Source organism: Deltaproteobacteria bacterium, from assembly GCA_016210045.1.
GTDB lineage: Bacteria > UBA10199 > UBA10199.
This window is the reverse complement of the sequence record JACQUX010000005.1, coordinates 57,672-115,342: the sequence shown is the minus strand read 5'-3', so window position 1 is coordinate 115,342 and position 57,671 is coordinate 57,672. Positions and strand designations below refer to the sequence as shown.

General features: G+C 61.3%; 49 protein-coding genes and 1 tRNA gene (2 of these 50 cut by a window edge). 17 read left to right on the top strand and 33 right to left on the bottom strand.

What is annotated here, in order from left to right; genetic code table 11:
- The 10 genes from HY696_01360 to HY696_01315 all read right to left on the bottom strand — a co-directional run.
- Nucleotides 1-472: the 5' portion of a cytochrome c oxidase subunit 3 family protein gene (locus tag HY696_01360; protein MBI4237048.1), read on the bottom strand. Its footprint begins 176 nt before the window's first position; only the first 472 of its 648 coding nucleotides appear in the window; it begins with the start codon at nucleotides 470-472; its stop codon lies off the left edge, out of view.
- Nucleotides 473-484: 12 nt separating this feature from the next.
- Entirely contained in the window at nucleotides 485-2,098 is a 1,614-nt protein-coding gene (gene ctaD, locus HY696_01355) for a cytochrome c oxidase subunit I (protein ID MBI4237047.1), read from the bottom strand.
- Nucleotides 2,095-3,135 (bottom strand): cytochrome c oxidase subunit II, encoded by a 1,041-nt coding sequence (gene coxB, locus HY696_01350; GenBank protein ID MBI4237046.1) that lies wholly within the window; start codon nucleotides 3,133-3,135, stop codon nucleotides 2,095-2,097. The genes ctaD and coxB overlap by 4 nt, the downstream gene beginning before the upstream one ends.
- A complete protein-coding gene (locus tag HY696_01345; protein ID MBI4237045.1) occupies nucleotides 3,132-3,932 on the bottom strand; it encodes an SCO family protein in 801 nt (266 codons plus the stop codon). The genes coxB and HY696_01345 overlap by 4 nt, the downstream gene beginning before the upstream one ends.
- Nucleotides 3,929-5,137, bottom strand: coding sequence for a molybdopterin oxidoreductase (locus tag HY696_01340; protein ID MBI4237044.1), 1,209 nt, complete (start codon nucleotides 5,135-5,137; stop codon nucleotides 3,929-3,931). The genes HY696_01345 and HY696_01340 overlap by 4 nt, the downstream gene beginning before the upstream one ends.
- The gene (locus HY696_01335) at nucleotides 5,134-5,694 is read right to left on the bottom strand and encodes a cytochrome c (protein ID MBI4237043.1); all 561 of its coding nucleotides are present in this window, start codon (nucleotides 5,692-5,694) and stop codon (nucleotides 5,134-5,136) included. The genes HY696_01340 and HY696_01335 overlap by 4 nt, the downstream gene beginning before the upstream one ends.
- Nucleotides 5,695-5,833: 139 nt before the next feature.
- Nucleotides 5,834-6,343 carry a DUF3341 domain-containing protein gene (locus HY696_01330; GenBank protein MBI4237042.1) on the bottom strand — a complete coding sequence of 170 codons (510 nt, stop codon included), beginning with the start codon at nucleotides 6,341-6,343 and terminating at the stop codon, nucleotides 5,834-5,836.
- Between the two features lies 1 nt (nucleotide 6,344).
- A complete protein-coding gene (nrfD, locus tag HY696_01325) occupies nucleotides 6,345-7,730 on the bottom strand; it encodes a polysulfide reductase NrfD (protein ID MBI4237041.1) in 1,386 nt (461 codons plus the stop codon).
- 83 nt (nucleotides 7,731-7,813) lie between these two features.
- Nucleotides 7,814-11,041 carry a 4Fe-4S dicluster domain-containing protein gene (locus tag HY696_01320; GenBank protein ID MBI4237040.1) on the bottom strand — a complete coding sequence of 1,076 codons (3,228 nt, stop codon included), beginning with the start codon at nucleotides 11,039-11,041 and terminating at the stop codon, nucleotides 7,814-7,816.
- Nucleotides 11,029-11,526, bottom strand: a complete 498-nt coding sequence (locus tag HY696_01315) for a cytochrome c3 family protein (protein ID MBI4237039.1) — start codon at nucleotides 11,524-11,526, stop codon at nucleotides 11,029-11,031. The genes HY696_01320 and HY696_01315 overlap by 13 nt, the downstream gene beginning before the upstream one ends.
- 499 nt (nucleotides 11,527-12,025) lie before the next feature.
- Between HY696_01315 and HY696_01310 the strand changes: the two genes are divergently transcribed.
- The 3 genes from HY696_01310 to HY696_01300 are packed head-to-tail and all read left to right on the top strand — an operon-like array spanning nucleotide 12,026 to nucleotide 15,490.
- The gene (locus HY696_01310) at nucleotides 12,026-13,390 is read left to right on the top strand and encodes a hypothetical protein (protein MBI4237038.1); all 1,365 of its coding nucleotides are present in this window, start codon (nucleotides 12,026-12,028) and stop codon (nucleotides 13,388-13,390) included.
- A 55-nt stretch (nucleotides 13,391-13,445) separates the two neighbouring features.
- Nucleotides 13,446-14,393 (top strand): hypothetical protein, encoded by a 948-nt coding sequence (locus HY696_01305; GenBank protein MBI4237037.1) that lies wholly within the window; start codon nucleotides 13,446-13,448, stop codon nucleotides 14,391-14,393.
- A complete protein-coding gene (locus HY696_01300; protein MBI4237036.1) occupies nucleotides 14,387-15,490 on the top strand; it encodes a class I SAM-dependent RNA methyltransferase in 1,104 nt (367 codons plus the stop codon). Before HY696_01305 ends, HY696_01300 begins: the two co-directional genes overlap by 7 nt.
- A gap of 18 nt (nucleotides 15,491-15,508) precedes the next feature.
- On the opposite strand, the gene HY696_01295 is transcribed toward HY696_01300, so the two are convergent.
- A complete protein-coding gene (locus HY696_01295) occupies nucleotides 15,509-16,036 on the bottom strand; it encodes an ORF6N domain-containing protein (GenBank protein ID MBI4237035.1) in 528 nt (175 codons plus the stop codon).
- A 332-nt stretch (nucleotides 16,037-16,368) separates the two neighbouring features.
- Here HY696_01295 and HY696_01290 point away from each other — a divergent pair.
- The 5 genes from HY696_01290 (at nucleotide 16,369) to HY696_01270 (ending at nucleotide 23,240) form a co-directional block, all read left to right on the top strand.
- A tRNA-Ser gene (locus tag HY696_01290) sits at nucleotides 16,369-16,458 on the top strand.
- 359 nt (nucleotides 16,459-16,817) lie between these two features.
- On the top strand, nucleotides 16,818-19,478 hold the full coding sequence (locus HY696_01285; protein ID MBI4237034.1) for a hypothetical protein: 2,661 nt from the start codon (nucleotides 16,818-16,820) through the stop codon (nucleotides 19,476-19,478).
- A gap of 6 nt (nucleotides 19,479-19,484) precedes the next feature.
- Nucleotides 19,485-21,380, top strand: coding sequence for an ATP-binding cassette domain-containing protein (locus HY696_01280; protein ID MBI4237033.1), 1,896 nt, complete (start codon nucleotides 19,485-19,487; stop codon nucleotides 21,378-21,380).
- Nucleotides 21,381-21,429: 49 nt separating this feature from the next.
- Nucleotides 21,430-22,920, top strand: a complete 1,491-nt coding sequence (locus HY696_01275; protein MBI4237032.1) for a hypothetical protein — start codon at nucleotides 21,430-21,432, stop codon at nucleotides 22,918-22,920.
- 50 nt (nucleotides 22,921-22,970) lie between these two features.
- Entirely contained in the window at nucleotides 22,971-23,240 is a 270-nt protein-coding gene (locus tag HY696_01270; GenBank protein ID MBI4237031.1) for a helix-hairpin-helix domain-containing protein, read from the top strand.
- Nucleotides 23,241-23,425: 185 nt separating this feature from the next.
- Here the strand turns inward: HY696_01270 and HY696_01265 are convergent, their stop codons facing one another.
- From HY696_01265 to HY696_01255, 3 genes are all read right to left on the bottom strand, one after another.
- Nucleotides 23,426-24,427 carry a hypothetical protein gene (locus tag HY696_01265; GenBank protein ID MBI4237030.1) on the bottom strand — a complete coding sequence of 334 codons (1,002 nt, stop codon included), beginning with the start codon at nucleotides 24,425-24,427 and terminating at the stop codon, nucleotides 23,426-23,428.
- 339 nt (nucleotides 24,428-24,766) lie between these two features.
- Nucleotides 24,767-26,782, bottom strand: coding sequence for a DUF3999 family protein (locus HY696_01260; protein MBI4237029.1), 2,016 nt, complete (start codon nucleotides 26,780-26,782; stop codon nucleotides 24,767-24,769).
- Nucleotides 26,783-26,800: 18 nt separating this feature from the next.
- A complete protein-coding gene (locus HY696_01255; GenBank protein ID MBI4237028.1) occupies nucleotides 26,801-30,061 on the bottom strand; it encodes a DUF2339 domain-containing protein in 3,261 nt (1,086 codons plus the stop codon).
- A 137-nt stretch (nucleotides 30,062-30,198) separates the two neighbouring features.
- Between HY696_01255 and HY696_01250 the strand changes: the two genes are divergently transcribed.
- Together HY696_01250 and HY696_01245 are read left to right on the top strand one after the other, a co-directional pair.
- Nucleotides 30,199-30,753: a hypothetical protein gene (locus tag HY696_01250; GenBank protein MBI4237027.1), complete on the top strand. Its 555-nt coding sequence runs from the start codon at nucleotides 30,199-30,201 to the stop codon at nucleotides 30,751-30,753.
- A complete protein-coding gene (locus HY696_01245) occupies nucleotides 30,750-31,979 on the top strand; it encodes a BamA/TamA family outer membrane protein (protein ID MBI4237026.1) in 1,230 nt (409 codons plus the stop codon). Before HY696_01250 ends, HY696_01245 begins: the two co-directional genes overlap by 4 nt.
- Before the next feature lie 160 nt (nucleotides 31,980-32,139).
- Here the strand turns inward: HY696_01245 and HY696_01240 are convergent, their stop codons facing one another.
- Complete coding sequence (locus HY696_01240; protein ID MBI4237025.1) at nucleotides 32,140-33,033, bottom strand: SUMF1/EgtB/PvdO family nonheme iron enzyme; 894 nt, start codon at nucleotides 33,031-33,033, stop codon at nucleotides 32,140-32,142.
- Between the two features lie 216 nt (nucleotides 33,034-33,249).
- Here HY696_01240 and HY696_01235 point away from each other — a divergent pair, with 216 nt between their 5' ends.
- Both HY696_01235 and HY696_01230 read left to right on the top strand, forming a co-directional pair.
- Nucleotides 33,250-33,975, top strand: coding sequence for a zinc metallopeptidase (locus HY696_01235; protein ID MBI4237024.1), 726 nt, complete (start codon nucleotides 33,250-33,252; stop codon nucleotides 33,973-33,975).
- A 172-nt stretch (nucleotides 33,976-34,147) separates the two neighbouring features.
- The gene (locus tag HY696_01230) at nucleotides 34,148-34,618 is read left to right on the top strand and encodes a nucleotidyltransferase (protein MBI4237023.1); all 471 of its coding nucleotides are present in this window, start codon (nucleotides 34,148-34,150) and stop codon (nucleotides 34,616-34,618) included.
- A 15-nt stretch (nucleotides 34,619-34,633) separates the two neighbouring features.
- Here the strand turns inward: HY696_01230 and HY696_01225 are convergent, their stop codons facing one another.
- The 4 genes from HY696_01225 to HY696_01210 form a co-directional block, all read right to left on the bottom strand.
- Entirely contained in the window at nucleotides 34,634-35,035 is a 402-nt protein-coding gene (locus tag HY696_01225) for a HEPN domain-containing protein (GenBank protein ID MBI4237022.1), read from the bottom strand.
- Nucleotides 35,022-35,642, bottom strand: a complete 621-nt coding sequence (locus HY696_01220; GenBank protein MBI4237021.1) for a nucleotidyltransferase domain-containing protein — start codon at nucleotides 35,640-35,642, stop codon at nucleotides 35,022-35,024. Before HY696_01220 ends, HY696_01225 begins: the two co-directional genes overlap by 14 nt.
- An 817-nt stretch (nucleotides 35,643-36,459) precedes the next feature.
- Nucleotides 36,460-36,870, bottom strand: a complete 411-nt coding sequence (locus HY696_01215) for a PIN domain-containing protein (GenBank protein MBI4237020.1) — start codon at nucleotides 36,868-36,870, stop codon at nucleotides 36,460-36,462.
- Nucleotides 36,860-37,057, bottom strand: a complete 198-nt coding sequence (locus HY696_01210) for a type II toxin-antitoxin system VapB family antitoxin (GenBank protein MBI4237019.1) — start codon at nucleotides 37,055-37,057, stop codon at nucleotides 36,860-36,862. Before HY696_01210 ends, HY696_01215 begins: the two co-directional genes overlap by 11 nt.
- A gap of 342 nt (nucleotides 37,058-37,399) precedes the next feature.
- On the opposite strand from HY696_01210, the gene HY696_01205 reads away from it, so the two are divergent.
- Nucleotides 37,400-37,876 carry a hypothetical protein gene (locus tag HY696_01205; protein MBI4237018.1) on the top strand — a complete coding sequence of 159 codons (477 nt, stop codon included), beginning with the start codon at nucleotides 37,400-37,402 and terminating at the stop codon, nucleotides 37,874-37,876.
- Between the two features lie 139 nt (nucleotides 37,877-38,015).
- Here the strand turns inward: HY696_01205 and HY696_01200 are convergent, their stop codons facing one another.
- Nucleotides 38,016-38,570, bottom strand: a complete 555-nt coding sequence (locus tag HY696_01200) for a thioredoxin family protein (protein ID MBI4237017.1) — start codon at nucleotides 38,568-38,570, stop codon at nucleotides 38,016-38,018.
- 179 nt (nucleotides 38,571-38,749) lie between these two features.
- Here HY696_01200 and HY696_01195 point away from each other — a divergent pair, with 179 nt between their 5' ends.
- Entirely contained in the window at nucleotides 38,750-39,883 is a 1,134-nt protein-coding gene (locus HY696_01195; protein ID MBI4237016.1) for an ATP-binding protein, read from the top strand.
- A gap of 33 nt (nucleotides 39,884-39,916) precedes the next feature.
- Here HY696_01195 and HY696_01190 read toward each other — a convergent pair whose 3' ends face one another.
- The 10 genes from HY696_01190 to hemW form a co-directional block, all read right to left on the bottom strand.
- Nucleotides 39,917-40,387, bottom strand: coding sequence for a DUF111 family protein (locus tag HY696_01190; protein ID MBI4237015.1), 471 nt, complete (start codon nucleotides 40,385-40,387; stop codon nucleotides 39,917-39,919).
- Complete coding sequence (locus tag HY696_01185) at nucleotides 40,384-41,652, bottom strand: HlyC/CorC family transporter (GenBank protein MBI4237014.1); 1,269 nt, start codon at nucleotides 41,650-41,652, stop codon at nucleotides 40,384-40,386. The genes HY696_01190 and HY696_01185 overlap by 4 nt, the downstream gene beginning before the upstream one ends.
- Nucleotides 41,649-42,671 carry an HlyC/CorC family transporter gene (locus HY696_01180; protein ID MBI4237013.1) on the bottom strand — a complete coding sequence of 341 codons (1,023 nt, stop codon included), beginning with the start codon at nucleotides 42,669-42,671 and terminating at the stop codon, nucleotides 41,649-41,651. Before HY696_01180 ends, HY696_01185 begins: the two co-directional genes overlap by 4 nt.
- Before the next feature lie 15 nt (nucleotides 42,672-42,686).
- On the bottom strand, nucleotides 42,687-43,715 hold the full coding sequence (thiL, locus tag HY696_01175) for a thiamine-phosphate kinase (protein MBI4237012.1): 1,029 nt from the start codon (nucleotides 43,713-43,715) through the stop codon (nucleotides 42,687-42,689).
- 32 nt (nucleotides 43,716-43,747) lie between these two features.
- Nucleotides 43,748-45,133 carry a penicillin-binding protein activator gene (locus tag HY696_01170; GenBank protein ID MBI4237011.1) on the bottom strand — a complete coding sequence of 462 codons (1,386 nt, stop codon included), beginning with the start codon at nucleotides 45,131-45,133 and terminating at the stop codon, nucleotides 43,748-43,750.
- A gap of 20 nt (nucleotides 45,134-45,153) precedes the next feature.
- Entirely contained in the window at nucleotides 45,154-45,795 is a 642-nt protein-coding gene (locus HY696_01165; protein MBI4237010.1) for a nucleotide exchange factor GrpE, read from the bottom strand.
- Nucleotides 45,796-45,799: 4 nt separating this feature from the next.
- On the bottom strand, nucleotides 45,800-46,855 hold the full coding sequence (gene hrcA, locus HY696_01160; protein ID MBI4237009.1) for a heat-inducible transcription repressor HrcA: 1,056 nt from the start codon (nucleotides 46,853-46,855) through the stop codon (nucleotides 45,800-45,802).
- Between the two features lie 107 nt (nucleotides 46,856-46,962).
- The gene (locus HY696_01155) at nucleotides 46,963-48,018 is read right to left on the bottom strand and encodes a hypothetical protein (GenBank protein MBI4237008.1); all 1,056 of its coding nucleotides are present in this window, start codon (nucleotides 48,016-48,018) and stop codon (nucleotides 46,963-46,965) included.
- A gap of 71 nt (nucleotides 48,019-48,089) precedes the next feature.
- Nucleotides 48,090-49,283, bottom strand: a complete 1,194-nt coding sequence (locus tag HY696_01150) for a hypothetical protein (GenBank protein MBI4237007.1) — start codon at nucleotides 49,281-49,283, stop codon at nucleotides 48,090-48,092.
- A gap of 112 nt (nucleotides 49,284-49,395) precedes the next feature.
- The gene (hemW, locus tag HY696_01145; GenBank protein MBI4237006.1) at nucleotides 49,396-50,532 is read right to left on the bottom strand and encodes a radical SAM family heme chaperone HemW; all 1,137 of its coding nucleotides are present in this window, start codon (nucleotides 50,530-50,532) and stop codon (nucleotides 49,396-49,398) included.
- Between the two features lie 86 nt (nucleotides 50,533-50,618).
- Between hemW and HY696_01140 the strand changes: the two genes are divergently transcribed.
- A complete protein-coding gene (locus tag HY696_01140; GenBank protein ID MBI4237005.1) occupies nucleotides 50,619-52,037 on the top strand; it encodes a hypothetical protein in 1,419 nt (472 codons plus the stop codon).
- Between the two features lie 71 nt (nucleotides 52,038-52,108).
- Nucleotides 52,109-53,323, top strand: coding sequence for a flavodoxin-dependent (E)-4-hydroxy-3-methylbut-2-enyl-diphosphate synthase (gene ispG / locus HY696_01135; protein ID MBI4237004.1), 1,215 nt, complete (start codon nucleotides 52,109-52,111; stop codon nucleotides 53,321-53,323).
- Here the strand turns inward: ispG and HY696_01130 are convergent.
- Nucleotides 53,311-54,243 (bottom strand): hypothetical protein, encoded by a 933-nt coding sequence (locus HY696_01130; protein ID MBI4237003.1) that lies wholly within the window; start codon nucleotides 54,241-54,243, stop codon nucleotides 53,311-53,313. The genes ispG and HY696_01130 overlap by 13 nt on opposite strands.
- A 214-nt stretch (nucleotides 54,244-54,457) precedes the next feature.
- On the opposite strand from HY696_01130, the gene HY696_01125 reads away from it, so the two are divergent.
- Entirely contained in the window at nucleotides 54,458-55,831 is a 1,374-nt protein-coding gene (locus HY696_01125; protein MBI4237002.1) for a hypothetical protein, read from the top strand.
- Nucleotides 55,832-55,964: 133 nt separating this feature from the next.
- Here HY696_01125 and nadC read toward each other — a convergent pair whose 3' ends face one another.
- Nucleotides 55,965-56,801, bottom strand: a complete 837-nt coding sequence (gene nadC / locus HY696_01120) for a carboxylating nicotinate-nucleotide diphosphorylase (protein MBI4237001.1) — start codon at nucleotides 56,799-56,801, stop codon at nucleotides 55,965-55,967.
- 555 nt (nucleotides 56,802-57,356) lie between these two features.
- Nucleotides 57,357-57,671 carry the final stretch of a valine--tRNA ligase gene (locus tag HY696_01115; GenBank protein MBI4237000.1) on the bottom strand. It continues 2,526 nt past the right edge of the window, so 315 of the gene's 2,841 nt are visible here — the last part of the coding sequence; its start codon lies beyond the right edge, outside the window; its stop codon occupies nucleotides 57,357-57,359.

Genomic DNA, 57,671 nt, shown 5'->3' with positions numbered 1-57,671 from the left:
ATCCGGTCATCATGAAATAGAGCGAAAAGAACAGCGCGGCCTTCGGATGCGTGAGTTCGGCGTTGTGAAAATGGATTCCCGGCAGCAGACCTTCGTGGAACTTGTGCGTGTATTCGAGGTACTTGATCCCCATAAAGAGGAGTCCGCAGAAAAATGTGATCAGCAATAATTGCGACGCGCGCGCGGATTCGCTCCGCTGCACGGCACGCACGGCCATCGCCATCGTGAAGCTGCTGCAAATGAGCACCATCGTGTTGACGCTGCCCAGCACGCGATCGAGAAAGTGGTGCGCTTGACTGAACATCTCCGGATAGAGACCGCGGAAGATGATGTACACCACAAACAGTCCGCCGAAGAGCAGGATTTCCGTGACGAGAAAGAGCCACAATCCGAGCTTGGAGCTTTGATACTGCTGTTCCGCCGTCTCGAAGTGGTGGTGGACGTGCAACGTCCCGTGTGTGGCGGTCGTCAAGTGTGCCATACGTTACGTCCCCATCGCTTTCAGACCGTATTCATACGGCCCTGCAGTCACGGTCGGTGTCTGATGAAAATTTTCGGTCGGCGGCGGCGAGGCCGTCTGCCATTCCAACGTCTTGCCACCCCACGGATTGGCCGGCGCAAACGCCCCGCGCTTCAGCGACCAGAGGAAATAGGTAAACATGATCAAGAAACCAACGCCGAGCATCCAGGAACCGACGGTGGACAGTTGATTCAGACCGGCAAAATGCGGCGCGTATTCGTGGTAGCGGCGCGGCATCCCGAGCCGCCCTAACATAAATTGCGGCAGGAACGTGACGTTGAAACCAACGAAGACGAACCCCCACGACACCTTGGCCCAGGTCTCCGGATACATCCGCCCGAACATTTTCGGCCACCAATAGTGCAGCCCCGCGAGCAGGCCCATCACGGTGCCGCCCATCATCACATAGTGGAAGTGGGCCACGACGAAGTACGTGTCGTGCAAGTGGACGTCGACCGAGAGCGCGGCAAGGAAGAGGCCGGTGAGTCCGCCGATCGTGAAGAGGAACAGGAACGCGAGTGCGTAGAGCATCGGCGTGCCGAGACGAATGGAGCCGCGATACAGCGTGGCCGTCCAATTCACGACCTTGATCGCCGTTGGGATTGCGACCAGCATCGTCAGCAGCGAGAACAGTAAGTTCGCCAGCTCCGATTGTCCGCTGACAAACATATGGTGTCCCCAAACGATGAAACTGATAAACGCGATCGCCAAGCTCGAATAGGCGACGGCCCGATAGCCGAAGATCTGTTTGCGCGAAAACACCGTGATCACTTCGCTGACGATGCCCATGCCGGGCAAGATCATGATGTAAACGGCGGGATGCGAATAGAACCAGAAGAAATGTTGAAACAAAACCGGGTCGCCGCCGATCGCGGGATCGAAGAAGCCGATGTGCAGCACCCGCTCCATCACGAGCAGCACGGTGGTGATACCGATCACCGGCGTCGCGAGCACTTGGATGATCGCGGTGGCGTAAATCGCCCAGAGGAACAGCGGCATGCGGTGAAAGGTCATCCCGGGCGCGCGCAATTTGTGGATCGTGACGATAAAATTCAATCCGGTCAGGATGCTGGAAAAACCCATCACGAAAACGCCGAGCGTGACCAACGTGGCCGCCGTCGCGGTCTTGATGCTGTACGGCGTGTAGAACGTCCAGCCGGTATCGACGCCGCCGAGTAAAATGGCCAACACGGCCAACAGCGCTCCACCGATGAAGATGTAATAGCTGGCTAAATTAAGGCGTGGGAACGCCACGTCTTTGGCGCCGATTTGGAGCGGGAGGAAAAAATTCCCCAGCGCCGCCGGGATGATCGGGATGATGAACATGAACACCATGATCGCGCCGTGCATCGTGAACATCTTATTGTAGGTATTCGCGGCGAAGGTCGGCGCGGGAGTCAGCAATTCGTAACGCACTAGCAATGCGAAAATCCCGCCGACGGCGAAGAACACCATGGTCAATAAGAGATACATCATGCCGATCCGCTTATGGTCGAGCGTGAAGAGCCAACTCTTCCATCCCTTCGGCGAATTCAGATACGAGACGGCTTCGGGCATGCGGTACTCCTCCTGACTCATTGCAAAGTTTTGATATACTCAATCAACGCCGTGACCTCGGCATCTTTCAATTGGCCTTGGAACGTCGGCATCACACCGCCGTTGAACCCTTTGACCACTTGCGCGGCCGGTTCCATCAATGAGCGACGCAGATAATTTTCATCGGCCTTCACGGTGCTGCCATCCGCGAGCGCCACGTCGTGGCCAAACACGGCCTTCAGCGTCGGGCCCGCGCCGGATACGCCGTCGACGCTGTGACACGCGCTGCACGCCTTCGTGGCGAAGAGCGCTTTGCCTTGATCGGCAATCGTCTCCGGTCCCGTCGGCTTCGCAGCCGCGGATTTTGTCGCCGCCGCGTTCGCTTGTCGTTCCCACGCGCTTTTCACGCCGGCCAATTCCCATTCCCGCTGCCATGTTTCGTAGTCGGCCGGCTCTACGACCCGCGCGCGCGCTAACATGCGCGAGTGATCGGTCCCGCAAAATTCGGCGCAATAGACAGTGTATTCGCCGACCGCAGTCGGTTCAAACCACAGAAACGTGTACATCCCCGGGACGACGTCTTGCTTCACGCGAAATTCCGGGATGTAAAAACTGTGGATGACATCTTTCGATTGCAGGATCAGTTTCACATTCTGTCCGCGCGGCAACACGAAGACCGGCGGCTCGCTCCCTTGCCGCGCCACGACGCGACCGTTTTGATATTGGAATTCCCACTCCCACTGTCGCCCCGTGACATTGATTTCCATGGCGCCCGCGGGCGGCGTGCGCATCTGCATGTAATCGCGATAGCCCCAATAGAAGATGATCATCACGAGGACGAAGAGTCCGGCCGAGACACCGATTTCCGTCGGCGTGTGGCCTTCGATATACGGCGTCGCTTCGCCTTCACGACGGCGAATATATTTGGCGACAAAAACGACCATCATCAGGACAATGGCGAGAAACGATACGACGCTCAGCCAAAAGATGAAATCGTACAACCGATCGACCGCGAGGCTGAAGTTCGACGCGTTCGGGAGGCTGAGTTGGGAAAACCACCAGCCGAGTAGACCCATCATGAGCAAACTCCTGCCGCGCGGCGGCGACGCGACAACGTCCAAAGCGAGGCCCCCAACAGCACGACGGTCGCGCCGGCACCCGCTCGCATCAGCCGTGTCGCAAACAGTGCGTATTTTTTTCCCTTCGGGTCGTAGCGGTAACAAAAGAGGAGCAAGTGATCGAGCGTCGTGCCGATCTTGCCCCCATCCGCTTCCATCAGCGCCAACTTTAAATCGAGCGGGCGAAAGTCGATGCCGTACAGATAGCGCGAGAGCCGCCCATCCGGCGTGACGGCGTAAATCGCGGCGGCGTGCGCGTATTGTTGTTGGTCGTCGTCGTAGCGATAACGGAATCCAACCACGTCGGCCAACGCACGAATTGAGGTTTCGGTTCCGACTAAATGGCGCCAGCCGGTCGGCGTTGTCGGCCGTCCATATTCCGCCAGTAACGCGGCCTTTTTCTCGCGCGCCAAGTCCGGAGTTTCGGTCGGATCGATGCTGACGGCGACGAAATTAAAATCTGTTCCGACCGTCCAGGAAAAGGCCTTGAAAACTTTGACCACACCGTTCATCAACAAGCCGCAGAGACTCGGACATCCGTTGTACATCAGCGCGACGAGCGTCGGCTTTTCTCCGGCCCCGATATACTGTCGCAGCGGAACCGTGGTCCCGTCTTCGTCGGTGAAGGGGAGATCGAGTGGCAACGCCGCGCCGAGATGCTCTTCAATCCCGATCCCTTGCAACTCGCGCGGGATCGCATCCTCGGCAACGGCGAAGGCGGGGAACACCAAAATCAATAGCAGCACGCCCCAGGTCATTGATGAAACTCCACCGCTTCGTGAAGTCGCGGATCGCCGATCGGCACGGCGGAGACGCGACTCAGAAAACCCGTGATGCACAGCCCAAACATGCCGGCAAAGCCGCAAAACACGCCAATTTCCGACCATCCGAAGATCGGCGTCTGCATCGAGTAATGCGGGAAGACCAGCCAGTAAATGTCCAGATAGTGCGCCGCTAACACCCACAGCGCCATGAAGAAGAGAAAGCCGGGACGTTTTTTCCAATCTTGCGAGAGCAATAACAGGAACGGGAGGATGAATTTGAAGATCAGCAGCGCCCACGCGACCGGGAGCCAATGGCCGCTCATCCGCTGAATCATATAGCCGGTCTCTTCCGGGAGATCCGCGTACCAAATCAGCATGAATTGCGAGAACGCGATGTAGGCCCAAAACACCGTGAACGCGAACATCAATTTGCCCAAATCGAACAAGTGGTCGTTGGCGCGGACATACGGCCCGAAGTGACCGCCGCGATACAGCGGCACGGCCAGGATCGTCATCATCGCGATGGTGCTGAGGAAGAGGCCGGCGAATCCATAGACGCCGAAGATGGTGCTGAACCACGTGGCGTCGAGCGACATCAGTAGATCGAAACACGCGAGCGTGAAGCTGAGCGCAAAGACGATCATGAACCCCGCGGCCATTTTGGTGTTGCGCTGCGTCAGCGCGGCCTCTTTGGTGCGGTCCTGGCGGAGCGAGTTGCGCACGAAGTAGAGCGCACACGCGATCCAGATCATTAATGTCAGCAAATGCCGCGTGGCGAACGCGGACCAATTCAGATACGCGGCCTTTTTCGCTACGACCGCATGGGCCGCGACGTACGTCGGATTGGTCCAATCGTAGAGCTGGCTGCCGCCCACGACGAGACCTCCGAACAGCAACGCGCCGAGTGGCAAATACGCGACTAATGCCTCCGCCGTACGGCGCAAACCGACGCTCCAGACGGAACCGGTCAAATATTGGATCGCGACGAACACCGCGCCGCCGAGTCCGAGACAGAGCCAATAGAAATAATTGAGCAAATAATTGTGCCACGCACGCGCTGGGTCATGCCCTAACGACCAAAAAAACGTCGCCGCGCCGATCAACACGGCCACGACGCAGGCCACGCGCAACACGCGCGGGATATGCACCGGGCCGATATGCGGCAGCGGTTGGATATGGGTCGAATGCAGTGCCGTCATGGCTGTCCCAACACTTTCTGCACGTCCTCGGCCGTCGGCTTGCCGGCGCGTTGCAGCACGCGGACATAGTGCACCACGGCCCAGCGCTCATCCGGCGCCATTTGCGACGCGTAATGCGGCATCAGGTTTTGGCCGCGCGTGATCACGTGGAAAATCCGCCCGTCGGGCCATTCGTGCACTTTATCTGACAACAGTGTCGGCGGTTGCGGGAATTTCGGCACCACGGGCCCATTGCCTTCGCCGCCGACGCCGTGACACGGCACGCAATAATACCCATACGACTTCTTGCCGCGTTGCAGGATTTCGAGCGTGCGCGGCAGCGGATTGACCAACTCCCGTCCGGCCAGTTCGCCCGCTTCGACCGCAAACGGATACGCTTCGAAGTTACGCGGCACCGTGCCCGCCACCGGCAAGCGGACTTTTTTGCCATCGGGGCTCAACGCATCCGGTTCGTAGGTCTTCACCGTCACTTGATCCATCATGTCGGGCATATACTCCCACGTCGTCTGATTGCGACCACATGCAGCGACACACATCCCAGCACAGATGAGTGCCATTACGAATCGATGAATGTTACGAGGCATTACAGATTCACAGCCCATGCCGTCATCCTGAGCAATAGCGAAGGATCCAATTGATGCCCCTGGATTCTTCGCCTGCGGCTCAGAATGACACCCCTTCAAATGTCCACGTGCTCTACCCACTCCGCACCTCATACGCTCCCGCGACCTTGACGATCCGTTCGACGTCCGCGCGCTGCGCCGCCGCCGACACCGGGACCCATAACGCGAAACTATCCGCCGTCACGCGTGGATCGACCGGCGGACGCGCTACGCGCGGCAATCCGCAAAATCCGATCACGCCGAAGAACGTGCACACCCCGCCGAGCAACACGGTACATTCGAATACGATCGGAATAAACGCCGGCACCGACGCCAACGGTTTCCCACCGACATTCAACGGCCACGCATACGCCGACGTCCAAATCTGCAACAGCAAGCCGCCGAGACAGCCGAGCACGCCGAACAGCAACGTGACCGCAGAGACCCACGACCGTTTGATCCCGAGCGCTTGATCCACGCCATGCACCGGGAACGGCGTGAACGCGTCCATCCCGACTAGGCCGCGCTCCCGCAACTCCGTACCGCCTTTCAACAAGGCGTCGGAATCTTGAAACATCGCCAATACACCGGACGACTGTTGCATATTAATGTCCACTCGCGGGTGCGTGCTTCGCCTCCGCCACCATCGTGTGTTTCACTTCCGCCATGGCAATCACTGGCAACACGCGGCAAAACAGCAAAAAGAACGTGAAGAAGACGCCGAAACTCCCCACGGTAATCCCGATATCGACAAACGTCGGTTTGTAGAGTCCCCAATTGACCGGCAGAAAATCGCGATGCAACGACGTGACGATGATCACAAACCGTTCGAACCACATCCCGATATTCACGAAGATCGAGATGATGAACATCGCCACTAAGCTCCGCCGCATTTTTTTGAACCAGTAGACTTGCGGGATCAGCACGTTGCAACTGATCATGATCCAGTACGACCACGCGTACGGTCCCAACGCGCGATTGATAAACGCAAAGCGTTCGAAGTCGCTCCCGCTGTACCACGCGATGAAAAATTCGGTCCCATACGCGTAGCCGACCATCATCCCGGTCAGCAGGATGATCCGGTTCATGTTCTCCAAATGTTTGAGCGTGATGTATTCCTCGAGCCGGAACAGTTTGCGCACGATCACGAGCAATGTGACGACCATCGCGAAGCCGGAAAAGACGGCGCCCGCGACAAAATACGGCGGGAAGATCGTGGTATGCCATCCCGGCAGCACGGAGATCGCGAAATCGAAACTCACGATGCTGTGCACCGAGAGCACGAGCGGCGTGGAAAGCCCGGCCAAGAGCAGGTACGCGTGTTCGTAATGCTTCCATGCCCGTTCCGACCCGTTCCAGCCGAGCGACATCATGCCGTAGACGAATTTACGAATCTTATTTTTCGCGCGATCCCGCACCGTGGCCAAATCCGGCACCAGGCCTAAATACCAAAACAACAACGAGATGGTGAAATACGTGGAGACGGCGAAGACGTCCCACAACAACGGGCTGCGGAAGTTGACCCAGAGTCGCCGCATGTTCGGATACGGAAACAACCAGAAGTCGTACCAAGAACGGCCAGTATGAATGAGTGGAAAGATCCCGGCCGTCATCACCGCGAAGATCGTCATCGCTTCGGCGCTGCGATTAATCGAGGTGCGCCACTTTTGCCGGAACAGGAACAGAATCGCCGAAATCAAGGTGCCGGCGTGGCCGATGCCGATCCAGAACACGAAATTGGTGATGTCGATACCCCATCCGACCGGATGGTTCAAACCCCAGACGCCCATCCCGGTGTGGAGTTGGTAACCGATCAGTCCGACCGTGAGCAACGCGAGGCTCGCGGCCAACGCGAAACAGATATACCACGAGGCCGTGGGAAAGGTTTCCAGCGGCCGACAGACGTCGTCGTTAACGTCCGAGATCCGCTTGTGCGGCGCGATGAGCGGTTCCTTCGCTAAGGTCGTCACAGCCGTGTTCGTCAAGGCCATATTTACTCTCGTACGTCCGTACGGTGCGGGTGACTGGTGACTAGTGGCTGGTGACTGGGGCACGGACCACGAGTCACCAGTCACTAGCCACCAGTCACCGTCGTGTTTCTCACTTTCGTCAAATACGTCACTTGCGGCAAAATGTTCAGTTCCCAAAGCGCGTGATAGCCGCGCGGGCCGCGCGCCAATTGCGCCACGCGACTTTCTGGATCGTTCACATTCCCGAAGACGATCGCGCCGGTCGGACACCCTTGTTGACACGCCGTCTGGAAATCGCCGTCGCGCACCTTTTCGTCGCGCATCTTCGCGTCTTCTTTCGCGCTCCGAATCCGTTGCACACAGAACGTGCACTTTTCCATCACGCCTTTTTCGCGCACCGTCACGTCGGGATTCAACATCAGATGGAGCGGCTCCGGCCACGCATACGCCGCGCGGCGCCGATTGCCGTAATCGAACCAGTTGAAGCGCCGCACTTTATACGGACAGTTGTTCGCGCAATACCGCGTGCCGACGCAGCGATTGTACACTTGGACATTCAGGCCTTCGTTGTCATGCACCGTGGCCAACACCGGACACACCGTCTCGCATGGCGCTTTTTCGCAGTGCTGACACATCATCGGTTGATGAATGGTTTCCGGATGGTCTTCGGGGCCCGAGTAATAACGATCGATCCGGATCCAGTGCATCTCGCGTCCGGTCAAGACATGTTTTTTGCCGACCGGCGGAATATTGTTTTCCACTTGGCACGCCACAACGCACGCACTGCACCCGGTACACGTGCTCAAATCGACCGCCATCGCCCAGCGATAGCCTTCGTATTTGAACGGCGCCCACATGGAGGGCTGCGCTTCTTCCGGCCCATGACCCCGCCCTCCTGGATCTCCGTTATGGTTGGCGGGCGCAGCATGCCCGCCGCCTTCGCCCGCGTCGTGCGCAGCCCGCCCTCCTGGATCTCCCTGATCGATGGCGGGCGCAGCGCCGAATTGCCCCGCCTCCGGATGGTGCAGATAGTCAGCCAGTGTTGTTTCGCGCACAATCGGACGCGGCCCAAAACGCACGCCGCCGACGGTCGCGTCGATCCGATGATGCCCCTGCGTACACGCCAATTCCGCCTGGCGTCCGGTCGGCTGGAGCGTGACGCCGGCCACCGTCCAACGCAAACGGCCATCCGCGGATTGCGCCGCGTCGGCCACGGCCACGCCGACGCCGTTCCCCACCCGGCCGGCCGCGCGCCGCCCGTACCCGAGTGCCACCGCCACGGCCCGCTCGTGCATCCCGGGTTGAATGTGGACGGGGAGTTCAAACGTGGCACTGCCACCGGCACCGGGCACCGTGACGCGCACCAAGTCGGCCTCGTGTACTGCCAACGTCGCCGCGGTGATCGGCGCGATCGACAAATAATTGTCCCAAGTAATTTTCGTGACCGGATCCGGGAGTTCTTGCAGCCAGCCGTTGTTGGCGTAGCGGCCGTCGTACAACGCCAGCGACGGCTGGCACACCAATTCAAACCCCTCCGACGCGGTCGTTAGCCCACTCGCGCGCACGGCCGCCGCCAACGATTCCAGATCAAACGACGACTGCGGCGCCGGCGTTGATTCCGCCGCCGCGACCACCGCCCCGAGACGCAACGCCCCTTCCCAAAAGGTGTCGAACGAGACAGCGCGCCCACTGTGTGCATAGACGGTATCGCGCCACACCGCGCGCAAATACGTGTGCCAATCTTTTTGTTGCCGCTCCGGTGGCAGCCACCTATGGAGAATTTCACCAACGGAGCGCGTTTGATACAACGGCGCGATCGTCGGCTGCACCAAACTATACACGCCGGTCTGCGGCTCCGCGTCGCCCCAGCTTTCCAAGAAGTGCGACGTCGGCAGGACGTAATGCGCCACCGCGCACGTCTCGTCGCGCCGGTCAGTCAGGTGGAAAACTACCGGCACCTGTTTGACGGCTTCCGCGAAGCCCGACGCGGCCGGCAGGGCGTACAACGGATTCCCTCCGGCGATCAGCAGCGTATCCACTTGACCAGCCTGCATCGCCGCGACCAACTGTTGCAGGTCGGCATACGAGCCTTCCGCCTGACGACTGCGCCGTTGGCTCTCGATCGTTTTGCCTTCATTGCCCAACACGGCATTCAAATAATTGATGATGACTTGCAGTCGCTCGCCGTCCGCGCCATCCAGCGTCCCGGCCACGAGCAGCGATTTGCCACGCGCCGCCCATAATTCCCGCGCCACGCGCTGCACGACCGCAGCGGGAATATGCAACATCGAGGTGTGTGCCGCGGTGGTGACTGGCGCGCCACGTCCGCCTTCCACAGCCCGATCGAAGGATGGCGGAAGCGACGCGACGCCGGCGTCATGGGCCAACACGGCGACTTCGTGCGCCAACGCCAACGCAACGGCCGGAAGACTGGATGGACGCACGAGATGTCGTTCGTCGGCATTCGTCCCCGTCAACGACAGCGTCGGCTCGAAGCAGATCAGCCGAGACATTGTCGTCTGCTGTGCATCCACCAAGCGCCGCCGGCTGGCCCACTCGCGCGCGAATTCTACCGGCGAGATCCAGGTGCCGAGAAAATCGGCCGCGAACGAAACGACGACATCGGCGCGATCGAAGCGATAATGCGGCACCCCGGTCTCCGCGCCATAGGCCGCGGCCCGACCCCGTGCGATCGCTTCGGTGTTAATGGGTTGATACACCACATGCCGCCCGCTCTGCTGGCTGGCAAGAAAATCGCGGATCAGTTGTTGCGTCGCCGGACCGCCGCTCACCGAGGCGTCGGTCAGTAACCAGACCTTCGAGGCCGGACCCAACACCAACCGCGCGCGTTCGTCGATCTCGTCCCAAGTGATTTTGTGAAACGTGTTCGCATTCGGTTCGTGCCGCAACGGATGCATCAAGCGATCCGGGTCGTAGAGATTCCAGACCGCGGCCTGCGACCACGTACACAGTCCACCGCGATTCACCGGATGATCGGGATTGCCTTCCAGTTTGATCGGCCGCCCTTCCCGCGTCTTCACCAACACGCCGCAACGGCACGGGCAATCGGCCGTGGAGGCGTACCACAACGGAGTCCCCGGCGTGGCCTCTTCGGGACGATTCAAATACGGGACGATCTTTTCCACCGGACGCCGCGCGCAGGCCGCCGCTCCGGCCAGCACGGACGAAATGCCAACCAGCTTCAAAAAGTCGCGCCGCGAGAATTCGCCGTCGGCCGGCGGCTGGTCGCGCGGATCGGACAGAAATTCCTTCCGCGCCGCCGCCGGCTCGCCCGCCGCCATCCAATAGGTTTTGTCGTTCACTGATGACACGTCGTACACTCCGTGAGCGCTTGCTGTTTCTCCGGATGTTCTTTGTCCGGTTTGCGGTGGCAATCGACGCACCACCCCATGGTCAACGGCGCGACTTGTTCCACCTGCGCCATGGTTTCGACCTTGCCGTGACACTCTTCACACTTGATCCCCTTCGCCATATGCGGGCGATGGCTGAAATAAACGAAATCGGCCAAATCGTGGACCCGCACCCACGGGATTTCCTCGCCCCGCGCGTAGCGCTCCTTCAGATATTCCACCCCCGGCCGCCCGGACCCGACCCCGGCCTTTTCGTTGTGGCAGTTCATACAAATATTCACCGACGGCACGGTGGCCACGCGCCCCTGCTCCGTGTTGGCGTGGCAATACTGACAGGCAATCTGCAATTCCCCCGCGTGACGGAGGTGGCTAAACGGGATCGGCTGGTCCGGCGCGTAGCCATCGTTCCGCCCGACTTCGTATAACGCATATGCGCCGCCCGCCACGCTACATATAAGGAGCGTCAGCGGGAGGAACTTCCGAAGGAGTGATGGTGATCCGTACGACATGTCCGCCATATATTAATGAGGCTGCGTTTCCCCCAACGCATGAACTGACCCATGACACCCAGTCGAATATGGTCGGTGCCATTACAGAAGGTTGCGCGCAGAGGAAAGAAAAATTTTCCGTTTTTCCCCATGACCGAAGTCAGTCATGTGGCCCCCCATTTTTTTAGCAACCTTTTCGGCGCCGCACCGAATAAGGTGACACGGGGGCGTTGCGAGGGAGCTGACCATGCGTACAAGCAGACTCCGGTCCAGACCGGCCCATTGCATCACGGCACCAGCGCCAGCTGTACGGCCATCAACGGCCCGGCGCAGTCCCCACCCTCCAACCAATTGCATCCGAGGGGGACAGGTACCTTCAAATACAGCATTCAAGCCTATCCGACGGTACCTGTCCCCCTCAAATGATATTGGGGTCGACACGGCCCGACGCACCTCAGTGCCGGGCGTCGCCCCATCAGCTGCCGCTCCAACATCGTTTTCTTCACAACTCCAATGCTGGAGCGGTCGGTGCAGCAGCATCGCCGGGCCGGTGCTGCTGACTCCGGACCCGCTCACGTCGGGACTGGCAATTATTGGGATTATGGCCGGCCTCTTTACCCTCGTCGCCCTACCGATCTGGCTCTGGTCGCGGCACAAATACGGCAAACGCGCGGACGCCGCACCGAATGGCGCGCCGAACGGGGCGGCGGCGCCGCTCGCCGAGGACCCCAAGGCGCCTCGGCCCAAACGACCGGAACGCCGCAGACCGCCCAGAACCCACGCGGAACTGCAACCGGGCGCCCTCCCGTCCGGCGCACATGTCATTCACGTTCCGCCCGCGCGACCAAGCGATGCCCGCGAACGACCAGGTGGTCCGGGCCCCAGTGGCGCACGCGCCCGCCCCGCTAACACCCAATCGTTGGAAACACCGGACGCCCGCTCTGCCCGCCAGGAACGGGAGGCCGCATTATCCAGGCGACATGGGCATCCGGTCTCGATCATCGCCAAGCTGGACACACAGGACCTTGGATGGATCGACGCCACGGCCTGTGCCGGTTTCCCCCACCAAGGAACCGGCATCTTTGCGGTCGTCGCGACCAGTGAAGGCATGCGCGATGTCCGGATCAGCGCGGAGGGAGAACCCGACACGCTCGTATTGCCTGGCGAGACCAGCGAATTCGCCGGCACCCTTAAGGTCCAAAATCTCGCCGAACAAGGCGCCGTCTACCTGACCAAGGCGGAGGCGCGGACCATGTGGAAGATGTGGAAATTTCACAAAACCGCGACTGAGATGCCACGCCGCCCCGGAGGGCTTCCGACGACTTCGCCCAGAGAACACGACGAGCGGGCGCGCGCGGCGCTTCCGGCGGGTGCCGCACCGGCTCATGAAACCCCTGTTGAACGGGCGCATCGCTTGGGGGAACGTGCGGGCGGAGACATCACGGCCATCGAATCGCTCGACGATCTGCACGGCATGTTTGCCGCCGGCGCCCGCGCCGCGAAGTTCGTGCTCGTGGAACGCCCGAATGGCGACATTCACCTCCGTGCGAGTCGTCAGGTTTCGGCCCACGACGCCGCAGACGACGACGAGGCCCTCATCGCCGCAGGACTCATCTTCGATCAGACCCAATCGCATCGCATTTTGATCAATGGCAGGAGTCAAGGCTACCCCACGCTCGACGACCGCATCGATAGCGAGCAATCGGTGCTAGCGGCGCCAATCCGCCACCGTATCGCCGAACGGTCGGGATTGCTCGCCGCCCAGGGAATCCTGCAGACCCTATTCGGCAATACGGTCACGGTCGTGATCTCCAAACAATGAAGTCCGCGAGTTTGGCATTGAGCGCGGCCCCGCAGTTGCGCTATGACGCCCGCGCATGTCTGAGAGCCCGTTGCAGCTACGCCCCCTCGACGCCTGGATTCGGCACGGCTTGGCCCTAACAGGCCGGCGCTTTGAATATTGGCTGATTGCGAAAGGCCTCGAGGCCTTGTTCATCACAGCGCTCGGTACCACGCTGCTCACCTTCGTGATCGTCCCCTGCATCGCCACGCTGTTCGGCGGACTCGTCAGCAATCTACTCCACGAACTGTCGTTCGTCGGCTGGCTCCGACCGTTCCTCGATCATCTGCTGATCGGCTCGCTCCCCGCTGCGGCCTGCTTCGGCTTAGCCACATTCGGGTATTTCGCCGCCGCGCAAGTCATTTCCACACTGGCTAACGGCTTCGTGACTGCGGGATTCGAACACGCGTCCGCTGCAGAATCGCGCTGGGAGCCGCCACTCGCCCAGACGGCGGCACATCTGGCGCACGCGTTCGGCTTGAGCCTGGTCCTCAGTTTCATCGTCGTCGGCGCCGCTGCACTTTGTTTTGCCCCGGCGCTGCTGCTGATGCCGACGCTCGTCATGGCGTGGTACATTTGCGTCATCGAAGGTCGCACCATTCACGAATCGTTGGCCCTCAGTTGGGAACGGAGTCGCGGACATCGCCTCGGGATCTTCAGCCGCTTCGCGTTTTTTGGCGTCGTGATGTTCACACTGTTCCTCGGCCTGAACTTCGCTGCCACGCTGCCACTGCTCGGCGTGCTCGCGCTCCCGCTGCTGCTCGGGTTCCAGCTGCTGCTCCCGATCGTCGCGCTGGCGTTCGGCTATTCCATCTATCGCGACCTGCGTCCCGCCGACGGGACCGTGGAAACCCCACTCTGCCCATTGCCGCTGCTCTACGGCCTCTGCGGGCTCGGCCTCGCCGTGACATTCATCGCGCTGCCACTGTTGCTCTGGAAGGGCAGCTCCCTCTTTGCGGGCTGGCTCGGACCCATCCCGTGGTAGGCAGCGTCCACGCACTGACGATTCTCGATTTAATTGCCGGCGGCCGCGGCCGCGCGGAACTGAATGGCGTGCAAGTCTTCGTAGACGGCGCCGCGCCCGGCGATCATGCGCAGGTGCGGATCACGAAACAGCATGCGCATTATTGGGAAGGCGTCGTCGAGACCGTGTTGACACCGAGTTCCGAGCGCACCGTCCCGCAGTGTCCCGCGTTCGGCCGCTGCGGCGGATGCCAGTGGCAACACCTCCGCTACGAGGCGCAAGTCGCGTGGAAGCAGCGGATCCTTGCCGAGCAACTGCGGTGGATCGGAAAGCTGCGCGACCCAGTGGTGCTGCCGACGATCCCCGCGCCGTCGCCGTGGCATTATCGCAGTCGCATCAAATTGCAAATCGACGACGCCGGGCGGATCGGATTTTTCCGTGCCGGCACTTACGAGGCCGTAGAATTCGAGCACTGCTGGATCGCGGACGAACGGATCAACACACAATTGGCCGCCAATAAAGCGACCTTGCGCGCCAGCGGACGCGGGCGATTGGTGCAGAGCGACGCCGATGCAGACGGCGGCTTTGCCCAAGTCAATCCGGCACAGAACGCACAATTACAGCAGCTCGTGGTCGAAGGCGTCCGCGCGCACGGCGGCGGTCGCGTCCTGGAACTCTATTGCGGCAACGGCAATCTGACGTTTTTCCTCGCCGGGATCACAACCGCGATCGTCGGGATCGAAACGCATGCGGCGTCGATCCGCCAGGCTCAACAACAAGCCGCCGCGCGCGGGCACCCGCATCTCGATTTCCGCTGTACTGCCGCGCACCGATTCTTGCGCCATGCCGCCAAACAGGCCACGCGCTTCGACGGCATCTTGCTCGATCCCCCACGCCGCGGCGCCGCCGAAGCGATCCCCGGCATCATCGCCTGCGCCCCGCGCTGGATCGGCTATATTTCCTGCGACCCCGCCACCCTCGCCCGCGACCTCCGCGCCCTCATCGCCGCCGGCTACCACCACGAATCGAGCCAACCGATCGACATGTTCCCGCAGACGTTCCATATTGAATCGGTGACGTGGTTGCGGTTGGGAACTCAAGCCGACCATCCGGCTTAGCCGGTGGTTGGCGCGACATTAATCACCTGCACTCGGCAAGAACCCGATCCGCCGTCGTGACAACCGCGGAGGCGGCTCCATCAGTTTTCGGATCGCCTCGAAAACCACATTGAATTGAGAATCGTAGCGCTGCTCTAACTCGTCCAACTTCCGCGCCAACTCCCGATGTCCTGCTAACAGCGCCCGCAACCGACCGAAGGTACGCATGATCGCAATATTCACTGCAATCGCTTGATCGCTATGCAAGACACTGGAAAGCATCGCCACGCCGTGTTCGGTAAAAACCATCGGGAGATACTTGGCATGCTGACCACGACCACCCGGCTCTAAGGTCGCAAATTGCGACCTTAAAGATGCAACATCCTGATCTGTCAGTTGAAACATGAAGTCAGGTGGGAAGCGTGAGGAGTTCCGTCGCACCTGCTCATTCAGCCGCTTCGTGGGGACCCCATAGAGCGCCGCGAGGTCCCGATCCAACAACACCTTGTGCCCACGGATCAGCAGGATGGCTTGTTCAATACGTGTCGTAAGCATTGGTGCCGTCATCGGCTTCTGCTATCAGCACAGACAGTGCCAACCCAAATTCAGAGGACGCGCACACGGCAACCGTTTGAAATCTGAACAGCACCGTTCGAATACCGAACACCGCACGAAACACTCCGCACGATAGAACCATTGACGCCACCGCGCTGGAATAGGTAAACGAGCCACTGCAGGCCAGAACACGCGGACGATACAGATGGGGGGTTGTCAGGGGAAAAGTCGAGCGTCGGGCTTTGCCCGCGATCGACGCGGGGGGTTCGGGGGGTATTGCGCGGCCCCGCCCTATCTAATGTTGCGAGTAGCACCGACGGGGCCGTGCAGGCCCCCCGATGAATGGAGAGGTGGCAGAGCGGTTGAATGCGGCAGACTCGAAATCTGTTGTGCCCTAACGGGCACCGGGGGTTCAAATCCCTCCCTCTCCGCCAATACAAACGGGCCCTGAAAAGGGCCCGTTTGTATTTGGCGGTATGTAATGTGGCAACCGTCCAGTGGACGGTTGCCGACCATAGGGAGGGATTTGAAGCCCGGAGGCACCGGCACCAGCCGGAGGCTGGTGGGGCCGAGGGCCGGTCCGAAGGCCCGACGCGCCAGCGTCGGGACCGGAGGAAATCCCTCCCTCTCCGCCAAAATTTGCGGCAGCATCCGCCGACGGACGGACCCGCCTCCGGCGGGAATTTTCTCGCAGGACATCAGCGCTCAACATGACAACCACATGGTCCAACGTTTTTCTTTACGTCTCGGTACGCTCGCCCGTAAGATGTGCCGCTTACAATTGGGGGAATCCATGCACCGAATCACCTGCGCTCTATTATTGACCTGCTGTTGTACGCTCGTGGCCTGTCGCGGAAGCACGTCGGACAGCACGACGACCGCATCCACCGCCGCCGGGACCGAGGCCACGGCCGCGGGCGTGGCCGCGCTGTTCGGCGGGATCAACAGCGACAACAATCTCGCACGCGGCGCAAAAACCTTGGCGACGTCGCAAACGATTTGCAACAACCTCGCGGGCGGCGCCGGCAAAGTGCTGATGTTCGGTTACGGTGGCCCCTCCGCCGCACAAACCTTCGGCTCACAAAGCGATCCCATCAGCGTCGGCCCGGATGACTTTTGTTTGGACGACAATCAAGACGCCCTCGCGGGCGACGCGGCGGTCGGCGGCTATCGCTTTGCGGCATTCAGCTTTCTGGATGCCATCGAAGGCGATTGCGACAGCAGCACGCTCACGATGACCCGCGGCAGCGGCATCGTACGCAACACCGACAGCTACATGCCGGAAATCTACGGCCGCTTCGAGATCGGCGGCGCCGTCACAGATTGTACGTTCCGTATCACCACGGCCGGCGTCCTCGACCTCGCACATTCTTCCTGCACCGATCTCAACGGCGCCGCCGTCACACTCGACAGCAGCCTCAGCTGCACGATGTCCGCCGACACAGCGCGCCTCACGCTCCCGACCACAATGGAAGGACACTACGGCGTCACGACGGACGACGGTTCTAACGTCGGCTATGATTGCTGGGCCCTCTATCCGCTCGACCGAGACGCCGACGGCTTCACCACCATCACCAACGATTGCACGACCTTCAACCACTACGGTTTTAATGTCGCCAGTTTCAATGTGGGCCTCATCGTGAATGCCGGCGGCGCGATTTTTCGGACCACCGACCTCAATCAACTCGGGAGTCGCATCAAGATTCTCCGTCAGGCCGGATATCCGGTGCTCCTCTCCGTCGATATGCTCTATGTGGCGGCGTATGACGGCACGCCGGGCTCTGTGGCCGACGGCGAAAATTTTCCGCAGGCCCTGATCGACGAGCACACGTTCATCAGCACGTTGTCGGAAGAGGTGTACGCGTTGGCCGAATGGGCCGAGCGGGCCGACGTGGAAATCTTCGCCCCGATGAGCGAGGCCGATCGCATCTTCAATCAATCACTCACGACCAATGCCGCCGCGTCGTATCTGCAAGCGATCCGGCCGGATCTGGAAGCCCGCTTCACCGGCGCGCTGATGTGGGTCGGTCAGGCGTTCGACAGTACCGACAGCGCGAAATACAACCTCACCGGCTTCGACTACGCGGCGGTCAATATCTCCCCGATGCCGAACCACCTCAGCGAAGCGGACTTCACGACGCACGTCCAGACGCAATTGGGCAACTTGCGCACCCTCGCCACGGCGCTGGGCATCCCGTATCTAATCTCCAACGCCGGCATGTGGGGCGAGGCCCTCACGAATGCGTACGATTGGGACGCGACCGAGACCAAGGTCGTCAGCGCGTTTCGGATCATGAAAGACCAGTCCGACGCCTATGGCACCGCAGGCATTATTTTTTGGGAAGGCGCGTCCGGCGAAGTCGTGTTTGCGGATCACGATCCCCTCAATCGCTATATCGCGACCCAATTCGGCGGCACCGTGTCGGCGTTTTACAATTTTGGCGCCGGCGCGGATTCGGCCACCGACGGAGGATTCGACGGCACGCTCACCGACCCGGCGCTCACGTGGAGCACGGTCACCGGTCCGCTGTTCATGGCCAACGGAATGACGATGGCCGCGTACAACGGCAAGCTCTATCTGTTCGGCGGCTCGTCGGCAGCCGCAGGCACCAAGACGCAGATCTACGATATCGCCGGCGACAGCTGGTCACAAGGCACGGCGATGCCGCGTTATCGGGAAAGCGCCGTGGCGGTGGAATTGAACGGATCATTGTATGTGATCGGCGGGACTGATCCCGACACCTGCGGCGGAGATTATCGTTGCGGACAACTCACGGAAGTGGACATCTATAATCCTGCAACGAACGCGTGGACCACGGCCGGGGCGCTGAACGAAAAACGGGATGTGGCCGGCGCCGTCGTGTATGACGACAAGATCTACGTCGTCGGCGGCATGCATTCCGCCAGCGGCGACGTGCAAGTTTCCAATCGCGACTCCATCGAAGTGTATGACCCGGCCACCAATCTCTGGACGGTGCTCGAACGCAACATTCCGTATCCGATCCGCTCTGCGGCGACGACGCTCGTAGACGACCGGATCTATGTCATCGGCGGCTGTTCGGAGCACGACGCCGACTTGACAGCATTGGAGGCCGACAACACGTGTCAACAAACCGTCGTGCAGTTTTACGATATCGGCGACGGCATCTGGGATATCGCAGACGACAATATGCCAACAGGCCGCCACTTTTCCGGGCAACACGTCGTGGCGACCAGCGACTGGATCCTGGTCTACGGCGGCGCCACCGACTTGAGCGCCACGATCTTTGCCGATGTGGAGGCCTTCAATCTGACCACTAACACCTGGGCCTCCGCCACGGCGCTGCAGGCCCCCCGCAAGAGCTCCGCCAGCGCCGTCTACGACGGCTTCCTTTACGTCACCGGTGGCGCGGAACCGGGCGTGGCCGCGAGCCTGTTCGACGGCATGGAACGCGCCGCAATCAGCGGTTTGTAATTTCATATGCTCCATATCCATGACCTCCATAAGGCCTACGGGCAGCAAGTGCTCTTCGACGGCGTGACGTTGCAGCTCAATCCGGGCGAACGCGTCGGCTTGATCGGGCGCAACGGGCACGGCAAGTCCACACTGCTGCGTTTGATCATCGGAGAAGAAGAAGCGGACGCCGGCACGATCCATATCCCACGGCATTACCGGATCGGGCACTTGGTTCAGCACATCCGCTGCACGCGGCCCACGGTGTTGGAAGAAGGCTGCCTCGGTCTCCCGCCCGATGAGGTGCATGACCACTATAAGGTGGAACGCATCCTCTTCGGCCTCGGCTTCACCGAAACGGACATGCAGCGCCCGCCCACGGAATTTTCCGGCGGTTTCCAGATCCGACTCCACTTGACGAAAGTACTCGTCGCGCAGCCGAACTTGTTGCTGCTGGACGAACCGACCAATTACCTCGACATCCTCTCGATCCGCTGGATCACGAAATTCCTGCGCAGCTGGCCAGGCGAATTACTGTTGATCTCGCACGATCGCACCTTCATGGACGCCGTCACGACCCACACCGCCGCAATCCATCGCCAATCGATCCGCAAGCTCCCGGGCGGCACGGAAAAATTGTACGCCCAGCTCGAACAAGACGAGGCGATCCACGAAAAGACGCGGGTGAAGGAAGAAAAGCGGCGCAAAGAAATCGAATCTTTCGTGCATCGTTTTCGCGCGAAGGCAAGGCAGGCCTCGCTGGTGCAATCGCGCTTGAAGCTGTTGGAGAAGATGGGAACGCGCGAAAAATTGGAAGACGTGGCCGATTTGGACTTTGCGTTTCACTTCGCCCCGTTCAATGCGAAACGGCTCACGGAAGTACAACAACTGTCGTTTCACTTCGTCCCGGAGCAATCGCTGATCCACAATTTAAGCTTCACGATCGCGCCCGGCGATCGGATCGGCGTGATCGGCAAAAACGGGCGCGGCAAATCGACGTTGCTCAACTTGTTGGCGCGCGAACTGACGCCGTGCAACGGCAGCATCAACTCGCATCCGCAATGCCAGATCGGCTATTTCGGCCAAACCAACATCGACCGACTGCACGCGGAACGCACGGTCGAAGAAGAGGTCGCGAGCGCCAATCCCACACTCGACCGCACGCGCGTCCGCACGATTTGCGGGATCATGATGTTCAGCGGCGACGACGCCGAAAAACGCGTGGCCGTCCTCTCCGGCGGAGAGCGCAGTCGCGTGTTGCTGGCGAAGATCGTCGCGATGCCCGCCAACTGTTTGCTGCTCGACGAGCCGACCAATCACCTCGACATGGAATCGGTCGACGCGTTGGTCGAAAGTATGCATGCCTTTCCGGGCGCGATCCTGATCGTCACCCACAACGAAATGATCCTGCACGCGCTCGCCACGAAGTTGATCGTTTTTCACCAAGGCGGGGCCGATTATTTCGACGGGACCTATGCCGAATTCCTGGACAAGATCGGGTGGGAAGAAGAGGCGGGCGAGAACGCGCGCCGCGTCGCGAAGGCATGGGCAACGAACGCTGAGGCAACGCCACTCCCGACGACAGCCGCTCCGGAATCGACCAAGAAGGAGCGGCGGCGCCAACGCTCCGTGATCGTGGCCGAACAATCGAGAGTGTTGGCACCGCTCAAACAGGAAATCGCTGCGCTGGAGCAACAAATCACACAACGGGAAACGGAAATCGCCGCCGCGAATCAAGCCTTGATCGACGCCTCGCAGTCAAAAGATGTCGCCGCATTCGTGGCATTGTCCAAGACGCTGAAGACCGCCCAACAAGCGATCGACGCCCACTTCGCCCGATTAGAAACCGTCACGCAGCAATACGAGGCCAAACAACAACACTACACCGCGCTACTGTCAGAATCTCCCGACGACAACGGGTAGGAAACACCCATTGCCTTGCGGGCTTCCCCGCTCGTATAATCATGGAACCATGAGCGAGGTTCGCTTTCCGTACAATCGCGTGATCCACTCCTTGAAGGAGTTCTTTCGCACCGCACCCGACGCCGCGCGCGTCGCACAGCAACAAGAAATTCAACGCGCGCTGGATACGAATCATGATGCGCAGCTCACGCCGGAAGATTTCGCGGGCGCGACACCTCACCAGTTCGATTCCATCGAACGCCTCTTATCGAAGCACGGTTTCTCGCTGCACCACTTGATCGCGCTGCCGCAGATCGCATTCAAAGCGTTCGCGCAGTATGATCCCACGCCAACCGAAAAAACGGAGACGCTGCGCGATCCGCTGCTGCGCGACTATTTTACCGCACTGCCGGATGCAGGCTTGCTCTGGACCGACCATAAAAACACGCCGCCCCCGCCACCCGCCATCGCGGATCGGGAACGTCTTACCGCCCTGATCCTCGAAACCGCGGCCGCGCTCGGCTATCCGCCGGAGTCGCTGCGCCGCCTCTCCATACACGACGCCGTGCTGCTCAGCGGACGCCTCGTGGCGCACCGCTTGGCCTACGAACACGGAATGATCGGCGAGGCGGAAAAGAAACTCTTCGACTCAATCGACCGGTCGCAACCCGATTGGCAAATGGAACTCCTCGGCAAACTGATGCAATCCGGCGACCTGCGGAATGACCGTGCCAAGGCAATCGACACCATGCCCCCCGACCAAATATTTGCTGAGGGCCAAGGGATCTGCCGCAACTACGCCGCCGTCAACACTGCGGTCTTCGCGATATTGCGCGATCTCAATCCGCAACTGCGTAACACGTACATGACGACCTTCTCACCCAGCGCCGATCACAGCATGGCACTATCCCACGCGTGGAACATGGTCAGCACGCTCACCGCCACGGGCGTGGATGTCACCTTTGTCGATCCAACGTGGCTCGACACACGTCGCCGCACCGCAGACGGCAGCGGCGCTGCCGGCGCAGGTTCTGAGCAGATGTTCTACAATGCACTCGACGACGCGCATTTCGGCAAGGCACAGTGGCGCGTGCCGCATTACCTGCGCGACCTCTTTGAAATGGCCGGCCATCCACTGCGCGATCAACGAGACAGTGTCCGCTATGCTGGCAGCACCGTGCCGCTGCATCGCTATGCCGAGCAAGCCGCACGGTACAATCTGCAGATCCTCAGCCGCTCCCTCGACCGTCTGCCGCAATTGGCTCCGGCGCTGCAGGAAAAAGAACGACAAGGCATCGCGTCGACCTTGACGGACGTCTTCTATCAACTGACCGGGACACAACCATCGCTCTGGAACAACGTCGATTGGAGCAATCCATTGGTCGTCAACGAATTTCAACGCCATCGCCGTCTGCTCGATCCGGAGCTCCGCAGCGCATGCAAGGCCCTGTACGCACGCATCCGCGCCAGCGCCCCAACCGCGTTGAGCGAGCCGACCACGGATTACGGCGGCCACGTGATCCTCCAACCGCTCTTCGATCGTTGGCTCGCGGACGAATAACGATCGCATTTCCCTTGCCGCGCCGCTGCGGCGTCGCGTACACACACGCCATGGCGCGTTCAATCGCATCCCAGTTGAAAGACCTCCGCACCATCCCCGGTGTCGGGCCAAGCATTGCGCAGGACCTTTGGGAGATCGGCATTCGCACCGTCGCGGATCTCAGAGGTAAAGACCCCGAACGCTTGTACGCACAATCCAACACGCATGCCGGCGTCCAGCAAGACCGTTGCCTCCTCTACGTCTTCCGCTGCGCCGTGTATTACGCGGAACACACGCGCCACGATCCGGAGAAATTGAAATGGTGGACGTGGAAAGATTAATCTCCCCAGGTGAAATTCCTCGCGGCTTGCCGCGTTTTTTTCCCTCTCCCTTTGGGGAGAGGGCTAGGGTGAGGGGGAGGATTCAAGATAGTGATGGTCCCGGTGGTCTCCCCCTCACCCAACCCTCTCCCCAAAGGGAGAGGGAGGTGGATCCCCCGCCCCTTGGGGCGGGGGGCGTTCATTCGCTACGGGCCGTTGCTCACGAGCGTCATTTGCGGAATTTCGGTGGTCCCCAAATATTTGGCCAAATATTGCACGAAGACGTCGTGGAGCTGCTGCGCGACAATCCCCTTCCCCTTCACCAACACCATCGGCGGCAAATATTCGCGCCCATCCGCGTCCGCGAGCGTGACACGCAATCCGTCGTGCGCCCCATCGGCCAACGTCACGGCCGTGGTTTCACTCATCACCGTCAGCTCTTTGGTGCCGGCAAACGGCGCCCAGCCGGAGATTTCCGTGTCGGTCGTGAATGAAACAATCGTCTTTTCGATCCGACTGCCAGTTGTCGGCGTGCGAACATGGTCGAGCAATGCAATCGGCGGATCGAAGGCCAGCTTGGCGTCCCCATCGATACCCGACCGATAGAATTGGTACGAAAGCGAAGCAACCGTCAGCGCGTTTCCGACAATGCCGTTGTTCAAATACACCCGGAACGAAACCGTCCCCCCGTTGGCACTGAAACTCGACATGAGTTCGCCTTGAGACCGTGTCTGATTCGTAAAGGTCGGCGTATGGAGCGTGCTGCCTGCTCCTTGCACGGCATACGTCCACTGCTGATTCTCGCGACGAGGGAAAAAAGTGTGCGCCGCATGGATACGGACGCGATAGGGAAGGAGCATCGATGATGGCGCCGCCTCGCAATTCCATTCGTATTCGAGATCATAATCTTGCGGTTGTTGCCCCGTCAGCACGGTCAAGCGACGATCACTCTGCTGTACTACGCTCACTCCATACTGCGTTTCATACGGCCCCTGCGCCTTCCACTCCGTATTCTGACATCCCGGCACGCTTGGCGGATCCACGGTGATCGATTCACCCGGCTCCACATACTTCTCCACGGTCTGCCCCGTTGCCACAGTCGGTTGCGGCATCGAACCGCCGGAGTTCGAACCACCTACCGTTGTCGCATTCTCGCAGCCACTGAGCAGACCAACCACGAGCGCGCCGCAGAGCCAATATCGCATCATATGAGTCTCCCACCGCGTGTCGACTCGCATCCAGTCCATGCGCCGCACCGATGACGACATAACGAACCTTATGGGCGTTGAGTGATGCCAGGAGTCTTTTTATGTCCATACGCGACATCATTTCGGCAATTTGCTTGGACCGCGTCCACATTCGTTTGAAGTGTTCAGCTGTCGTGAGCGTCAATTGAAACCGGACCTCGAAATCCAATTCTTTCTCCGGATCGTCATGATCGAGGCAAAAAATGTAGGTTTTACGTTTTTTTTGCCGCCGCTTCGCCATGCCGGCACTGTACCATGCGGCTGTGCGACGAGCAATGAATCTTCCCGCCACGACTCAATTCATCCAGCCGCCGGCTTGGGAGGCCCGTTTTTCCGCAGCAAACGGATGAAGAGCAACGCCAAACCGAGGGCGGTCACGATGAGGACACTCCAAAAGAGGTACATCGACGGCGCGGTGGAAACGCTGCGCGCGTCGCCGCCCTCCGCTTCCGGCGCCAAATGCGGTTCGTGGGCCGCGCGTCCCATCAGGACATCCGCGAGCAACGCGAGATCGTAATGGGGAGCTGGTACGGCGGCGTTGCCATACAACAAGCGCAGCGGCTGTGGCGTCGCGGCAAAGAAGCGCACGCGATAGGCCGTCGTTTCGAAACGCACCGCCGTTAACGGCAGCGGACTGTTGTCGCCCTCTTCGATTTCGAGCGTCATCCGTTGCGTCCCGACCGCGGCAGGTAACGCCAAACGCACGGGTGGCGCGGCGGTTTCCGCATCGGCATGGCTCCAAAACCAGCGCGCCACTTCGATTTCCTGTGAACGTTGACGCGGATCCGGCGGCATGCGATCCGCGACGACGCGCACGAAGCGCCGAAACACACGCGCCGAAGTCTCTACGACCAAATGCCCGGAAGGCAGCGAGGCGTACGGCAGCTCGACGGCATAGCGCGAAACATGCGGCCGCGCGTCGTCGGCGGCAATGTCCATGCGCTGCGGCACAATTGCAACTGCGAGCGGCGCGTCCAATTGTTCCAACAGATACGGGACTTGTCGCCCGCTCGCATCGACGATCCGCCACTCCGCCGCTGTCCGGCTATGCGCCAGCACGGCCAAGTCGATCCGCAACGCATTCATGCCGGCACCGACGTCGTCGATCATGCGCTGGAAACGAAATCCGGTCGTCGCCAGCGCACCGCCGATCGTCGTGCCGACTTCCGGTGACACGGCGGGCGGCATGGCCACGACCAACTCCCGCCGTTCGCCCCAGACCACCGCAATCGTCCGATCGGCATCGATCGCCTCGCGCCGCGCCTCCAAATCGTAATTGGGAGCGAGCGCTTTCGAGTCGCCGAAGCGCGCCATCAGTGTCCCCGGCGCGGCCGCCTCCAAATAAATCCATGGCACCGGCTTTAAGACGGCCATCGCCGCAATCAATTGCAACGGTGGATTATCGCCATCGTCGACGACCAACTCTAGCTCCGTTTCGCGCGGATCCGTGATCGGAATCGTCAACGCGGCCGCGCTCGCATCGCCCTGTTGGACCTTGCGGAGCTGCGCATGTCCTAATTCCGTCGGCACGATCCGATCGCCGGTAAAGTAAGCCTCCGTCACGCGCGCGTCGCGCAGCAGCGTCGCTTCCGCCACCGTCAACGCAATGGCCGCTACCGGCAACTGCGGTCCCGGCAATCGCAGCCGAAACCGACTCGTGCCGCGGACCGCTTCGTGTCGCTCCACGCCGAGCGGCACATGCACTGGAACTGGCGCATCCTTCTGCAGCGGCAACTGCACGAACGTCTGCGTTGGCGGCGAGACCCGCGCACTCGCGGTGTCATCCCACGTCACGCGCAAATACCGAAATTCGCCGGCCGGAAATTCCAGCGTCAGCAGCTGCAACTGCTCTGCGGGCAAGTCGAAGAGACTCTGTTCTTCCACCAGCAGCGTCCAATGCGCCCGATCTCCGCTCCCCTCCAACCGACATCGTTTCAAAAACGGCGCCGCAATCCCTTCGATCCGTAATGCGTTCACGAATACCAAATCCCCGAGATCGAGTTCAAATCCGCTCTGCTCCTTGGTCGCGGCGATCGGCAGCGCTGGAGCGGCGCGCCATTCCGATCGTGGGACCGACGGCGGGATCACGAGATACTGGACCTCCGCGCCGGCGGCATCGTAGAAACGCACGTCGCGCAGTCCGACTGCGGCACCGCTCAGCAACGGCACATCAACCGCAATTTTCTGCGGCCCGGCGTGCTCGATTTGCAGCGGACGTTCATATCGCACGGCGGACGACATGGCCGCGTGCGCAGTCACGCCGCTGCTCAGACACGCAACCACGACACTGAAGACAACACGGAATCGGAAACGCATACATCCTCCATCGGAATGCTATTGCTGAGACACGCGCTGCTTCGGGACCAATACGAACCGTTGTAACGCGAGCGCCACAAGCGCGAGGCAAACGGCCAATCCGACAAACGTGCCGACGCGATACAGCCCGCCCAAGCGCCACAGGTCGTGGAGAAATCCTTTGAAGATCGTCACCGTCATCAGCACCAGCGCGGTCAAGCGCGTCGGTCGATTGCGCAACATGATCCCAGCCGCGAGCAACGCGACGGCGAAGCAACCCCACGCGAGCGTGTAGCTGAGGTCCTGCGCGATCGAGCCGGAAAAATTGAACGTAATCGTCGCCCCGCTCGAATAATAATCGGCGACTTCAATGTTCAGCAGCAGAAACAGCAACACCGCGCCCGCCGCAGCAACCAGCGCGCGCCCGCGGACGGCGCCGCGCACCACATCGTGAGTGCGTCGCCAGGCCACACTCGCCGCGAAACACGATCCTGCGGCCAACAGATACGTATACAAATACCAGTTAAGGATCGGCACGGCACTGCGCGGATAGTACGCGAAAACTTCGCGATTCAACACCAGCCGCACGAAGACGGCGCCGAGCAATCCGAGCCCCCACCAAAAGAGTCCGCGATGCGGAATCCGGCCGTACAACAACGCGAGCGCGGCGCCTTGCAGCGCCCAGCCGATCGTGATCCATTGTTTATCGAGCTGCAGCGGGATCGCGACGGTCAGGAACGCGAGCGCGGCGCCGGCCACCAGTGCCAACCGCGTGTTATCGCGCGGCGCGGCCGGCTCCAACTGCAACCACATCCGCAATTGGACCAACAACAGCGCCGCCTGCGCGAGCGGGAGCACGCCGATATACGCCCCCCACCCCAGTTCGCCTACTGCGCGTCGCACGGCGAGAAAATAGAGTCCACTCGCCGCCACGCTCGCCAACGCAGGACTCAGCGCCCGACCTGCCACCCGCCCGCACAGCAGCGGATACACCGCAAACGCCAAATAGTACGCGGTGAGGATCGCCACATAGGATCCCGCAGCTGGCTCAATCGCGGACTTCCACACTGCCGTGGCGATCGCCGTCGAGGCGACGGCCACCACGGCCAAGACCTGTTGGCGCGACCATACCGCCAGCGCCAATAACAGGATAATGGCCGCTAACTCGGCGCCGGCGAAGAGCCACAACGGAGGCGCGCCGGGACAGAGCGCCGCGCTCGCCACCGCGAATTGGGCCAACACACAACCGCCGGCCGCCCCGAGCAGATACGATGACCAGGCCACTGACCCGTCAGCCGCTGGAACATGGGCCGCGATCCGCCCCGCGACGCGATACACGACGCATCCGAACGCGGCGTAACCAGTCCCCAGCAGCAGCGCGACGGTCGGCCATGGCGACCCGGCGAGCGGCTTGATCCACGCCAGCAGACTCACAAAGGCCACGAACAGCGCGGCCGCAAATAGCGCCCCGCCGGCGGACTGGAGGGCCGCGAGCGCCCATGCGGCCAGCAATACGGTTGCCGTCACCAGAAACGGCACCGGATCGGCCGTCAACACCGGCTCCGTAGCGACGAATCTCAACAACAGGAGTCCGCTCGCCAATCCGATATACTCGGTGTGTTGCAACACTGACACGGCTGCGGGTCGCCAACGCCGCACTCCGGCAGGCACTGCAATATAATAAAGTGCCGTCAACACATACGCGAGCAACAGCGTCGCGCAATGATCCACCGTCCCATACCACTGCGACCAGATGCCGAGCGCCAGATACGCCACCGCGCCCGCGACCCAATACGCCGCCCGGTCCGCTTGCCGCACTGCGGCCCAGGTGACCAGTAGCAGCCACGCCGCCACTGCGCCCCACCACGCTACACTGTCGCCCACGGCCGGATCCACCGCCGGGAGCACGGCGACGCACGTCCCTAACAGCGCCGCAATGATCGCGCCGCGCGGCAGCCACGCATAGAACGCCGTGAAGCCGAGCAGCATGCCGAGCACCGTTGGCCACGCGGCCGGGACATACGAGACGCCCAACCAGATCGCGCAACCGCCGAGCGTCGAGGCGCCACCGACCCAATGCAGCCACGTCGGTCCGATGCGCCATGCCACCACGCCGAGTCCGACGGCAAGGCAGCCGAGAAAACCGAAAAAGAGTCCATACCGCGCGCCGTACATCGGGGTTGCGGCAAGATAGAGCGCGAAGAGGACCGGCAGCATCGCGCAGACGGCGGTCTGTTGAGTGAAGACCGCGGCACCATGTTGCCACCAACGGCGTCCCGCCACGCGCGCTGCGACGGCCACGACCGGAAAGATCAGAAAAATGCCGAGTGCGAGCGGCAACGGACTGGCGGCCAGAAATTTCCACGCCCATCCCCATTGATATCCCGTCGTCAGGATAAGGCACAACGTCGTCAACCAACGCCATTGTTTCCGCTCCGCGACGAACACGAGACCGACGTTCAGCAATAACAAATAGCCGAACAGCGACAACGGCCGATTCACACCGGAGGCGAGCAAAGCCGGCGTCGCGAAGCCGCTGAGGAGTCCCAGCCCGGCGATAAACGGCGAATGACGCCGCAGCGAGAGCAACACCGCCGTGGCCGTAATCAACGCCATCAACAGCAACGTCGGGAGACTGGGAAGCAACGACCACAGACTGTGCGCGGCGAAACAGGTGGCGAACAGCACGCCGATCGCGCCGGCGTCCAATGCATTGGCCGTGGTGGCATACCGGCGCGCAAAACGAAATTCGCTTAAGCCTAATAATCCGATCCCGACCAAAAAACCCACTGCGGTGCGGATCGGCGGCGTCAGCCAGCCTTGTTCCACCGAGTAGCTCAAGAAAAAGATCGCCGCGATGACTAACGCCACGCCGGCGATCCAGGAGAACAGTTTAACGCCGACGAATTTTTCCCAATCGATCAGCGGCCCCTTCGGCGGCGCAGGCGGCGGCGGTGCCGGACGGCGCGGGGGCGGAGCGGCGCGCGTCGGTTGCGGGGAAACGGACGCTGTGCGCGTCGGCATAGATTGGGCTTCGGCCGTGGCGCGCGCGACAGGAGGCACAATCGTGTCAGTGGTTGCCGAGGCCGGCGATGAAGCCGCCGCCTCGGTCGTCGACCGCCCCTTCGCCCATGTGGCCTCCAACGCCACGAAGCGCTGCGTCAACTCCCGCCACGACGCCGTGGCCGTGGCCAATTCCGCGCGCAGCTGCGCCAGTTCCCGTTTCAAATCGCCGAAGCGGGTCATCGCCATTGCCGTCAACACCACGAGGATCAGTACGAATATGACACCACCCTCCATAGGCTCCCCCCAGATTTTCGATATCGCATAGAAACGGCGCCCGGACAATTGCCATTGCGCCCACCGACACGCATCGCTTGCGAAAAACCGCCGCTGCGCTAGAAAGCGCGGGCACACCAAGAGCAAGAGGAGGATACATGTTGATGAACACTCGCCGCATCACCCGCGTTGCCACCTTGTTGCTGCTCTGCAGCACTCCACTGTTGCACGCGGCAGCGGCAACCGAAAGCCGCTACACCCCGTTGGGACGGGAAGGTTGCAAGCTGATCCAAGAAGGAATGAAACCCGGCGAAGGACCGCCGGACTACATCGAATGGCGCTGCGCGGGCGTTGGCGGATACGCCGTCAAAATCGTGCATGCCGACGAACGCGGCTACTTGACGCTGATCGACCCGAAGGGCAAGTCGCACGAACTCCCGCTGATGCACGTCGTGGGCGGCGGATTTTCCGCGATCGGCGAAAAGGCCGAATGGCGGCTGATGGGCTCGCCACCCGCACCGCGGGCGCTGATCTTCCGGATGAACGTCCACCAGACCGAATCGGAACAATGGATCTCGTCGCTGCTCGTGACCAAACTCACCGTCGACAAGGTCTGCGTCGTGGCCGTGATCCCGCCGGGCCCACAACAAAACGAACAGGCGCGCGCCGCTGCGGACACGGCCGCTCCAAAACCATGCCTTGGCGGCTCATGATTACGTGGCGCTCCCGCCTCGCCGCACGGCTCGCATGCATCGCACTGTGGCTGCACGCCGCACCGGCCGCCGCCGGCACGCTCGCCGATCTGCCGCGCCTGTTCAAAGACGCGCACTATCGCTTCTTCCCGGTCCCCATCGTCGCCACCGATCCGGCCGAAGGCCAAACGTACGGCCTGCTTCCTGTTGTGACCGCAAACGACGCGCAAGACAACGTCATCAGCATCATGGCGGCGGCGTTGCAATACAACAGCATCATCCAATTCAACGGTTTCGGGATCTGGATCCTCACGCCGTCGGCGGATGAAGAACTACGGCTCTTCGGCGGTGCCGCGACCAAATTCTATCGCGAGGCCTCGATCGATTATGTGAATAGCGGCCTGATCAATCATCGATTGCGCGTGGAGGCGCACGGCCTGTACATCGAAGACCCGTTCGAACGCTTCTTCGGCTTCGGCCCCGACCGCCCCAAAGACGCCGAATCAAATTTCACGTCGCTGCTCGGCCGCATTTGGGGCGAAGTCGCGTTCGAGATCGCGCCACATGTCGCGCTCGTCGGCCAACTCGATTGGGCGCGACTCGGCTTGCAACCGCGCGCGATCGATGCGCTCGCCGACACGGTGACCACGTACGGAGCGCTGCCCGAAGTGGCCGATTCGCATCAAATCAGTTATCGCGCAGGACTGCGCTGGGACTCGCGCGACAGCACGTTCTTTCCCACGCGCGGCGCGCTCGTGAGCTTACTCGGGACCATTTCCCATCAACTAACCGGGCCCGACACGCCGTTCGGCGGCGTCGAGCTGCGCAGCAAAGCGGCCTGGCAGCCGCAGCGCCGCGTGACCCTGGTCGGCAACCTCTGGTTTCAACAACTGCTTGGCGATCAAATCCCATTTTTCCACCAATCGCATCTCGGTGGCGAACGCAATTTGCGCGGCTTCATCAGTCGCCGCTTCACCGATCACGGCGCCGCACTGCTCGAACTCGAAGCCCGCGTGCTCATTAAAGAGTGGCGGATCTTCGATACGCCGGTCTCGTTCTCGATCGATCCGTTCTGCGGCGCCGGCCAAGTTTTCCATCGACTGCGCGACATCGCGCCGCACCACTTCGAACCCGCCGGCGGCGTCGGCTTCCGAATGCGTGCCCCCCCCAGCGTGCTCGGCCGCATCGACGTCGGCTACACCCGCGACGGCGTCGCCGTGTATACGACGTTGGATTATCCGTTTTAGGTTGATGTCTAACTGGCTGTTGAAAAAGGGCCCCTCTGGACCTTTCCGGAACGGCCGAACCGTTGAGTCCTCATTCAACAACTCGTTGGGACTTTCAGCATGACCTGCTGAATTCCACGTCAAGCCGAATGCCGGTGCTGAAGGTAAGAAAATAAAAGGGTTACGATTGGGAGTCCTGGGGCCACGCCACCCGAACGCCCACATTGCTGTTGTAGTCGTCGCCGCAGTAGTTGCGAGCGGACGCGCGAGCGTACTCCGGATAACTGCTCCAGGCCCCGCCGCGCAGCACGTGTCGTAAGTCAGACGCAGCAAAGTGGAGTGGTTGGTCGACGTCCGTCGAATCGAGGGCCTCTGACCAATGATCCGCACAGTACATCCACAGATTCCCAGCCAGGTGCATGAACCCCAGCGGATGCGCTGGCTTGCCGGTATCCACCGACAATAGGCCACCGGCGTCCCAATTTTGTCCGCAGTGCGCGGTCTCGACCGTCACGGTGCCATCCACCGTTCCCGCGACGTCCTCGCCTTCGCGCACATTCCCTGATGCATCCGAACGGGCCGCTAATTCATATTCGGCCTCGGTCGGCAATCGCCCTCCCGCACAGAGGGCATAGCAGGCGGCTTCTTCCCAGAACATCATCGAAGCCGGTAATTCGTCAGCCAGGAAGCGGGAATCGGCCCGCGGAATCTTACTAAAACGTGCGACATACTGCTCCGGCATCGGCACCAACTGCATCCAGTCCGACGCCATACTCCAGCGCACGTCGTTCACCGCGAACTGCAGCACCGCCGCTCCGGTCTGCTCTTTCGTCGCTCCGCGCAGCGCCCCGACCACATGGCCCTCCGCACTGAACAACAAGCGTCCGTACGGGAGCGTCTGTTGCGCCGTGCAATGGGCCTTGAATTGCCCAGCGCTGGTCATGCACTTTGCCAGCGCAAACCCCGCCACCGTCACCTCCCGCACCGGGCCTTCACCCGAACGAGACGAACCCATCCGAAAACGTTTGCCTGGTACCGCGATGCGCGCCTGTCGATACGGATGGATCGCAGCCATATGGTGATGCCTCCTGTTACTGAGCTTATCGGCGCCGGGTCGAATAAGTTGCGAGAAAAATACGGTGCGCAGTTCAAATTCAACACCGGTAGGAAAAACTACATGCAAATTCAGCAGATTATGACACTCACCACCCCCTACACAATTCCGGACGCGATTGACATCCTCAGTCCGCTACCCCATATCCTGCTCCTATCATTAGAGGAGGCACACGCTATGTTCTACTTCGATCCACTCTATCTGCTCGTCACGTTGGTCGCGCTCGCGTTTTCCGGATGGGCGACGTTTCGCGTCAAATCGGCCTTTGCGCGCTACAGCCAAGTGCCGGCGGGCACGGGGTATACGGGCGCGCAAGTGGCCCGCAAAATTCTGGATCAACACGGGCTGCAAGACGTCCCCGTGGAGCCGGTGCGGGGTTTTTCCTTCCTCGGTGGGGATGGGATGCTCAGCGATCACTACGACCCACGGACGCGCGTCATCCGCCTCTCGCCTGGCGTCTACGACAGTCGCTCCGTCGCGGCGCAAGCAATTGCCGCGCATGAAGTCGGCCACGCCATTCAACACGCCACCGGCTACGCCGCGTTGGCGCTCCGCAACGCGATGGCCCCGGTCGCGATGTTCGGGAGTAATTTTTCCTATATCCTGATCTTCCTCGGCATCTTTCTTCACGCGTTCGCGATGGTCAAATTCGGCATCTTGCTCTTTACCGTCGCCGTGATTTTTCAATTCATCACCCTGCCGGTCGAAATCGACGCCTCGGCGCGCGCCAAACGCCTGCTCCCGCAGCTCGGCCTGATCAGTCCCGCAGATTCGGGCGGCGTCAGCGCGGTATTGAACGCCGCCGCGTGGACCTACGTCGCCGCCGCAGCGGCCGCCGTGTTGAACCTGCTCTATTTGCTGCTCCGCACCGGATTGCTCGGCGGCGGCCGGAGTGAGGATTAAGTGGATGCACTCACCCCTCAAGATCAGGAATGGCTAGAGCGCGGAGTCGACATCTGGATGCTGCGCGCCAACCTGCAGCTGTCATATGAAGCGCGCATTGCCCAACATCAGGACACACTTGACACGATCAACACCTTACACCAGATGACACGGGAGCAACGAGCGGCGGCGCATGCAACATCTCCAATCTCTCATCGAGTTCCTCGTTAAGAGTCCGCTCGACTTCGTGCTGATCGGTGGCTTCGCTGCAGTGCTCCATGGATGCAACCAAACCACCCGCGACATCGACATCTGTCTCGCCTTTTCACCCGAACACTTGCAGGAGCTGCGCCGCATCCTCGCGCCGCTACACCCCCGACACCGCATGACATCAGACAAGTTATCCTTCTTGGAACATCCGCACGATCTCCGTCGGATCAAAAATCTCGACCTCGAGACGGATCTTGGAGTGCTTGATCTGGTATCCCGCGTCGCGGCCGTTGGTGATTTTATTGACGTCATGCGACACGCAAGCACCATTGAGTTGTTTGGTGGTCAATGTCATCTCATGGCCATCGATGACTTGATCAAGAGCAAGCAAGCCCTCGGCCGGCATCGCGATCTGGTCGTCGTCGAGGAATTACTCGCCATCCGAAACAAGTGATGCGGCTGGCGGCAACTACCCGACGCCCCGCGCACCGCGCATCTTGCCACGCACCAATTGTACGACCGCGTCGGCCCAGGCGAGGGCCTGTTTGGCATCGCCCCGATCGGGGAGACCGTCCGGCAACGTGCCGGCGATCGCGTCGGGATAGCGCGTCGGGAGATAAAATTCGGACAACCGTTTCAGCGCCGGCAGATGCGCTTCCATCCACGAAACATCCAACAGCCGGTGGAGCGCGAGCAAGCCATGCGTCTTCGGAGGATTGCGCTGCTTCCACACCAAATAGGCCTTCATCGCCTTTTCGACCGCCTGTTGGCTCAAACTGCATACATGGGCATAAAACCCGTCGCGAAAACCCGCCCGCGCGAAGGCCAGGTCTTGATCGGCAAAATAGAACCACCGCTCATGTGGCTTCATAGACCACTCTCCCCTTCTTGAGGATCTCGTCTCGGATGAACGGCGTGTTCCGCGCCCCGACCGCAAACTCCCGCGGCGTATAGATAAAAAAATCGACATCGATATCGTAATCGACCAGTCCGGCTAACATCGGCGCGCGCTTACTGAACGGCAACGCCGTCTGCTTGACGATCGCTAAGTCCAGGTCGGAATACGGGCCGACCACGCCGCTGACCGCCGACCCAAACAAGATGATTTTCTCCGGCCGATACCGCTCCACAATCGCGGGGACGAGTCGGGCCAGGTTGGCATCCATCCGCGACCGCTGCGCCAGATCCGGAATCCGCGCCGCCTCGGCCTGCCCCGTGGCCCGCCACCGCTCCGCGGCCTGTTGTAACAGTGTTGCGTACGGATACGCCGGATTCCACACATACGTCAGGCGGCGCAGCGCGCCACGCGCAGTCAGCAGCCCGCCGACCACTAACGCCTTGAGCTCCAATCCGACGGCATGCGGCGATTCGTCAAGCTCCCGAGCCACTTGCCGCGCATACAAGTGCACTTCCGGATTTAGCGCAAAGAGGACAACGATTTTACGGCGCACCGCGGATTTAATGAGGAGTTTGAACATAAATATTTTATACGTATATATAATTTTATTATATATACTGAACATAGCCCATCGCAAGCAACTATTTCGCGGGCCGGCCGATACAGAGGGCACCAGGAGGTCGTCATGCCTAGAATTCAACCATTTGCCACTACGACAGTGGGGCACTCCCGCTCCCGCACCTCATTGCGTCAGCAAGAGACCGGCAGGAAACAACACGTCGCAGCCGGGAGGACAGCAGAGGTCCACGACGGCCACGGGCGAGGGATGTTTCTCCGTCTCACACTGACACGGTTCGCTTTTTGCCTCAGCAGCCTCTTCGGTTCAAGCGGGTGCGCCCATTTTGTGCCAAGTTGGGGTGAAATACCGCCGCCGGGCCACTCCGTTGGGATCAGTGGGTGCGTGCCGAACTTCGCTGCGGAGACTTTCGCCTTTACCGATGCACTGAAAAGAAAGTGTGGCATTCGCTCCGGACGTATCGAGCTTCGTAATTTTTCTCCGCCTGCGCTACGAACTGAGTATGAGACATGCGGCGGTGGTGTCATTGCGCACAGTCTGTTCCGCACTCAGGACTTGCCCTGCTCCCTCGTTCAACCAAATCCATAGCGATCGTCACACACCAGACCATGTTCCTAGAGCATATCTCATAAATAGGTAAGAGACGTCATCCTGAGCCGTTAGGCGAAGGATCCAGTTGATTCCACTGGATTCTTTCCGCCAGAGGCGGACGCAGCGGCTTCGCTCAGAATGACGTCACAGTTCAATAAGGAATTATGAGATGCTCTCGTATGAGCACAGGTCTGTTGGTTCCGGATTATTGACCATGAAGGGATGGGGGTTAGCCGACCTCGCCCCCGTACAGTCTGAGCGGCGTGCGGCGGGCAATCGCGCTGAAGTGATGGTCCAGGCTCCAGAGGGCACAGCGTGCATTGATCGCGGCCTTCGCAATCCATGCGTCGATCAAGTGGGCGACGACCCCTTGGCGGGCCAAATCAAAGCAGAACTCGCCGACCGTCATCCAGAATTCATCCGTCAGCGGAACCCGCGGAATGAATGCGACCGTCTGGGCAATGATACGGCGCTCCCGCGTGGCCACGGCCCCGCGCAGCAGTTCCGCCGTAATGACCGTGAGATGGCGTAACCGTCGTGTGGCGATCAGTGCATCGACGTCCTGACAGAGATCCGCGGCTTTGCCGTGAAAGTATTCGATCCAGATCGACGTATCGAGGATGACCAGCTCAGCGGCCACGGTGCCGGGCCTCCGCGGTATCGCGGCGAAATCGCAATTTGCCCTGAAACCGCCGCACGGTCCCGATCCGATGCCAACGCAGATACTCTTGCATTGCCTCCACCACAGCCTTGGCCTTCGTAGTCACGCCCGCCGCCACCCGCACCGCCTCAACCAACTGGCCATCGATGGTAACATTCGTTCTCACATCGTCCTCCTGTGCATTTCTCAATGAGATTTGCACACAATATGGTACAGGTCAAGCTTACGCAACTATTCGCTCGGACCGGCAAAGCCCGGTCTGGTGTCGCTTCCGCCGAAGGCGGATCCGCCTCTGGCGGAAAAGTCGGGGGACGCCCGGCCAGCCTGGATCGGTTCCGCCGGACTTCATCAGCATGCTGTGTTTGCCGACAGCCACAGGCTGTCGTTTGCCACAGCACGCCCCCCCGACACCCCCCATATATGCCACATCACTTTCTCACATAAGCAACTTTTCCGCAGACTGGCCGATACCTCTGATGAACGTAGAGGAACACCAAAGGAGGCATCAATGCCCACAATCCACACCCGCGGCACAACGGCCGGGAGATTTCCTGCAATTCGCGCATTGCTCAGTCGGCGAACGGCCAGCGCGGCGAAGACAACCACGACGCCAGCATCCGGCATCAGGCCCACAACGCATGACGCTACGACACTCCGCCGCGCGGCCGGCCGCTTCGGGATAGCCGGCACGGCCGCCCGCGACTTGGCCCGCATCTGTCTCAGCGCGCTGTTGTATCTCGGCTGCGGCAGCATCAGTCACTCGAGCCTGCGCTTTAGCAATCCACGCTTCGGCGAAGTCAACGCGAGCGGATGGAACGGCGACATGACGTATGAACTCTCCGGTCCGTGCGTCTCCGATCGCGACGCCTTGGAACGAACGCGGGGACTCTTAGAAGAGCTGGCAATTCTCCTCCCGCCGGACACGCCCACACACGTCGCATGCACCGGCGGCCACTTCCGTTTGTCGCTCCGGACTAGGAAATAAACACGCAAAAAGACGTCATCCTGAGTGCGACGAAGGATCCAGTGGAATCAACTGGATCCTTCGCCTCTGCCCCCGCCGGAGGCGGGTCCGCCTTTGGCGGAGGCTCAGGATGACGCCGCTTACCTATTAAGGCTGCACACTACCCCTTCCACTTCACCGAGCAGCCGATCGCGTGCGACTGTTGCGTCGGCGGCGTCGTGCCGGCCAGCACGGCCGTGATCGCGTCGCGCAGATACGGGTGTTGGACTTGCTTCGGCTCTTCCATGTTGTCGTCGAGCCGGCCGGTGTAGACCAGACGGAGTTGCGCGTTGAAGCAGAAAAATTCCGGCGTGCAGCCGGCGCCGTAATCGAGTGCGGCCTGCTGCGTGTCGTCGCGCAGATATGTGTAAGGCAGCGCCTGCGCGCGGCTTTTTTCCTGCATCTTGGCAAAGCTGTCATCCGGATACGCCTCCACATCGTTCGCGTTGATCCCGAAGAACGCAATACCTTTGGGCGCGAATTCCTTCGCGAGTGCATTGATGCGCGCGTCGTAGGCCTTCACGTACGGGCAGTGGTTACAGGTGAAAAACACTACGGTGCCCTTCGCCCCGTGGTCACGCGGCAGCGCATATTCGCGCCCGTCGGTCGCGGACAACGTCCAGCCCGGCGCGACACTCCCCAGCGCCAACGGCGCCGCTTTCGGTTGATGAGCCATAACGATCTCCTTTCGTCGTTTGTCGGACAACTCTCTTGGCGATGCGCCTCTCTTACGTCAATGCCTATGAAAAGCGCAATCACCCAGAGACAACAGACCTGACGATCAGAGGCCTGGCCATATTTCCCTGCAGGAAAATTTAGACTTGACCAAAATACCCTGCGGGGCAATATAGCCACATGCGCTACCTCACGCCGTTCATCGCACGCGATCTGACCAAGAAAATGGTGCTGGTGGGCGGTCCGCGGCAGGTCGGCAAAACAACTCTGGCACAATCCCTGCTCCCATCGACGCGGCGCAAAAGTTATTACTACAATTGGGACGATCCGGACGATCGCCGGGCCATTCGGCAGCGACGTTGGCTGGCCGACGAATCGCTCCTGATCTTCGACGAACTCCACAAAATGGCCCGATGGAAAACGTGGTTGAAAGGCCTTTACGACAAATATCGCGCGGCTCATCAAATCTTGGTCACTGGCAGCGCGCGGCTCGACCTCTATCGACGCGGTGGCGACTCACTCCTCGGTCGCTATCACTATTGGCGGCTCCACCCCTTCTCACTGCATGAATTACCGCCACGCATGAAACCGCAAGATGCCTTTCGGCGCCTCATGACGGTCGGCGGGTTCCCCGAACCGTTTCTCGCGAACGACCCGATCGAAGCCAAACGTTGGCGGACAGAACGGTATGCCCGCATTCTCCGCGAGGATATCCGCGATCTGGAAACGATCCGCGACCTTTCACACCTCGCCATCTTGGCCGATGCCCTTCGCACACGCGTCGGAACCCCGGTCGTGTATGCCCATCTCGCGCAGGACATGGAAGTCGCCTTCAAGTCGATCCGGCATTGGGTGGCGCTGCTCGAAACTATGTATCTCCTGTTTCTCGTGCCGCCGTACACCCACCGACTTGCGCGGGCGATCAAAAAACCGCCGAAGATCTATTTTTTTGACAATGCCGATGTCCTCAACGACGACGGCGCGCGATTCGAAAATTTAGTCGCAACGCATCTGCTGAAACGCCTTCATTTTCTGGAGGACAGCCGTGGCGATCGGTGGGAACTCCGCTACTTGCGAGACAAGGAAGGCCGCGAGATCGATTTCGTCCTGACCTGCGACGGCCGACTCGAAGAACTCATCGAGGTCAAGTGGTCGGAGGACCGCATCACGCCGTCCCTCCGCTACTATGCCGAGCGGTTGCAACCCAAACGCGCTGTGCAAATCGTCGGGCAATTGAAACGCTCCTATTCGCACGGTCGCTGCCACGTGCTCAGTCCGTTCGAATACTTCGCGCAATTAGCGCCTCTCGGTTAGGGAGGCCGCAACGAGCGCTGCGATGCCCGATCGCTATCGCAGCGCCGCGGCGACGGCCAGGCGATAAATCTCCCGCAACGGCACTCGCCGTTTGCGGGCGATTGCTTTGCAGGCCTCATATTCGGGACTGCATTGCAACAATTCGTCTCCGAGCCAGCCGCATTTGACCGGAACCAGGCCGTGCGGCGTCCGGACTTTCCGCACTACGCGTCGCAACGTACAGCGCTCCACCGGATAAAAGCGGACGCCGAACGTCGTCGTCTCGGCGAAGATGATCCGCACTAACCGTTCCCGGCGCTCCGCCACACACAACACTTGGAGCTGCGCGGCCAAGCGCCGCTTTTTCATCAGCACCGGCCGCACCGTGACGTCGACCGCACCCGCCGCCAACAAGCGCTCGATGAGATATTCGAACCACTCCGGATTCATATCGTCGATATTCGCCTCGATGACGACGAGATCCGCAGCCTCCACATCCGGAGCATTGGCGCGCCGTTTTTTCACGTGGCGACCTCCATCCGTTGCGCTTCGACCGCAACGATCGTCCGCGCATTCGCCTCCCGCACGGTGAAGCGCCACGCGCCGATCGTACACTGCGCGCCAGCGCGCGGAATGCTGCCCATTTGGGCCAGCAGCAGTCCGCCGATCGTTTTATAATCACCCTTCGGCACGTCAAGGCCCAGCAGCCGTTGCGCGTCATCGAGTTCCAACCGGCCTTGCAGCCAATAGTGTTGCGGACCGAGGGCGCGATAGCGCGGCTCCACCCACGCGAATTCGTCGTGAATTTCGCCGACCAATTCTTCGCAAATCGCCTCCAGCGCCACGAGCCCGACGGTAGCGCCATATTCATCGACCACCACGGCCGCGCGTTCCTGCCGTCCACGCAACAGGCGGATCAGCTCCGGGATCGGCATTTCCTCCGGCACGTAGGCCGGTGAATGCATCAGTCCGGACAGCGGCGTGTTCGACGCCGCACAAAGGACATCCGCCGCTTCCAAAATGCCGATCACGTTATCGACGCGATGGGCGTACACCGGCAAATGGGCATAGCCCTTCAACGCGAAAATCGTCAGCGCCTCGTCGCGATTCGATTCGAGCACGACACATTCCATTTCACTGAGCGGGATCATCGCGTGCTTTACGCGCCGTTCCGCCAACCGCAGAATGCGCGTGACCATTTTCCGTTCGTTGGGGCGGATATCGCTCTGCACGGCCTCGTCGCCATGCAGCAACAGTTGGAGCTCTTCGCGATTGATCCGTGGTTCATTCGTGCTCGCACGGCGGACTTCGCCCAAGAATCGCTCCGTAATCCGCGCCAACAGCAGAATGGCGGGATACATGCAGGAACGAAACAGGAAGAGGATCGGCGCAATCCGATCGACCAAGCGATCCGCATGATGCTGATAAATGCTCTTCGGCAAGATTTCCGCGAAGATGAGAATCACGGGAGCGAGCAGGATCGCAAACGATCCGAGCGCCGGCCCACCAAGCGAGATCAGATAAAACGTCGTGAGCGTCGAGGCCGCGATCGTGGACAAGTTCGTGCCGAGCAACGTAGTGCCGAACAGATGCGCCGGATTTTTTAGCAAGCGCTCCGCCAATTGGGCCCCACGACTACCGCCGGCCGCGCGTTGATGCAGTCGTGCCTTGTCGCAGGAAACGAGCGCCAGTTCCGAACCGGAGAAAAATCCCTCAGTTAATAGACAGAGCAGCACGCCGCCGGCCACGGGACCCCATGAATCGAACGCCGGCCATGCGATGAGCATCATGCCGCCCCCTCGCCGCGGGGCGGATGCCCGATTAACGCGTCCAGGACGTCGTCGAGCGTGATCAAGCCCACCACGTGTTGGGGCGTGTCGATCACGACGGCCATATGCAATTTCGTGCGCTGAAATTCGAGCAGCACTTCGTCGAGTCGCATGGTCGGCGCCACAAAGAGCACGGGACGCACGATCGATTCCAGTTCGCGCATCACGCCATGCTCGCGCCCCCGTTGCAGCGAGAGGAGGTCGCGCACATAAATCAGGCCGACGATATCGTCCGGATCGTCCTGATAAACAGGCACGCGAGAAAATTGCGCTTGGCGCACTTCTTCCAAAATCCGTTCATACGGCCAATTGAGCGGGAGACGGAACATCCGCTCGGCGACCGTCATCACATGCGCGACGGTCAGATCGCCGAACGCAAACACGCCGTGGATCAACGCGCCTTCGGAGGGACTCAACGCGCCGCTCGCGGTGCCGAGATCGACCATATGCCGGAATTCTTCTTCGATGATCATCGACCGTACTTGCCGCGGATCGCCGCCGAACAAGCGCACGCCGGCATCCGCAATCCGCGTCAGTCCCCAGCGCAGCGGCGCAGTGAGCGCCAGGAAGAACGACATCGGCACACCGAGCCACAACGAGATGCGCGGCGCCAGCCCGATCGCGAAGTTCTTCGGCAATACTTCGCCGAACACGACGACCAGCGGCGTCGTAACCGCGACGGAGACCAGCGGCCCGAACCACGGATCGCTCACGAGATGGTTCATCCCCTCCGCGGCCGCGATCGCAATCGTGATGTTGGTGATTTCGTTGCCGAGCAGAATGCCGATCAGCGTTTCGCGGGGCTGTTTCAACATCTGCACTAACCGGCGTGCCGCATAGCCCGTCTCGGCGCGCAAGCGACTCAACGTGACGCGACTCAACGAAAAGAACGCCGTCTCGGAACAGGAAAAAAATGCGGAATACCCCAACAGGAGCAACACGACGCCGAAAAACGGGAGTGCATGGACAAGCGCCGCCATTCCCCATCGCTCCGTTTATTCCTGAAATTGGTGGGCGAATCCGGATGACGCGATCGGCATTGACCGCCCATTCGGGTCCGACAGCGCGACGCCCGCGCCTTCCTGCACTTCACCGAGATACGTCAGCGGATGGCCGAGCGTCCGTTCCGCCCCGGCCACGAGTTGGCGAAAAGCGGCCGCACGCGAACCGAAGACCGTGAACGCCAGTTCATATTCTTCCCCACTGGCCGCGCCGAATGCCAGCGGATCTTCGCCCCGCGCCTCGGCCACGGCGGTGACGCCTTCGCACAACGGCACGCGCACGGCTTCAATTTGCACGCGCACGCCGCTCGCGGTCGCGATCTGGCCGACATCGGCCAATAGGCCGTCGCTGATATCGATCATCGCGGAGACACATCCCGTGGAGGCCAACCATTGGCCCGCAGCCGTGCGCAACGGCGGATGCAAATGCCGCTGCATGAGCCGATCGCGCGACAGCGGATCGGCAGACGTCGCGCCTTCCGATTGATCGCGCGCCATTAAGAGCTGTAATCCCGCAGCGGAACCGCCCAGCCAGCCGGTGACGTAGAGGCTATCCCCGGGCCGTGCGCCACGACGATACAACGCGCGACCATGCGGCACTTCCCCGATCACGGTAATCGCCAAATGACATCCGAGTTCAGCACGCGTCGTATCGCCCCCGATGACCAGCGCGCCGGCGTCGGTCGCGGCGACGCGCACACCACGAAAACATTCGCGCACCTCGGCAGCGCACATGGAATCGGGAATGCCCAAACCGACTAACACGAAGCGGGGACGACCGCCCATCGCGGCGATATCACTCAACGCGGCCAGCGCAGCCTTCCCGCCGAGCACCGACCACTCCGCCCAGGAACGACGAAAGTGGATGCCTTCGACACAGTGATCGGTACTGATCAGCCAATCACGATGAGCCCCACCGCTGACGACCGCACAATCATCGCCCACTCCGCAGAGCAACGCTTCCGCTTGTGTCGGCGTCTCCGCCAGCAACTGTCCCAACAATGTAAACTCATCGATCGACATAGATTCGCACGCGCATTCCGACAAACGACACTTTATTCCGCATATTTGTCCCAGTCCTGCCCGGGCGTCGGCGCATTCTTGCCGCCATAGCGCTCGGCGTCGAGCGGCGCGCTACTGGCGCGGAATTTCGGTTCACCGGTTTCATACTCCGCACGCAAATCCGCCGAACGACGCCCCACTTCTTGAATGCGTCCGCCGGCGATCGTCAGGATGAAGACCTCTTTGTCCACATCGCCCTCCGACGTAAAGCGCATCGTGCCTGTGACGCCGTGCAATTTCTTGGTCCGTTGCAGCGCGCGTTGCAGCGCCTCCGGCGTGGAACCGCCTTTCCGCACCCCTTCGGCGACAAATTGCAACGCGTCGTAACCTTCGGCCTCGAGCCGCGTCGGGTCATGATTGAAGGCCTGCGCAAATGTCGAAACGAACTGTTGCGTGTCGACTTGGGCACTGTCGCGGAAAAATCCGTCGGCAAACAACGCACCTTCGACGGCCTGCCCGCCGGCCAAGATCGCCGGGTCATTCAACGAATTGACACCGAGGATCGTCGCGCCACCCAACACTTTGGGGCCATACGCCTTCAACAGACTCGCGACCGAACGCGGGCTGTCGGGAATAAAGACGGCATCGACGCCGTCGAGCGCGGCCAACTTCGGCAACGGCGGCGGCTCTTCGATCGAGGGCTGTCCTTCCGTACTCGTCACTTCCACTGCGACTTCCGTCTTCGGCGGCCGCGGCATTTGCGACAGCCGATCGCGTGCGGCCACGATTTGGCCGATGTTGGCCTTGTACGGCCGTTCCACGACGATCTGACCGCCGAGCGACGTAATCGCATTGCGGAACAGATCGCGATTCGCGGTCCCGTAGTGGCTCTCCGGGTGGAGGATCGCGAAGCGCGTGAATCCGCGCTCCTTCACGGCGTAGCGAGCGATCGCATGGACCAATTTCGCCGGATTGATCCCGACCCGATACGTGTGCGGACCGATCCGCGCGATGCTCGCGCCGGGGCTCAGACTGATGAACGGGACGCTGAGCTGCTCCGCACGCTCCGCCGCCGGTTTGGCGCTCGGAGAGTCGATCGGGCCAATGATCGCCGCGACATGTTCCTGTTGGACTAATGCATCGACGGCCTCCGTCGCCTTGACCGGACTACCCGCGGAATCGCGCGTAACGATCGTGATGTTCGCGCGCGCCGCGCACGGCGCCCGCTTGCCGGCCGCGCACTCGATCCCGTCCAACGAGCGCCGTCCGACCATCGCTTTATCACCCGACAGTGGCAAGATCACGCCGACCGTGGCGGGCCCGCCCTTCGGACCGCGTGGCGTCGTCGGCGCCTTCCCGATCGGCTGTCCCACACATCCGCTGACCGCAAGCCCAAACCCGGCCACGATTGCACCCCACCGCACCTTAACACCGTTCATGGCTCCCCCTTACAGACCCGTTACCGTGCTACGACGACCAAGGCGGCACGCAACAAGCGGCCGTTCAAGCGATAGCCTCGACGATGACACACCACAATCGTGCCGGACGCCGCCCCTTCCGCGTCCACTTGCGCGACCGCTTCGTGCATGGTCGGATCGAATTTTGCTCCGACGATCGTCGGAATTTCTTCGAAGCCGAAGCGATTTAAGATGGAGAGAAATTGCCGTTGCGTCAGCTCGACACCTTCCACAAACGCTGGCAACCCGCTCGGCGCAGCCGCGTCCGCCGCACTCGCAACGACTGTGCCTAACGCTTCGTTGAGATGATCGAGGACCGGCATCACTTCGCGCAACAAGCGTTCGTTGGCAAACGCGATCGCGTCGTCCCGCTCCCGTTCGAGGCGTTTGCGGACGTTTTCGAATTCGGCCAATGTGCGCAGATATTGATCCCGCGCCGCTGAAGCCTGCGTCTCGGCCGTTTGTACTCGTGTCAATAATTCGTCCGATGTCGCGCCCGCTCCATTGGCCGATTCGCCGCTCGCGGTCTCGGTCGGCGTCACTTCCTCATCGCCGCTCGCCGCTTCGGGCGCGCTCGCCTCCGCCGCTCGCCGCTTCGCCAACGCCTCGCGCAACGCATCCACTTTTGATTTCGCTTCGGTCATATTTTTATTGTTTCCCCAACCACTCGCTCACTTGCATCGCCGTGCACTGTACTAAAGGGATCACGCGGCCGTAGGCCATGCGAGTGGGACCGATCACGCCGAGCGTGCCTAAGACCGCGCCGCCGCGATGATACGGCGACACGACAACGCTGCATTCGGATAACGCGTCATAGCCGCTCTCGCCGCCGATGAAGACCTGCATTTCATCGCTCGCTTCGGCCCGCGCCAGCAACGCCGCAATCTGTTGGCGTTCCTCTAAGGCCGCGAGTAATGCCCGCGTCCGCGGATTTTCCGCAAATTCCGGACATTCCAGCAACTGACTACTCCCTTCCACAACCAGATCCGCGGCCGCGTCGCGTTCGTCTTTGGCGAGCGTCGCGGCGGCGAATCGCATCGCGCGCGTCGCCCAGTCGTCGACTTCGCGTTGCGCCACGGTCAATTCGTGCGTCGCCTTGGCCCGCGCTTCCACTAACGTGAGTCCTAGGAACGCCGCGTTACAATAGTTATTAATCCGTTCCAGGTCCAGATAACTCTGTTCCTGCTCGACATCGATCACCCGATTCTGCGTCACGCCTTCGCGCGTCACGAAGATGCCCAATAAGCGCCGCTCCGACAGTTTCACAAACTGCATCTGCCGAAACACGAGCTCGCGTCGTGCCGGACGAACGACGATCCCGGCGTAGTGGGAAAGACGCGAGAGCAGTCGCGACGCCTCGCCCAAAATCGCATGCAGCTCCGGCTCGGTCTGCGCATATTGCGCCTGCATCGCGCGTTGCTCCACGTCCGACAGCGGCGGGGTCTCGACCAAGCAGTCGACAAAATAGCGCAACCCGCACGAGGTCGGGACACGGCCAGCGGAGGGGTGTGGATGCGTCAATAATCCCGCGACTTCGAGATCCGCCATAATGTTACGGATCGAGGCCGAGGACAACGACGTCTGCGCCGCGACCGCAAAGGCACGCGCCACCACTTGCGACCCAACCGGTTCCCCGGTCTGCAAATAGGTTTCGACCACATGGCCAAGCACGGCCGCTTCCCGCTGGCTGAGCGCAATCGACATAAGGATCAGAGTGTCGGCGGATTAGCAGGGCCCTGGGGTGGGGGTCAAGAGGGATGGCTCCAATGGAAAACTACCGATTGCTGCCGGCTCTTCCGGCTGGCACAGCATCACAGACCACCCAACCACGCCGGGGGTGGGAAATTGAGATGCTCCGGGTCAACTGGGAAGACGTGGGTCATGGAGAGCAGCCGCGTCCCACCATGACAGAATGCGGCCACGGTCCAGTCGGTGGCCTGCACGAGCGTGGATTCGATCCGGTCACTCGAACGTATAGCTGGGGCATCTGTCGTCGTAACAGTCCAGCGGCGATCCGGCCCGAACGTGACCGCTTGCCGTCTTTGTTCCCGATGGGGAACGCGTTCTTCTTCCAAGTCCCGCACCGGAAGACAACCGTCGCCGCCTTCATCCACCCGATACGCCCCTTGCGCGATTCTTGAATAAGGAACGCGGCGTGTGACAGTCACCATCCGACTCGTTTCGAATGTCACGGTCCGACGCACGTCACACACCGCGCCTGCGTGCAAGAACAACGCCGCCGCTTCGAGTGCCAGATCGTGTCCTGCGAGAGGCGGGCCACCATAATGGCGAGCCAACAGCGCACTGAAAACATCGGCAGATGCCGTAATGAGCCACTGAGCGCCCGTGATCGCCGGCTCGACACGCTGCGGATCCGCGAGTAACAATAATCGCGCAACCGGCCACGAGTGGGGCTGCGCCGCTTGCAACCCCAAGACCATCGCGCGCTGATGGGCTGGAGCGCTGCGCCCATCGCTCCGCATAGCAGGGACCGCGCGCAACTCCCCCCACGTCCTCCGTTGTTCAGGAAGAATGACCATCAAGCCATCGGCTCCGACACCATCGACTCGTCGGCGACCGATGTCACTCAGTTCCAGCGCAGAGGGGATCGCTGTCTCTACGGTCACGTCTCGGTCGTCGCACCACAACGCCGGCGTCAGGCGGCCCATTGTCGCGACCAAATCAGGCAGTGTCGCGGATGTCAGTGGAGCTGTAACGGCTTCGCTCAGCCGACCACTGCGAACGGTGACCTGCGGGAAATAGAATTTCCCAGCGCGCGTCACACGAAAAGTCCTGACGATGTCGCGCAATTGCGGATGCATCCGCCGTCGCGGCGCACCTCTCGCCATCGGTCGCCCCAGCTGCATCTTGGCGTCCTATGCAGAGGGGATGACCCTGTCAATCCCGAAGGCGGCACACAGAGAACGCCGGAGGGGACTTATTTGATCGTGTAATGGATTTGGCAGCCAAAACCCGCATTCGCAGGGAGCGAGACGATCTTGTCGATACATAATTGATGGCCCGGCGTATCCGGAATGGCATAACAGGCGTCGAGGTATGTTTGCTCTAACGGCGCATTCGCTAATACTCCACCGCCGCCAACACCGCCGATCCCGCAGACCATACGCACTTCCGCCCCTCCACCGAACGACATTGGGATCGGCGCAAAACCAAACCACATATATTGCAACACGGCAAAATTGCCGACGCCGGCATCGTTGCAATACTGAATCGGGTAATCGATTTTGATTGGCTTATGGATCGGGAACTGCACGGCACCGGCGCCGATCATTCCATTTGCATTGATCTTGAAAAATTTTGGATCCGGATACCATTCCAACATCCCTTTGTCGGGCATGGTCGGTTGCGTACAATATTCCTCATATCCCCCATTGTGGCAATGGACCGCAAAATGAAAATTGGTATAAGCCGGGTGTGGCGTCGTGGCGAGATCGATCTTATCGTTTGAGAAATGAAAATCTTCATTGACGCACGCCCCGAGTGACCCGTCGCACGCATTGGCGGCTCCGAAGCGATCCCCAACACACCAATCGACCACGGATCCTGCCAGCGTATGCCCCAGAACCGGAGCACTCGCATCGGTAGAGGGGAAAATATGTCGCGGCTCCCATGTAGCCATCGCGGAAAAAACAGTATCGGGCATCGGGACGGTTTTAAAAAAGCTGCCGGCAACGTCGGCGCACGCCTGCTGCGGCACGCCGACTTGAGTGCCGGCGGCCGGATTATAACATCCGTCCAGATCGTAATCGTACAGCGCATTTAAGAGGATCCAACAATCCTTCCGTTGCTGTTGGCAGAGGGCCGCTTTGGCTTGTTGATCGAGCGCTTGCTGGTTTGCCTCATTCATTAATTCGCCCACGGCGGGAGGCGGCACGACGGTGTTCACAATTGGATTGGAGGCGACCACGGGTAACGACGCCAATGGTTGAAGAAATGGGGGCAGGACTTGTAGGCTTGCAAGGCTCTTCAACACGCCAAAGGTCACGGTCGGCTTGATAGGGCGCGCGGTTGGCGGTCGCCCAATCGGCTTGGACGCCGCAATCGCCACGTCGACACTCGAGACCATCAGTAGGAAGAGTCCTAAACTGCACCACCCTAGCCGTTCACGCATGACAGTCCCCTTTCAGCCGCATCTGATGAGCACCGCAGTGAAATCTACTGTTTCCCCCTTATTCATGTCAGTTTAGCAACCATGGCACCGCCTCGACAATATTATTATCAGATCACGGCGATAATTCCGCACACAGGCTGTCCGCTAGCGCGAGGCCGGACTCGGTGAGGGCCAAGCGATCCGCGTGGATGGCGGCCCAGCCGTCGCGACACCAACGCTCCGTTACGCCGGGATAGGCGGTCGTGAACGGCAGACCGAAGCGACCCGCGAAATCCGCGAACGCAATCCCGGCGGTCGTGCGCAGACCGAGCATGCAGTACTCGAACCGCAGCGTCGCCGGGAACAAGACTTCCTCCTCATCGATCGCGAGTTCACCGGCCAAATACCGCGGCAGTTGGCGGGCACGGCGCCAGCGGCGATTTCCGACGCGAGACACTGCGCCGGCGCCGAGGCCCAGGTATTCGCCGCTCGCCCAATAATGCGCATTGTGGACACAGGCAAAGCCAGGGCGCGCGAAGTTGGAAATTTCATACGGCGCGAGGCCGGCGGCGCGGAGTCGTTCCCGGACCACGTGCCATGCGGTCAACGCAGCCTCGTCGTCGATCGGCGTGACGGCGCCGCGCAAAAGCTGCACCGCCAACGGCGTATTCGGTTCCACCGTTAATTGATACGCTGAGAGATGCGGCGTGCCGAGCGCCAACGCGCGCGCCAGATCGTCGTCGAGTTCCGCCCGCGTTTGGCCCGGCAAACCGAAAATCAGATCGCAATTGATATTCGTGAATCCCGCTGCGAACGCGTCGCGAACGGCTTGCACGGCGCGTTCCGCACTATGCACGCGTTCGAGAAACTGCAAGAAGCGCGGTTGGAATGATTGCACGCCGATCGAGAGCCGATTGACGCCAACGGCCCGCAACGCGCGCAAACACGCGCGATCCAACGTCTCCGGATTGGCCTCGCAGGTGATTTCCAGATCCGTCGGGAGGGCGAACGTCTGCGCGACCGTGTCGAGAAAAGTTCCCAGCAGCGCGGCCGGGATCATCGACGGCGTCCCGCCGCCGAAAAAAATCGACTGGAGCGATCGCCCACGCAACTCGAGTTGCGTAACCATCGTCTGCAGTTCCTCGCTCAGCCGTTGCATATACCGCGCGGCCGGGATCGCCTGTTGGCCCACTCCCACCGAATAGAAATCGCAATAACTGCACTTGTGGATGCAATACGGGATGTGCAGATAGAGCGAGAGCGCGGGCATGAGGCATGGGGTACTGGATTGATCACGTCCGAGCAACTTTTTCGGCAAGACGCCGATAAGAGGGATACCTGACAAAGGAGCCCAATATGGCCGGAAAAATCCCCCCACCGAGCAGTCGCCGAGGCGCCAGTCCTACGAGATCGCATACCACAGGCGCCCGAGCGCTGGTGCCGGCGCAGCAGGCGATCCAACGTTCCGCGAGCGGCCATCCGGTCCGGGTCTTCGTCACGATGGTCGTCGACGACTCCAGCTCGATCGCCGATTACGGCAATGCTGCGGCGGTCCGGCGGGGGCATAATGCCCAGATCCAAGACTACCCCGACCAGAGGGAAGCGGCCGAATTCCTGGTTCGCACCCTCTTCCTCAATCGGAGACCACTCTTCGACTTTCTACCTCCGAGCCAAGCGGTGCAGATGGACGAGCGCAATTACCTACCCGCTGGGATGACCCCACTTTACGCCCGAGCGCTGGCGGTCTTGACAGACGTTCAACGACGGGTCGTGCCGGCTAACGACGGCGTCGAGGCCTGCGGGATTACGTGTCTCATGACCGACGGGGCCGACAACGCCTCCCACGGTGTCACTGCGGCGGATGTCCGCCCGGTCGTGGAACGGATGTTGGCCTCGGGCCACCATATCGTCGCGGGGATCGGGGTCGAAGATGGATCCACCGATTTCCGCGCCGTCTTCCGGGCGATGGGGATCCTGGACCAGTGGATCATGGTCTTGCCACGGGAAGAAGGAGACATCGTGGAGGGAATGCGGGATTTTTCGCGGACGTCGTCACGCACCGTTGACGCGGCCTCGTTCCAGCAAACTTCGATGGGAGGGTTCGGCGGGGGTGGTGCCGACGCCAATCATGCGCGACCCGTTCGCACGCCCCAGCCAGCGGCGGCCGTCACGGGGGTCCACCGGGCGGTCTCGTTTAGTGAGGCGTCCGGAGCCCCGCCGCGCCGTGGGATCCTCGACCGCCTCCGCGGCCTCTTTCGTGGTTCTGCCGCCGCGTCACATGGGGCCGTCGCATCCACGCCCCACGCGGCGTTGCAACGCGGAGTCACATACACGCCCGGCCAGCGACCTTCATTAACTGTTGACCTCACGTCCTTGCTCGACATCACCGCCGACGCGACAGTCGTCGTCCGTCGCCATCAGGAGCGGCAACTCGCCGTCACGGGCAACGGCTCGGACGACCTTGTGATCGCCGTCCCGGCGGCCGACGCCCTCTTTTCTTCCACTGGAGCCTTTACGCTGAATATCCGGGATGGGGAGGTCACCGTTCACAACCCAAGTCACTGGACGCTTGTTCTCTACCCGAGCAGCGGTCCCAATGCCGATCATCCGTTCGCGACGATCGAGCCCCAGGGCGCAGCCACCATCCCCATGTCGATCCGCGCGGCGCAACTGGTCGCCGATGATGGAAAGTCGCAACGTGCGCTCGCTCGCTTACGCCTCCCCGACCCGGAAGGTCGCGCGGGATATATGCCGCGCACGAATATGGTCGAATGACGGCCTCCACTACGACCGTGTGCCGGGGAACCATTTGACGCGCGCGGGCCAGTGGTGCTACGGCGCGCGGCATGGCTATCGTGCGACGCAGCGCCGTTCCAGTCCAGATCGGTCCCATCCAGGTCGGGGGCCAAGCCCCGGTCATCGTCCAATCGATGACCAATACCGACACGGCCGATGTCGCGGGAACGGTCCAACAGATTAAAGCATTGGCCGACGCCGGATCGGAATTGGTGCGGATCACGGTTAACGTGAAGGAGTCGGCGGCGGCGGTGGCACGAATCGTCGCACAGTTACGGACCGACGGCTACACCACGCCGATCATCGGCGACTTCCATTACAACGGCCATACGTTACTGAAGGAATTCCCCGACTGCGCGCGCGCGCTCGATAAATATCGGATCAATCCCGGCAACTGCGGTTTCGGCGAGAAGCACGACCCGAACTTCGCCACACTGATCGGGATCGCATGCGAATACGGCAAACCGGTGCGGATCGGCGTCAATTGGGGCTCGCTCGATCAATCGGTGCTGATGCGATTGATGGACGCAAACGCGAAGCGCTCGACGCCGCAACCGGGTTCGGCCATCCTGCATGAAGCCATGCTAGTGAGTGCGTTGGAATCCGCGGCATTGGCCGAACGTTGCGGACTGCCGCACGACCGCATCGTCATCAGCGCCAAAATTTCCCAAGTGCCGGACTTGATCGCCGTCTATCGCGCGCTGGCACAACGCTGCGACTACGCATTGCACTTAGGGCTGACCGAAGCGGGGATGGGCTCGCGCGGCATTGCGGCCTCGGCCGCAGCGCTCGGCGTGCTGTTGCACGAAGGGACCGGCGACACCATCCGCGTCTCGCTGACGCCCGAACCGGGCAGCAGCCGCACCCAGGAAGTGATCGTCGCGCAGCAAATCTTGCAAGTCTTGGGGCTCCGCCAATTCATCCCGCACGTCACCGCGTGTCCCGGCTGCGGACGCACCACCTCCACATTTTTTCAGGAACTCGCGCAGCAGATCCAGAACTACATCGGACAACGGATGCCGGCCTGGAAAGCCGCCCATCCCGGCGTGGAAACCATGAGCGTCGCAGTGATGGGCTGCATCGTGAATGGTCCCGGCGAAAGCAAACACGCGAATATCGGGATCAGTCTCCCGGGCAGCGGCGAATCGCCGAAGGCCCCGGTATTCGTCGACGGCGAAAAAGTCACCACGTTACAAGGCGACGAGATCGTCCCCCGCTTTACCGCGATGTTGGAAGAGTACGTCGCGAGCCATTACACCAAATAAGATCGGGCATCTGTTGGGACGATTGGAAATTCGAGGCGAAGCGCCAACGCGTGCGTCTCGCTGGAAAGCGCGCTTAATGGCCATCCCAACAATGCACTGGCGCCGTGCAGCAGCGGGTCGGCCGGATGCAATGCGCGCACGCCGGGATACATGCCCCTCACGATACGCTGCCGTAGCGTGCCGGCGAATTCCGCGGATGGCGTCAGATGTAAGGCGTTATTCATCCAGGCCGCGACCATCCCGGGTTGCTGAATTCCCAACGCCAGCCACAGCGTATGCGCCAATTCCGCAGCGGTCGACGGGACGGCCACATCCCGTTCGTACGCCGTGAATCGTTGCGGTCGCGCCGCAGACTGCATCCGGGCACAGATCTCACGACGCGCGCTCGGGTCACCGAAGACATCCGGTGTTGCCAGCAGCGCAAACCCACGCGTCAATTCCCGCAACGGGCGCCGCACGGCCATTTGACAGAGCCCACTCAGCGGGCCGGCTCCCGCGACGCCGGAGGCAGCCGCGCATGCAGCGAATTGGGTTGCGGCCTCGCTCAAGCGCGTTTGCAGCCCGCTCCAAGTGGCCTGCAACGCCGCGACGTGCACCAACGAGCCGATGCGGTCGAAATTGGCCACATCTGTGGCGACTGCCGCGACCGCTTCGCCTGCCGCGGCGAGAAAAGTCCCCCACGCGCGCACCGGATCGCCCGCCATCGCGCTCGTCACCGGGACAGCCGACCTGGGCCCCGCAACGGACAAATGCGCCGTCCATGCGGCGTACCAGGCGGGATGCACGGGCAATTGCACACCATAGCGGGGCGGAGCCTTCGGAGCTGCAGCGGGCGGGATGGATGGCAATGCCACCACATGCCGGGACCGACGGCGCACAACGCCGGGGCGTCCGGAGACGATCGGAGACAACGCGGTCATACGACGATCCTTTCCGTAGCGGAGATTCACAAACGCCGCGTGTTCGTGCCGGAAAACAGCACACTCCGCGCTGACCGCCCGCAAAGTCACGACTGTTCTATATCAGCCGCAGGCAGAAGGTACACGAGCCCCTGGAACGGCAATACGTAAAAAACTCGATTGCCCTCAAATCCTTGCTGGATTAGGGGTTGGTGGCGTTGAGACCGGCGCATGTATGTCGAAAATCCCTCCACCACAAGGAATCCACCCGTCACAACGTCCGGCGGCCCACGGTCAAGCCCGCCCGGAGGGGCAACGATCCTACGCACGTCGCTACGCCGAGCGGGGTGCCCCCGCGGCGCCATTGCCCAGCCGGCTTCCCGGCGCATTGTGGCGGGGACCTGCGGCGGAGCCGGCACCTGTTACCGCGCTCACGCTGACCCACAGCCGACCGATACGCACCGACCTCACTGCATTGGAAACCACGCTGCGCGCCGTCGCGGCCGCGTGGCCGCGCGATCCCGCCGGACGACTCGATCTCGCATTGCTCCGCCGTCCGGTGAACCTCTATCTCCCACTGCATTTCGCCGACGACACGCAGATCACATTGGCAACGTTATTGAGTTGGCACCGGACGGCCTATTTGTCCCAACCACCCACCCACCGCCGCCCGCGCGGCGAAGTGCCCATCGATTCCCGCTCTCAGGATTATCTCGTCTGGGCACTGCGGCACGTCACCGCCGATCCGACCCTCTCGACCACGAGCCCGCACCGTGAACCGACACGCGAAGTACGCGTGGACTGTACGCCGGTCGCCTCCTGGACCGATTTGCGCTCCACGCGCCGCGTGATGCGCGCAATCTTGACCCAACTCACGCCGCTGGCCGGAGCGGACGCCCAAGAGTATTGGCTCGTGATCCCGCGGCAAGGACGGATTCGCCTCAGCTACGTGTTGCGCGATTATTGGCATGCGTTGCGCCATCGCAAGATTGCCGACGGTACGTTGGCGCCGGACATCACGAAAGAGGCGATCAAAGAAGCGGCACTCGACATCATCTATTACGATCTGTTCGCGGAGCCGCGCCCACACCCGCGCTGGAAAGGGATCCCGACCAACGTCGGCACGTTAGCATGGCCGCGCGGCGCGCTCGTCCCGACGGTCGATGCGTTGCCCGGCGCCCTCGCCACCGCAGCCGCGATCCTCCGCACGCCGCTCGCCGCACCGTGGACGGCATTCCCGCGCGACAGCCGAGGCGCGCTCGTATTAGTATGGCCCACCGGAGAAGTCGTTCGGTATCGCTGGTTCCTGCATCAACTCCACTACCTGCTGCTCGAAACCGCCCGCCGCGACGCAGCCGTGGCCGCCCGTTTTTTCAATCCCCTCCCACCCCCCAACGCCACCGCGTATGCCCCTCCCACACTTGATACGCGTCAATCTCTTTGCCGCACATTGCGTACGCTGAATCCGGAACAACTCCTCGCCAACCCCAACATCATCGCCCTGCCACCCCCGCGCCCCCGCGCGGACGGCGCCCAGGTCCTGCGTGTGGATGCCAACGGCGCCAAGGTCTTAACCCGCCGCCGCTCGCCCCACGCAACACAGCCCTAGCAGAATGTAAAATCATTTGAATGGGGACAGGTACCTTCAAACCATTGCCAATGCTGCATTTGAAGGTACCTGTCCCCATTCAAATGCATTATCGGATCGCCTGTGTGCCGGGAGGAGGTTCAATCCCTACCCCTCACTCCACCACGAGATGCAGGTCTAATGCGGGGGCGGAGTGGGTGAGGGCGCCGATGGAGATGAAATCGACGCCGGTGGCGGCGTAGGCGCGGATGTTGTCGAGCGTGATCCCGCCGGAGACTTCCAACTGCACGCGGCCGGCGGCCAGTGCCACGGCTTGGGCGACCGTCTCCGGCGAACAATTGTCGAGCATGACGATATCGACGGCGTGCGGCAGCACGGTCCGCAATTCGTCGAGTGTGCGGACTTCCACTTCCACGAGGAATCCGGCCACCCGCTGCTGCTCCACGCACGCCAACGCGGCCTGCAGGCCGCCGCAGAGATTCGTGTGGTTGGATTTGATCAAGTAGCGATCGTACAGACCGTGGCGATGATTGCCGCCGCCGCCGCAAACCACTGCGTATTTTTCCAATTCGCGCCAGCCGGGCGTGGTCTTGCGCGTGTCGAGGATTTTCGCGGGCGTCCCGGCGACTGCGTCGACGAAACGGCGCGTCAGCGATGCGATGCCGGAGAGGCGCTGCAGAAAGTTCAACGCCGTCCGCTCGGCGGACAAAATCGAGCGTGTCCGACCGTGCAACGTGGCCAACGTGTCGCCCGCCACGATGGCGTCGCCGTCGTGGCGCATCCCACGCCAGTGCAGCGTCGCGTCGACCGCGTGAAAGACCGCCTGCGCTACTTCCAATCCGCTTAACACACCCGTCGCCTTCGCAACGATGCGGCCCTCGGCACGGGACGCGGCGGGAATCGTCGCGAGCGTGGTAATATCGCCGCCGCCGATGTCTTCGGCCAATGCGACGTGGATTAATTCTGTAGCATTCGGGCTATTCATCTCCATCCTCCCAGTCCACAGGGCGCATTTGCAAAATTAATGACGGAGTGCGGGGCCTGCCCGGGGGAAAGGGGCATAGGCCGTGGGGGCCGGCTTCCCCTGCAACGTGAGAGCTCGTGATGGCGCGCTACCGCCGTTATCCCCGGATCATCCCAAGTGGCCAGCCACACAATGGTACGCACGCCCGTTTGCCCCCACGGCCTATGCCCCTTTCCCCCGGTCACCCGCAGACGTTCATCAAATTTTGCAAATGCGCCCCAACATAGTGTGCACTTCACCATCGACAGCGCCAATGGGGACACTGGGCATCATCGTGGCGACTGGAACAACACAGCGTGTGATTGGCATGCGCCGGGAGGCTGGACCCGGCACTCCCGGGGACTCTCGCAGCCGTTTTCTCCTCGCGGAATCTAACGACGAAAACGGCGAGGGCGAGCGCGCGGCGCCTCGATGGCGCCGCGATAGCGTACCCCGGGGGTGCCGGGTCCAGCCTCCCGGCCCCCGTCGTGAGCACTGATCATGCGACAACGCCGTACAGCTATGCAGCATGTTGCACACCAGTCACCCCTGCGTCGTTACCAATCGCGCCAGCACGGCGTCCAAATGTTGCCGTTCCGCTGCGGCCGCGGCCAAGCGCTCGCGTTCCGCCTCCACAATCTCTGCCGGCGCGCGTTCCACGAACGACGCGTTCGCCAACGTGGCTTGCACGCCTTGCACCGTCTTCTCGACTTTTTCGATCTCTTTTTGCAATCGCGCTCGTTCCGCGTCGACGTCGATCAAGCCGCGGAGCGGGACATACACCTCGACCCCATCCACGACGGCCGCAGCCATTGGGCCTTCGCACACCTTCGATACGCGCATTTCCAGTCGATCGAG

Bases quoted from the DNA above. Each gene is read 5' to 3' on its own strand.
- HY696_01260 (MBI4237029.1), bottom strand. From the start codon at position 26,782: ATGCGTTTCCGATTCCGTGTTGTCTTCAGTGTCGTGGTTGCGTGTCTG.
- coxB (MBI4237046.1), bottom strand. From the start codon at position 3,135: ATGATGGGTCTACTCGGCTGGTGGTTTTCCCAACTCAGCCTCCCGAAC.
- HY696_01130 (MBI4237003.1), bottom strand. From the start codon at position 54,243: ATGACCGCGTTGTCTCCGATCGTCTCCGGACGCCCCGGCGTTGTGCGC.
- HY696_01245 (MBI4237026.1), top strand. From the start codon at position 30,750: ATGATTACGTGGCGCTCCCGCCTCGCCGCACGGCTCGCATGCATCGCA.
- HY696_01280 (MBI4237033.1), top strand. From the start codon at position 19,485: ATGCTCCATATCCATGACCTCCATAAGGCCTACGGGCAGCAAGTGCTC.
- HY696_01170 (MBI4237011.1), bottom strand. From the start codon at position 45,133: ATGAACGGTGTTAAGGTGCGGTGGGGTGCAATCGTGGCCGGGTTTGGG.
- HY696_01255 (MBI4237028.1), bottom strand. From the start codon at position 30,061: ATGGAGGGTGGTGTCATATTCGTACTGATCCTCGTGGTGTTGACGGCA.
- HY696_01200 (MBI4237017.1), bottom strand. From the start codon at position 38,570: ATGGCTCATCAACCGAAAGCGGCGCCGTTGGCGCTGGGGAGTGTCGCG.
- HY696_01230 (MBI4237023.1), top strand. From the start codon at position 34,148: ATGCAACATCTCCAATCTCTCATCGAGTTCCTCGTTAAGAGTCCGCTC.
- HY696_01330 (MBI4237042.1), bottom strand. From the start codon at position 6,343: ATGCAACAGTCGTCCGGTGTATTGGCGATGTTTCAAGATTCCGACGCC.
- HY696_01285 (MBI4237034.1), top strand. From the start codon at position 16,818: ATGCACCGAATCACCTGCGCTCTATTATTGACCTGCTGTTGTACGCTC.
- HY696_01235 (MBI4237024.1), top strand. From the start codon at position 33,250: ATGTTCTACTTCGATCCACTCTATCTGCTCGTCACGTTGGTCGCGCTC.
- ispG (MBI4237004.1), top strand. From the start codon at position 52,109: ATGGCTATCGTGCGACGCAGCGCCGTTCCAGTCCAGATCGGTCCCATC.
- HY696_01140 (MBI4237005.1), top strand. From the start codon at position 50,619: ATGGCCGGAAAAATCCCCCCACCGAGCAGTCGCCGAGGCGCCAGTCCT.
- hrcA (MBI4237009.1), bottom strand. From the start codon at position 46,855: ATGTCGATTGCGCTCAGCCAGCGGGAAGCGGCCGTGCTTGGCCATGTG.
- HY696_01165 (MBI4237010.1), bottom strand. From the start codon at position 45,795: ATGACCGAAGCGAAATCAAAAGTGGATGCGTTGCGCGAGGCGTTGGCG.
- HY696_01125 (MBI4237002.1), top strand. From the start codon at position 54,458: ATGTCGAAAATCCCTCCACCACAAGGAATCCACCCGTCACAACGTCCG.
- nadC (MBI4237001.1), bottom strand. From the start codon at position 56,801: ATGGAGATGAATAGCCCGAATGCTACAGAATTAATCCACGTCGCATTG.
- HY696_01150 (MBI4237007.1), bottom strand. From the start codon at position 49,283: ATGCGTGAACGGCTAGGGTGGTGCAGTTTAGGACTCTTCCTACTGATG.
- HY696_01185 (MBI4237014.1), bottom strand. From the start codon at position 41,652: ATGATGCTCATCGCATGGCCGGCGTTCGATTCATGGGGTCCCGTGGCC.
- HY696_01205 (MBI4237018.1), top strand. From the start codon at position 37,400: ATGCCCACAATCCACACCCGCGGCACAACGGCCGGGAGATTTCCTGCA.
- HY696_01180 (MBI4237013.1), bottom strand. From the start codon at position 42,671: ATGGCGGCGCTTGTCCATGCACTCCCGTTTTTCGGCGTCGTGTTGCTC.
- HY696_01250 (MBI4237027.1), top strand. From the start codon at position 30,199: ATGTTGATGAACACTCGCCGCATCACCCGCGTTGCCACCTTGTTGCTG.
- HY696_01225 (MBI4237022.1), bottom strand. From the start codon at position 35,035: ATGAAGCCACATGAGCGGTGGTTCTATTTTGCCGATCAAGACCTGGCC.
- HY696_01220 (MBI4237021.1), bottom strand. From the start codon at position 35,642: ATGTTCAAACTCCTCATTAAATCCGCGGTGCGCCGTAAAATCGTTGTC.
- HY696_01295 (MBI4237035.1), bottom strand. From the start codon at position 16,036: ATGACGGCACCAATGCTTACGACACGTATTGAACAAGCCATCCTGCTG.
- nrfD (MBI4237041.1), bottom strand. From the start codon at position 7,730: ATGGCCTTGACGAACACGGCTGTGACGACCTTAGCGAAGGAACCGCTC.
- HY696_01305 (MBI4237037.1), top strand. From the start codon at position 13,446: ATGTCTGAGAGCCCGTTGCAGCTACGCCCCCTCGACGCCTGGATTCGG.
- HY696_01345 (MBI4237045.1), bottom strand. From the start codon at position 3,932: ATGACCTGGGGCGTGCTGCTATTGATTTTGGTGTTCCCCGCCTTCGCC.
- HY696_01155 (MBI4237008.1), bottom strand. From the start codon at position 48,018: ATGCAGCTGGGGCGACCGATGGCGAGAGGTGCGCCGCGACGGCGGATG.
- HY696_01195 (MBI4237016.1), top strand. From the start codon at position 38,750: ATGCGCTACCTCACGCCGTTCATCGCACGCGATCTGACCAAGAAAATG.
- HY696_01275 (MBI4237032.1), top strand. From the start codon at position 21,430: ATGAGCGAGGTTCGCTTTCCGTACAATCGCGTGATCCACTCCTTGAAG.
- HY696_01270 (MBI4237031.1), top strand. From the start codon at position 22,971: ATGGCGCGTTCAATCGCATCCCAGTTGAAAGACCTCCGCACCATCCCC.
- thiL (MBI4237012.1), bottom strand. From the start codon at position 43,715: ATGTCGATCGATGAGTTTACATTGTTGGGACAGTTGCTGGCGGAGACG.
- HY696_01240 (MBI4237025.1), bottom strand. From the start codon at position 33,033: ATGGCTGCGATCCATCCGTATCGACAGGCGCGCATCGCGGTACCAGGC.
- HY696_01340 (MBI4237044.1), bottom strand. From the start codon at position 5,137: ATGACGGCACTGCATTCGACCCATATCCAACCGCTGCCGCATATCGGC.
- ctaD (MBI4237047.1), bottom strand. From the start codon at position 2,098: ATGAGTCAGGAGGAGTACCGCATGCCCGAAGCCGTCTCGTATCTGAAT.
- hemW (MBI4237006.1), bottom strand. From the start codon at position 50,532: ATGCCCGCGCTCTCGCTCTATCTGCACATCCCGTATTGCATCCACAAG.
- HY696_01265 (MBI4237030.1), bottom strand. From the start codon at position 24,427: ATGATGCGATATTGGCTCTGCGGCGCGCTCGTGGTTGGTCTGCTCAGT.
- HY696_01335 (MBI4237043.1), bottom strand. From the start codon at position 5,694: ATGGCACTCATCTGTGCTGGGATGTGTGTCGCTGCATGTGGTCGCAAT.